The 56743-nt window shown below is 68.6% G+C and carries 51 protein-coding genes, 3 tRNA genes, 1 other RNA gene and 1 pseudogene; 31 read left to right on the top strand and 25 right to left on the bottom strand.

Annotated elements, in window-relative coordinates; genetic code table 11:
- Positions 1–80 precede the first annotated feature (80 nt).
- Both SPF06_RS17310 and mptB (SPF06_RS17315) read right to left on the bottom strand, forming a co-directional pair.
- A tRNA-Arg gene (locus SPF06_RS17310) sits at positions 81–153 on the bottom strand.
- Between the two features lie 29 nt (positions 154–182).
- Positions 183–1715 (bottom strand): polyprenol phosphomannose-dependent alpha 1,6 mannosyltransferase MptB, encoded by a 1533-nt coding sequence (gene mptB / locus SPF06_RS17315; protein ID WP_323280384.1) that lies wholly within the window; start codon positions 1713–1715, stop codon positions 183–185.
- Positions 1716–2058: 343 nt separating this feature from the next.
- Between mptB (SPF06_RS17315) and SPF06_RS17320 the strand changes: the two genes are divergently transcribed.
- Entirely contained in the window at positions 2059–3255 is a 1197-nt protein-coding gene (locus SPF06_RS17320) for a glycosyltransferase 87 family protein (RefSeq protein ID WP_428985789.1), read from the top strand.
- Here the strand turns inward: SPF06_RS17320 and mptB (SPF06_RS17325) are convergent.
- Positions 3228–4787, bottom strand: a complete 1560-nt coding sequence (gene mptB / locus SPF06_RS17325; RefSeq protein ID WP_323280385.1) for a polyprenol phosphomannose-dependent alpha 1,6 mannosyltransferase MptB — start codon at positions 4785–4787, stop codon at positions 3228–3230. The two genes, SPF06_RS17320 and mptB (SPF06_RS17325), sit on opposite strands and share 28 nt — an antisense overlap.
- A 92-nt stretch (positions 4788–4879) precedes the next feature.
- On the opposite strand from mptB (SPF06_RS17325), the gene orn reads away from it, so the two are divergent.
- The 3 genes from orn to def all read left to right on the top strand — a co-directional run bounded on the left by orn (position 4880) and on the right by def (position 6420).
- On the top strand, positions 4880–5518 hold the full coding sequence (gene orn, locus SPF06_RS17330; RefSeq protein ID WP_323280386.1) for an oligoribonuclease: 639 nt from the start codon (positions 4880–4882) through the stop codon (positions 5516–5518).
- Between the two features lie 135 nt (positions 5519–5653).
- A tRNA-His gene (locus tag SPF06_RS17335) sits at positions 5654–5726 on the top strand.
- Between the two features lie 121 nt (positions 5727–5847).
- Complete coding sequence (gene def, locus SPF06_RS17340) at positions 5848–6420, top strand: peptide deformylase (protein WP_323280387.1); 573 nt, start codon at positions 5848–5850, stop codon at positions 6418–6420.
- A 102-nt stretch (positions 6421–6522) separates the two neighbouring features.
- Here the strand turns inward: def and SPF06_RS17345 are convergent, their stop codons facing one another.
- Together SPF06_RS17345 and SPF06_RS17350 are read right to left on the bottom strand one after the other, a co-directional pair.
- Positions 6523–6723 carry a hypothetical protein gene (locus tag SPF06_RS17345; protein WP_323280388.1) on the bottom strand — a complete coding sequence of 67 codons (201 nt, stop codon included), beginning with the start codon at positions 6721–6723 and terminating at the stop codon, positions 6523–6525.
- A gap of 41 nt (positions 6724–6764) precedes the next feature.
- The gene (locus SPF06_RS17350; protein ID WP_323280507.1) at positions 6765–8240 is read right to left on the bottom strand and encodes a glyceraldehyde-3-phosphate dehydrogenase; all 1476 of its coding nucleotides are present in this window, start codon (positions 8238–8240) and stop codon (positions 6765–6767) included.
- A 318-nt stretch (positions 8241–8558) separates the two neighbouring features.
- On the opposite strand from SPF06_RS17350, the gene SPF06_RS17355 reads away from it, so the two are divergent.
- Together SPF06_RS17355 and SPF06_RS17360 are read left to right on the top strand one after the other, a co-directional pair.
- On the top strand, positions 8559–9425 hold the full coding sequence (locus SPF06_RS17355) for a DUF4231 domain-containing protein (RefSeq protein ID WP_323280389.1): 867 nt from the start codon (positions 8559–8561) through the stop codon (positions 9423–9425).
- A 166-nt stretch (positions 9426–9591) separates the two neighbouring features.
- Positions 9592–10716 (top strand): TIR domain-containing protein, encoded by a 1125-nt coding sequence (locus SPF06_RS17360; RefSeq protein WP_323280390.1) that lies wholly within the window; start codon positions 9592–9594, stop codon positions 10714–10716.
- Between the two features lie 28 nt (positions 10717–10744).
- Here the strand turns inward: SPF06_RS17360 and rnpB are convergent.
- Positions 10745–11129: RNase P RNA component class A (gene rnpB, locus SPF06_RS17365), an RNA gene on the bottom strand.
- Between the two features lie 60 nt (positions 11130–11189).
- Here rnpB and SPF06_RS17370 point away from each other — a divergent pair.
- Positions 11190–11954, top strand: coding sequence for a YaaA family protein (locus tag SPF06_RS17370; protein ID WP_323280391.1), 765 nt, complete (start codon positions 11190–11192; stop codon positions 11952–11954).
- A 59-nt stretch (positions 11955–12013) separates the two neighbouring features.
- Here SPF06_RS17370 and SPF06_RS17375 read toward each other — a convergent pair whose 3' ends face one another.
- Positions 12014–13210 carry an MFS transporter gene (locus tag SPF06_RS17375; protein ID WP_323280393.1) on the bottom strand — a complete coding sequence of 399 codons (1197 nt, stop codon included), beginning with the start codon at positions 13208–13210 and terminating at the stop codon, positions 12014–12016.
- 148 nt (positions 13211–13358) lie between these two features.
- Between SPF06_RS17375 and SPF06_RS17380 the strand changes: the two genes are divergently transcribed.
- Positions 13359–13799: a MarR family winged helix-turn-helix transcriptional regulator gene (locus SPF06_RS17380; RefSeq protein ID WP_323280394.1), complete on the top strand. Its 441-nt coding sequence runs from the start codon at positions 13359–13361 to the stop codon at positions 13797–13799.
- 40 nt (positions 13800–13839) lie between these two features.
- On the opposite strand, the gene SPF06_RS17385 is transcribed toward SPF06_RS17380, so the two are convergent.
- Together SPF06_RS17385 and SPF06_RS17390 are read right to left on the bottom strand one after the other, a co-directional pair.
- Complete coding sequence (locus SPF06_RS17385) at positions 13840–14574, bottom strand: zinc ribbon domain-containing protein (protein WP_323280395.1); 735 nt, start codon at positions 14572–14574, stop codon at positions 13840–13842.
- Positions 14575–14612: 38 nt separating this feature from the next.
- On the bottom strand, positions 14613–15602 hold the full coding sequence (locus SPF06_RS17390; RefSeq protein ID WP_323280396.1) for a Nif3-like dinuclear metal center hexameric protein: 990 nt from the start codon (positions 15600–15602) through the stop codon (positions 14613–14615).
- A 53-nt stretch (positions 15603–15655) separates the two neighbouring features.
- Between SPF06_RS17390 and msrA the strand changes: the two genes are divergently transcribed.
- The 4 genes from msrA (at position 15656) to SPF06_RS17410 (ending at position 19556) form a co-directional block, all read left to right on the top strand.
- Positions 15656–16180, top strand: coding sequence for a peptide-methionine (S)-S-oxide reductase MsrA (msrA, locus tag SPF06_RS17395; protein WP_323280397.1), 525 nt, complete (start codon positions 15656–15658; stop codon positions 16178–16180).
- A gap of 84 nt (positions 16181–16264) precedes the next feature.
- Positions 16265–17197: a cysteine synthase A gene (gene cysK / locus SPF06_RS17400; protein WP_323280398.1), complete on the top strand. Its 933-nt coding sequence runs from the start codon at positions 16265–16267 to the stop codon at positions 17195–17197.
- Between the two features lie 48 nt (positions 17198–17245).
- Positions 17246–17824, top strand: coding sequence for a serine O-acetyltransferase EpsC (epsC, locus tag SPF06_RS17405; protein ID WP_323280508.1), 579 nt, complete (start codon positions 17246–17248; stop codon positions 17822–17824).
- Between the two features lie 124 nt (positions 17825–17948).
- Positions 17949–19556 carry a purple acid phosphatase family protein gene (locus SPF06_RS17410; protein WP_323280399.1) on the top strand — a complete coding sequence of 536 codons (1608 nt, stop codon included), beginning with the start codon at positions 17949–17951 and terminating at the stop codon, positions 19554–19556.
- A 90-nt stretch (positions 19557–19646) separates the two neighbouring features.
- On the opposite strand, the gene gndA is transcribed toward SPF06_RS17410, so the two are convergent.
- From gndA to SPF06_RS17425, 3 genes are all read right to left on the bottom strand, one after another.
- A complete protein-coding gene (gndA, locus tag SPF06_RS17415; RefSeq protein WP_323280401.1) occupies positions 19647–21083 on the bottom strand; it encodes an NADP-dependent phosphogluconate dehydrogenase in 1437 nt (478 codons plus the stop codon).
- A gap of 215 nt (positions 21084–21298) precedes the next feature.
- Positions 21299–22069 carry a glucose 1-dehydrogenase gene (locus SPF06_RS17420; RefSeq protein ID WP_323280402.1) on the bottom strand — a complete coding sequence of 257 codons (771 nt, stop codon included), beginning with the start codon at positions 22067–22069 and terminating at the stop codon, positions 21299–21301.
- Complete coding sequence (locus SPF06_RS17425) at positions 22066–23007, bottom strand: NAD(P)-dependent oxidoreductase (protein ID WP_323280403.1); 942 nt, start codon at positions 23005–23007, stop codon at positions 22066–22068. Before SPF06_RS17425 ends, SPF06_RS17420 begins: the two co-directional genes overlap by 4 nt.
- 59 nt (positions 23008–23066) lie before the next feature.
- Between SPF06_RS17425 and SPF06_RS17430 the strand changes: the two genes are divergently transcribed.
- Positions 23067–24158, top strand: coding sequence for a D-2-hydroxyacid dehydrogenase (locus SPF06_RS17430; protein WP_323280404.1), 1092 nt, complete (start codon positions 23067–23069; stop codon positions 24156–24158).
- A 164-nt stretch (positions 24159–24322) separates the two neighbouring features.
- Here SPF06_RS17430 and SPF06_RS17435 read toward each other — a convergent pair whose 3' ends face one another.
- Together SPF06_RS17435 and SPF06_RS17440 are read right to left on the bottom strand one after the other, a co-directional pair.
- Positions 24323–25675 (bottom strand): MFS transporter, encoded by a 1353-nt coding sequence (locus SPF06_RS17435; protein ID WP_323280405.1) that lies wholly within the window; start codon positions 25673–25675, stop codon positions 24323–24325.
- A 134-nt stretch (positions 25676–25809) separates the two neighbouring features.
- A complete protein-coding gene (locus SPF06_RS17440; protein WP_323280406.1) occupies positions 25810–26625 on the bottom strand; it encodes an IclR family transcriptional regulator in 816 nt (271 codons plus the stop codon).
- A 343-nt stretch (positions 26626–26968) separates the two neighbouring features.
- Here SPF06_RS17440 and SPF06_RS17445 point away from each other — a divergent pair, with 343 nt between their 5' ends.
- Complete coding sequence (locus tag SPF06_RS17445) at positions 26969–27721, top strand: sigma-70 family RNA polymerase sigma factor (RefSeq protein ID WP_323280407.1); 753 nt, start codon at positions 26969–26971, stop codon at positions 27719–27721.
- 85 nt (positions 27722–27806) lie between these two features.
- Here SPF06_RS17445 and SPF06_RS17450 read toward each other — a convergent pair.
- The 3 genes from SPF06_RS17450 to SPF06_RS17460 all read right to left on the bottom strand — a co-directional run bounded on the left by SPF06_RS17450 (position 27807) and on the right by SPF06_RS17460 (position 28871).
- Positions 27807–27879, bottom strand: a tRNA-Val gene (locus SPF06_RS17450).
- A gap of 84 nt (positions 27880–27963) precedes the next feature.
- Positions 27964–28449, bottom strand: a complete 486-nt coding sequence (locus SPF06_RS17455) for a peroxiredoxin (RefSeq protein WP_428985790.1) — start codon at positions 28447–28449, stop codon at positions 27964–27966.
- A gap of 8 nt (positions 28450–28457) precedes the next feature.
- Positions 28458–28871 carry a DUF3052 domain-containing protein gene (locus SPF06_RS17460; protein WP_323280409.1) on the bottom strand — a complete coding sequence of 138 codons (414 nt, stop codon included), beginning with the start codon at positions 28869–28871 and terminating at the stop codon, positions 28458–28460.
- A 313-nt stretch (positions 28872–29184) separates the two neighbouring features.
- Here SPF06_RS17460 and aceE point away from each other — a divergent pair, with 313 nt between their 5' ends.
- The 6 genes from aceE to fabF all read left to right on the top strand — a co-directional run bounded on the left by aceE (position 29185) and on the right by fabF (position 37192).
- Positions 29185–31926 carry a pyruvate dehydrogenase (acetyl-transferring), homodimeric type gene (aceE, locus tag SPF06_RS17465; protein WP_323280410.1) on the top strand — a complete coding sequence of 914 codons (2742 nt, stop codon included), beginning with the start codon at positions 29185–29187 and terminating at the stop codon, positions 31924–31926.
- A 158-nt stretch (positions 31927–32084) separates the two neighbouring features.
- Complete coding sequence (locus tag SPF06_RS17470) at positions 32085–33323, top strand: PucR family transcriptional regulator (protein ID WP_323280411.1); 1239 nt, start codon at positions 32085–32087, stop codon at positions 33321–33323.
- Positions 33324–33499: 176 nt separating this feature from the next.
- A complete protein-coding gene (locus SPF06_RS17475; RefSeq protein ID WP_323280412.1) occupies positions 33500–34453 on the top strand; it encodes an ACP S-malonyltransferase in 954 nt (317 codons plus the stop codon).
- Positions 34450–35511 (top strand): beta-ketoacyl-ACP synthase III, encoded by a 1062-nt coding sequence (locus tag SPF06_RS17480; RefSeq protein WP_323280413.1) that lies wholly within the window; start codon positions 34450–34452, stop codon positions 35509–35511. The genes SPF06_RS17475 and SPF06_RS17480 overlap by 4 nt, the downstream gene beginning before the upstream one ends.
- A 107-nt stretch (positions 35512–35618) precedes the next feature.
- Positions 35619–35864, top strand: a complete 246-nt coding sequence (locus SPF06_RS17485; protein ID WP_323280414.1) for an acyl carrier protein — start codon at positions 35619–35621, stop codon at positions 35862–35864.
- 92 nt (positions 35865–35956) lie between these two features.
- Positions 35957–37192 (top strand): beta-ketoacyl-ACP synthase II, encoded by a 1236-nt coding sequence (fabF, locus tag SPF06_RS17490; protein WP_323280415.1) that lies wholly within the window; start codon positions 35957–35959, stop codon positions 37190–37192.
- Positions 37193–37302: 110 nt separating this feature from the next.
- On the opposite strand, the gene SPF06_RS17495 is transcribed toward fabF, so the two are convergent.
- The 3 genes from SPF06_RS17495 to SPF06_RS17505 form a co-directional block, all read right to left on the bottom strand.
- Positions 37303–37806 carry a DUF3145 domain-containing protein gene (locus SPF06_RS17495; RefSeq protein WP_323280416.1) on the bottom strand — a complete coding sequence of 168 codons (504 nt, stop codon included), beginning with the start codon at positions 37804–37806 and terminating at the stop codon, positions 37303–37305.
- A 314-nt stretch (positions 37807–38120) separates the two neighbouring features.
- On the bottom strand, positions 38121–39047 hold the full coding sequence (locus tag SPF06_RS17500) for a tyrosine recombinase XerC (protein ID WP_428985791.1): 927 nt from the start codon (positions 39045–39047) through the stop codon (positions 38121–38123).
- A 97-nt stretch (positions 39048–39144) separates the two neighbouring features.
- Positions 39145–39807 (bottom strand): DNA-processing protein DprA, encoded by a 663-nt coding sequence (locus SPF06_RS17505; protein WP_428985795.1) that lies wholly within the window; start codon positions 39805–39807, stop codon positions 39145–39147.
- A gap of 71 nt (positions 39808–39878) precedes the next feature.
- Here SPF06_RS17505 and SPF06_RS17510 point away from each other — a divergent pair, with 71 nt between their 5' ends.
- The 4 genes from SPF06_RS17510 (at position 39879) to SPF06_RS17525 (ending at position 45707) form a co-directional block, all read left to right on the top strand.
- Positions 39879–41405: a site-specific integrase gene (locus SPF06_RS17510; protein WP_323280417.1), complete on the top strand. Its 1527-nt coding sequence runs from the start codon at positions 39879–39881 to the stop codon at positions 41403–41405.
- A gap of 2 nt (positions 41406–41407) precedes the next feature.
- Positions 41408–43198, top strand: coding sequence for a hypothetical protein (locus SPF06_RS17515; protein WP_323280418.1), 1791 nt, complete (start codon positions 41408–41410; stop codon positions 43196–43198).
- A 113-nt stretch (positions 43199–43311) separates the two neighbouring features.
- Positions 43312–45300, top strand: coding sequence for a site-specific integrase (locus SPF06_RS17520; protein WP_323280419.1), 1989 nt, complete (start codon positions 43312–43314; stop codon positions 45298–45300).
- On the top strand, positions 45297–45707 hold the full coding sequence (locus SPF06_RS17525) for a hypothetical protein (protein ID WP_323280420.1): 411 nt from the start codon (positions 45297–45299) through the stop codon (positions 45705–45707). The genes SPF06_RS17520 and SPF06_RS17525 overlap by 4 nt, the downstream gene beginning before the upstream one ends.
- 552 nt (positions 45708–46259) lie before the next feature.
- Here the strand turns inward: SPF06_RS17525 and SPF06_RS17530 are convergent.
- Positions 46260–46712, bottom strand: coding sequence for an Lrp/AsnC family transcriptional regulator (locus tag SPF06_RS17530; RefSeq protein ID WP_323280421.1), 453 nt, complete (start codon positions 46710–46712; stop codon positions 46260–46262).
- 110 nt (positions 46713–46822) lie between these two features.
- Here SPF06_RS17530 and SPF06_RS17535 point away from each other — a divergent pair, with 110 nt between their 5' ends.
- Positions 46823–47443: a LysE family translocator gene (locus SPF06_RS17535; protein ID WP_323280422.1), complete on the top strand. Its 621-nt coding sequence runs from the start codon at positions 46823–46825 to the stop codon at positions 47441–47443.
- 263 nt (positions 47444–47706) lie between these two features.
- On the opposite strand, the gene SPF06_RS17540 is transcribed toward SPF06_RS17535, so the two are convergent.
- Positions 47707–48207: a winged helix-turn-helix transcriptional regulator gene (locus tag SPF06_RS17540; RefSeq protein ID WP_323280424.1), complete on the bottom strand. Its 501-nt coding sequence runs from the start codon at positions 48205–48207 to the stop codon at positions 47707–47709.
- 72 nt (positions 48208–48279) lie between these two features.
- On the opposite strand from SPF06_RS17540, the gene SPF06_RS17545 reads away from it, so the two are divergent.
- The 4 genes and pseudogenes from SPF06_RS17545 (at position 48280) to SPF06_RS17555 (ending at position 52256) form a co-directional block, all read left to right on the top strand.
- Positions 48280–49599 carry an MFS transporter gene (locus SPF06_RS17545; protein WP_323280425.1) on the top strand — a complete coding sequence of 440 codons (1320 nt, stop codon included), beginning with the start codon at positions 48280–48282 and terminating at the stop codon, positions 49597–49599.
- A gap of 258 nt (positions 49600–49857) precedes the next feature.
- Positions 49858–50697 (top strand): PhzF family phenazine biosynthesis protein, encoded by an 840-nt coding sequence (locus tag SPF06_RS17550; RefSeq protein WP_323280426.1) that lies wholly within the window; start codon positions 49858–49860, stop codon positions 50695–50697.
- 536 nt (positions 50698–51233) lie between these two features.
- Positions 51234–51398, top strand: a pseudogene (locus tag SPF06_RS22160) (LacI family DNA-binding transcriptional regulator); the annotation flags it as partial.
- 57 nt (positions 51399–51455) lie between these two features.
- The gene (locus SPF06_RS17555) at positions 51456–52256 is read left to right on the top strand and encodes a LacI family DNA-binding transcriptional regulator (protein ID WP_323280510.1); all 801 of its coding nucleotides are present in this window, start codon (positions 51456–51458) and stop codon (positions 52254–52256) included.
- Positions 52257–52333: 77 nt separating this feature from the next.
- On the opposite strand, the gene SPF06_RS17560 is transcribed toward SPF06_RS17555, so the two are convergent.
- The gene (locus tag SPF06_RS17560; RefSeq protein ID WP_323280427.1) at positions 52334–53110 is read right to left on the bottom strand and encodes a helix-turn-helix transcriptional regulator; all 777 of its coding nucleotides are present in this window, start codon (positions 53108–53110) and stop codon (positions 52334–52336) included.
- A gap of 49 nt (positions 53111–53159) precedes the next feature.
- Here SPF06_RS17560 and SPF06_RS17565 point away from each other — a divergent pair, with 49 nt between their 5' ends.
- On the top strand, positions 53160–53618 hold the full coding sequence (locus SPF06_RS17565) for a DUF2000 domain-containing protein (RefSeq protein WP_323280428.1): 459 nt from the start codon (positions 53160–53162) through the stop codon (positions 53616–53618).
- Positions 53619–53665: 47 nt separating this feature from the next.
- A complete protein-coding gene (locus tag SPF06_RS17570) occupies positions 53666–54346 on the top strand; it encodes an organomercurial lyase (protein ID WP_323280429.1) in 681 nt (226 codons plus the stop codon).
- 83 nt (positions 54347–54429) lie between these two features.
- Here the strand turns inward: SPF06_RS17570 and SPF06_RS17575 are convergent, their stop codons facing one another.
- Complete coding sequence (locus tag SPF06_RS17575) at positions 54430–55443, bottom strand: sugar phosphate isomerase/epimerase family protein (RefSeq protein WP_323280430.1); 1014 nt, start codon at positions 55441–55443, stop codon at positions 54430–54432.
- Entirely contained in the window at positions 55440–56627 is a 1188-nt protein-coding gene (locus SPF06_RS17580) for a Gfo/Idh/MocA family protein (protein ID WP_323280432.1), read from the bottom strand. Before SPF06_RS17580 ends, SPF06_RS17575 begins: the two co-directional genes overlap by 4 nt.
- Between the last annotated feature and the right edge of the window lie 116 nt (positions 56628–56743).

Below are 56743 nucleotides of genomic sequence, written 5' to 3' on the forward strand. Positions count from 1 at the left end.
AGAACACCCCCGGTCCGAAGACCGGGGGTGTCGTCGATGTCCCGAGACATCTGTAGCCGATGTCCCGAGACACCACAGAGCGCCCCAGGAGGGAGTCGAACCCCCGACCAGAGGATTAGAAGGCCCCTGCTCTATCCGCTGAGCTACTGGGGCGGGCGCAGCGTGCCGCGTGCCTGTTCAGTCTAGCGCGAGGCGGTGACCCGGCCCATCGCAGCGCCGGGCCCGAACAGGACGCGTGTCTTCCAATCCCACAGCATGATGTACGCCGCGAAGGCCACGCTCAACGCGATCGCCACGGCCCGCACAATCACTATGGGGATCCACTCGAACACATCGAGCTGGTCGGTGAGTGCAATGACCGTGAAGAACACCGTCACGAGGTAGTACGCGCGCAGCCGCCACCCGTCGGTCACGCCGACGAGCGCGAAGAAGGCCATGAGCCACGTGACGTACCACGGCTGGATCATGGCCGCCGTTACCACGATCGCGGTAAACGCAAGGGCCATCCGGAGCATGATCTTGTCGCTGCTCCCCCTCAGGACGAACCACGCGGCGGCGACGATCCCCACGACGCGTCCGACCGTCTTGACGGCCTCCGACACGACGTCGGCCGGCCCGCTGAAGATCTGGACGACGGCGCCGGCGGTTGCGGCAAGCAGGCCGAACGGCGCGTACCAGATCCAGACCGTGCCCGATGTCGTCATGGCCGGCAGCCACCCGAACCAGAAGCCGGTCGCCGCGCCGACAGCGGCAAGGAGCCCGCCCGAGATCCCCGCGGTCGCCGCCCAACACGCGATCTTGCGGCCCCATCCGGCATTCCGGCCCGCCCAGATGAGCCCGATGAACGGTAGCGCGATGAGCGTAATGGGCTTGATCCCGATCGAGAGCGTGACGAGGACGACTGCGACGACGTGGCGGCCGCGCACGGCAGCGAGGAGGCCCACGAGCAGCAGGCCGAGCATGAGCCCGTCATTGTGGATGCTCGCGATGAAATTGATGACGAAAAGCGGGTTCACGACCGTGAGCCACAGGGTGCGCGACGGGTCGAGGCCGTAGTGCCGCCCAAGGCCCACGACGGCGACCGCGCACAGCGCAATCCCCACGGCAGCGACGACGCGGAACAGCACGATGGCAATCTCGAGGTTTCCCCCGCTGAGCCACACGACGCCCTGCTCGATCCACAGGAAGAGCGGCCCGTAGGGCGTGGGCGCCTCGGTCCAGAGCGAGTCGGGACCGAGGTTGTGGTAGTTGTTGAGCGCCGAGATGCCGTTCACGTAGGGGTCGAGCCCAGCCATCATGAGGCGGCCCTGGCCGATGTAGGCGTAGACGTCGCGGCTGAAGAGCGGAAAGGTCACCATGAGCGGCGCACACCACAGGGCCGCGATGCGGAAGAGGACCGCGGGACGGACGGCGCTCCAGTCCCCCACGCGCTGCTCGAGCCGCAGCCACGCGCGCACGAGCAGCAGCCCGCCGAAGGCGACGAGGACCGTGCACACTACGACGAGCACGGGATTGTCCCGCAGCGCGATGAAGAAGGGGACGCGGATGAGCGATGAGCCACTGGCCATCCACCCGACCCCGAGCCCGCCGAGCATCATGCTCAGCGAGGCGGCCGTGCCTTGCCAGACAGCAACAGCCCCGCCCCGGGGCAGGGCGGCAATGGTCCCGACGCCGGGCACGGCGCTCAGGCTGCCGCCAGCCGAAGGCTCAGGCATCGGAGTCCCTACTGTCGAGGAAGGCACCAAACGGTCTCCCGCCCGGCATGCTCGCTCGGCGCCTTGCGCTCGCCGCACGGTGCTGCCCACACGGCTGACCGCTCGGCGTGACATCGATTCGATGCTATCAGCAGCCGCCGGGAGAGGCCGCCGAGGCCCCAGAACGGCCCGCTGATAAACTGGCAGGCGGCCGCGCTGCCGTCAGCGGCCCTCGCAAGACTCTGAGGAGACCGCCATTTCGATCGAGACCCCCCGCCCCGCAGACCACAGCAATCATGCCGCCGGGCCGCGTGAGTCGAGTCGGTGGCTCCTGACGCCCCGGGGCCTGCTCGCCGGATACCTCGTGGTGCACCTCGGGTACCTCGCCTTCATGTCGATCTTCGTGCTGCAGGGGCAGGCCTTCAGCGACACGAACATCTACCGCGACTGGGCCGTGGGGGGATTCCCGCAGAACGTCCAGCCATCGCCGTGGGTGTACCCGATCGCGGGCCTTCTGCCGATCTGGATTTCCGGTCTGCTCGGCGGCGGCCCCTTCCTCATCCTGTGGGTCGTCCTGACCTCCGCGCTCAACGGGGTTGCCCTCGGCGTCCTGAGCGGGTGGGGAAAGAAGCCCGAGGGCATCCGCGCAGGCTGGTGGTGGCTCGTCTTCATCGCCATCATGGGCACGCTCGGCTTCGCAAGGGTCGACGGCGTGACGGCACCGATCGTGCTCCTGGGACTGAGCCTCGGGGTCGCTAGCCCGTTCGCCGCGTCGGCGATCCTCGCGTTCGCGACGTGGATGAAGGTGTGGCCCGCCGCCGCGCTCGTACCGCTCTTCGCCGTCGTCCGCGACCGCTGGAAGGTCGTGGTCGGCGGAGCTCTCGTGACCGCTGCGGTTGCCGCCGTCGCCCAGGCGCTCGGGGTATTCCCCCACCTCCTCGACTTCCTCACGACGCAGGGCTCGCGGGGCATGCAGCTTGAGGCGACCTTCACGACCCCGTGGCTCTGGATGTCGGTCCTCGGGATCGGCGGTGCCCGCATGTACATGAACACCGAGATCAACTCGATGCAGGTCGACGGGCCGGGCAGCACGATCGCCTCGGCCCTCATGCAGCCGCTCTTCGTCGTCATCGCGCTCGCCGTCGCGATCGTGATCTTCTGGGCCCTGCACGAAGGCAAGAAGCGCGGCCATGAGGACCGTGCCGAGCTCCTGCTCGCGGGCGCGCTCACGATGGTGAGCGCGTTCATCGTCTTCAACAAGGTCGGCTCGCCGCAGTTCATCGTGTGGCTCGGCCCCGTCGTCGCGCTCGGGCTCGCCCAGGACCGCGCGGCGTGGCGCGTGCCGGCCCGTCTGCTGCTCGGCATCGCAGTGGCGACGTTCGTCGTCTACCCGCTGTTCTACGACGCGCTGAGCCACAACAACCCGACCATGGCGTTCGTGCTCACGGTCCGCAATGTCCTGCTCGTCGCCCTCTTCGTGTGGGCGGCGATCCGACTCGTCCGCCTCGGGCGGAAGGGCGCCCCCGCCGTCGATCAGGAGCTGCGGGCCGCGAGGTTCTGACGGCTTGCGGGCCGTTCGAAGACGATGCGCCGCGTCTTGGGGTCGATGAGCACGAGGTAGGCAAGGAACGCAACCGCCGTGATGCCCGCGATCGCCTCGGGCGCGAGCGGCGTGTTCACGAAGCCGAACACGTAGAGCTGGTCCTGCGCCCCGAAGACCACGAAGAACACGACAGTCAGGTACCAGAGCTTGATCTCCCAGTTGTCCCGGATCCCCGTCACGGCGAGGAACGGGATGAACCAGAGCACGTACCACGGCTGGATGATCGGGCCGAGGACCACGATGAACATGAACGCGAGGCCCAGGCGCCGCACTGCCTTGTTGCCGTCGCCGCGCAGGATGAGCAGGACGGCAAGGCCGACGCCGATCCATTTGACGACGGTGCGGAACGCGTCCGCGATTGAGCCGCCGTCGAGGCCGACGGTGCTCCCGAGCCACGCGACGACGTTGCTCGCGAAGCCCGACGGCGTGTAGGCGATGAAGCCCGGGGTCGGGTCGACGATAGCGTTGACCCACCCGAAGCCGAGCCCGTACGCGAGCGAGCTCGCCGCAAAGAGGCCGAGGCTGATGAGCCCGGTCGCCGCCCAGCACAGGAATTTGCGCAGCCAGGTCGCGCGCGGCCCCGCCCACAGGAGGCCCACGAAGGGAAGGACGACGGCGGTGATCGGCTTGATCCCGATCGACGCCGTCGTGAGCACGATGCCGAGGAACCAGTTCCCGCGCGCCGCGTAGTAGACGCCTGCGACGGCAAGGCCGATCATGAGCGCCTCGTTGTGGGCGCTCGCGATGCAGCTGATGAGGAACAGCGGGTTCGCGACCGTGAGCCACACCGCCCGGGCACCGTCCACGCCGTGGAGCTGCGCGAGCTTGAAGCCGTAGTACGCACAGAGGAAGACTCCTGCGAGGGCCAGGATTCTGAAGAGCAGCACTGAGACGTCGGGCTGGCCTCCCGTGAGCTGGACAACCCACCGTTCGAGCCACAGGAAGTACGGACCATAGGGGGTCCGCGTCGACGCCCAGGACGGGTCCGTCCCGAGCTCGAGCCAGTTGTTGAGCGCCGAGATGCCTGTCGTGTACGGGTTCAGGCCGGCGGTCATGAGCCGGCCCTGGCCGACATACGCGTAGACGTCGCGCGAATAGATCGGCACCGTGAACGCGAGCGGAAGGCCCCACAGCGCCGTCGCGAGGACGACGGGCCGCACCGTTCCCGGGCCCCAGTATCGGAGGCGCTGGCCGAGTCGCAGCCACGACCGGGTCAGGAGCATGGCCCCGACGACCAAGGCGAGGATGCAGGACGTGACGCCCCAGCTCTCCGTGCGGAGCGCGATGAAGAACGGGCTGCGAGTGAGCGGTGACGCGTCCGCGAGCCGGCCCACGCCGAACGAGCCATACACCATGAGCAGCGAGCCGACGAAGCCCTGCCCGAGGGCCCAGTGCGGGGGCTGGTTGACGCCTACCGGGGGGAGCGCGGTCCAGAGCGACTTCAGCCAGTCGAAAACCCTCCCGAGCAAGCCAAAGCGCGTTGCGGACATGGGTCACCCTTCGATCAGTGGCGGGAGGGCTTCAGTCTAGCATCGGGCCCTTCCTCCCAACCCGGTGAGCGCGCCTCGGGTACATTGGCAGAGTGTCAAACCACGCTGAACGCATCGTCTGGATCGACTGCGAGATGACGGGCCTCGATATTGCCCGCGACGCCCTCATCGAGGTCGCCGTCCTCGTGACCGATGCAGAGCTCAACATCCTCGGCGACGGGGTCGACGTCGTCATCCGCCCCACGGACGAGGCGCTCGCCGGCATGAACGACTTCGTGCGCGAGATGCATACGACGTCCAAGCTGCTCGACGAGCTGCCAGCTGGCCTGACCCTCGACGCCGCGCAGGCCGAGGTCATGGCCTACATCCGGGCGTGGGTGCCGGAGCCGAAGAAGGCCCAGCTCGGCGGCAATTCGGTGGGGACCGACCGCATGTTCCTCGCGCGGGACATGCCGGAGGTGGTCGAGCACCTGCACTATCGGATCATCGACGTCTCGACGATCAAGGAGCTCGCGCGGCGGTGGTTTCCGCGCGCCTATTTCCAGGCGCCCGCGAAGACCGGCGGCCACCGGGCCCTCGGCGACATCCGCGATTCGATCGACGAGCTCCGCTACTACCGTGAGGCGATCTTCGTCCCGCACCCCGGGCCGGACTCCGCGAAGGCCCAAGAGATCTCCGCGCGCATCTCGGCGGCCGCGAGCGGTTCGGGCGCAGCGGCCGCGGGAGTGTGACGCGCGCCTCGTCGGAGAAAAAATCTCCGCGGACGCCTCAAACTGGCAAAAGCACTCGTTAACAGCAGGTAGACTGTTACTCGTTGCCGGCGCAGAGGGTGCAGGAATTCTTGCGCGCTCGTCGCGGGTTGCGTGGTGGGTATAGCTCAGTTGGCAGAGCGTCTGGTTGTGGTCCAGAAGGTCGCGGGTTCAACCCCCGTTACTCACCCCGAGAGGGTCATCCCGGCAAGAGGCCGCACGGTTCACCGTGCGGCCTCTTGCGCGTCGGCCCTGCTCGTCATCCGCCTGGGTCCGCGATCCAGCACTGTCCACGACACCGAGGGATGCCCATGACCGTCCACCCCGTGACCATCTGGGGAGAGCCCGTTCTCCACCGGCGCGCCGCCGAGGTGACCGAGTTCGACGACAATCTCCGCGAGCTCATCGAGGACATGCACGAGACGAACGACGCCGCCAACGGCGTCGGCCTCGCCGCGCCCCAGATCGGCGTGGGCCTCCGGATCTTCGTGTACAAGTACCAGAACGACGACGGCGTGCCGCCACGCGGCGCCGTCGTCAATCCGCGGCTGACCCTCTCCAAGGTCCCAGGCACGGCTCCCGACCCCGAGGAAGACGAGGAGGGCTGCCTCTCCTTCCCCGGCGAGAGCTACCCGCTCAAGCGCGCGGACTGGGCTCACGTCGAGGGCTTCGACGGCGATGGAGAGCCGGTCGACTTCGTGGCCACCGGCTGGTTCGCCCGCGTCATGCAGCACGAATACGACCACCTCGACGGCAAGCTCTATGTCGACAAGCTCCCGGACCGGTACGCCCGCAAGGCCAAGAAGGCCGCGAAGACCCACGGCTGGGGTGTGCCGGGCCTCACGTGGATGCCGGGCGTCGACCCGGATCCGTTCGGCCACTGATTTCCCGCCCGGAGTTCCCGCGGCCGCAAGGCGCGCGGCGACACGGCAAAGGGCGCCGCACCAAATGGTGCGGCGCCCTTCATCGTGAACGTGTCAGCCGGGCTACTGTTCCCTGGTCACCCGGACGAGGTCTTCCTCCGCCGTCCGCAGCAGCTCTTCGAGCTGGGCGACCCGTCCGGGAGAGACCTCACCGGCCTCGAGTTTGGCCTTCGCATGGTCCAAGAGGAGCCGTGCCTGCTTGGCGTTGGCCTTGGCCACATCGAGGGCGTGTTCGAGGGTGCTCTCGTGCTCAGTCGCTTCCATAGCTGCATCTTGCCCCCGCTTGCTGGGCGAATCCAGTGACCTTACCGAGATGTCGCGAAAAGGTCATGGGCCGGGCGGGCGGCTGCGTTCTCGGGGAACGACGGCGCGTTGACGCCCGCCATCTCCTCGAGCACGCGCACCACCTGGCAGCTGTACCCGAACTCGTTGTCGTACCACACGTAGAGCACGAGGTTCGTCCCGTTGCTGATCGTCGCAAGGCCATCCACGATGCCAGCACGGCGCGAACCGACGAAGTCCGTCGAGACGACCTCGGGCGAGGCGATGTAATCGATCTGCTTGCGCAGCTCCGAGTGCAGGGACACGTCGCGGAGGTACGTGTTGACCTCGTCCTTCGTCGTCTCGCGCTCGAGGTTGAGGTTGAGGATGGCCATCGAGACATCCGGGGTGGGAACACGGATCGCGTTGCCCGTGAGCTTCCCCGCGAGTTCGGGAAGGGCCTTCGCGACGGCCTTTGCCGCGCCGGTCTCGGCGATCACCATATTGAGCGCGGCCGAGCGGCCGCGCCGGTCGCCCTTGTGGAAGTTGTCGGTGAGGTTCTGGTCGTTCGTGAACGAGTGGACCGTCTCCACATGCCCGTGGAGCACGCCGAACTTGTCGTTGACGGCCTTGAGGACGGGGGTGATGGCGTTGGTCGTGCACGAGGCCGCCGTGACGATGCGGTCCTGCTCCGTGAGATCGCGATGGTTGATGCCGTGCACGATGTTCGGGAGCGTTCCCTTGCCGGGGGCCGTCAGGAGGACGCGCGCCACGCCCTTGCTCTCGAGGTGCTGCGAGAGGCCCGCTTCATCGCGCCACTTGCCCGTGTTGTCCACGACGATCGCGTCCTCGATCCCGTACGCGGTGTAGTCGACCGTCGCGGGGTTGTCGGAGTAGATGACCTGGATGAGGGTTCCGTTGGCGAGAATCGTGTTGTTCTCCTCGTCGACCGTGATCGTGCCTTCGAAGGGACCATGCACGGAGTCGCGGCGCAGGAGGCTCGCGCGCTTCACGAGATCCTTGTCAGAGCCCTTGCGGACCACGATCGCCCGCAGGCGCAGGCCGTGGCCGCCACCCGCGTGCTCGATGAGGATGCGGGCCACGAGGCGTCCGATGCGGCCGAAGCCGTAGAGGACGACGTCGGTGCTGCCGCGCGGATCCGCTCCGTGCTGCCCCACGATCGCGGCCAGTTCATCGCGGAGGAAGTCTTCAAGGCTCCGGGCCCCGCCGTCTTCGCGGAACTTCTCGTTGAGGCGCGCGATGTCGATCGACGCGGCGCCGAGTTCGAGCTCGTCGAGCGCCTTGAGGATCGGGAGGGTCTCCTCGAGGTCGAGCTCCTCGCTGTCGATCTGGCGAGCCCAGCGGTGCGCCTTGAGGAGGCCGACAACCGACTGGTTGATGAGGCTCCGGCCGTGGACCGATGTCACGACGTTGTTCTCGCGGTACAGGCGCCCGATCAGAGGGATCATCTCTTCTGCTGCAGCCTCTCGGCCGATCCACGCGTCAAGGGCCGTTTCCATTACACGGGCGGACTCCGTCTTGCTCACACAGGTGCCTTTCTCTGCAGTGTCGCGCACACCGTTGTGCGCTGGGCGCGCGGCACCGCGTACCGATGCCTGACGCGAAAAAGGCCGGTCCTGCGATCGCAGAGCCGGCTCCTGAACTTCTACGTTCACCATCAATTCTACCGATCAAGGCCAGCTTCAAATCCGGCATGCCATGTGAAGTCACTCACAGGCTCGAGCTCGCGGGAGCTGGCGGGCCCCCGCACGCGGTTCTACACTGCGGTCACGCGGTATGGGGCCCCGGCCCCTCGGCCGCTTTCGAGGGAGGGCCACATGGACAATGGCTTGGATCTTCCCGGATTCTTCAAGGACGCCGACGCCGCGTCCTTGGCGACCCAGCGCGCCTACCTCGCCCTGAACCGAACGCGGCTCTGGAGCGCCGTCGCCGGAGCGCTCGGCGGCGCCATCACGTGGTCCGCCTCGAGCCTCGACGCGGGTGCCCTTGTGGCCCTTGCCGGATTCCTCGTGGCCCTTGTCGCCGAACTCGTCCTGGCCTTCCTCCAGCCCGAACGGGACTGGTACTCGGGCCGGGCACTTGCCGAATCCATGAAGACTATGGCCTGGTGCTACGCCGTCGGGGGTGATCCGTTCGCGTCGAGCCTCGGCGACGCCGAGGCACGGCGGATCCTACGGGAGCGAGCCGAGCTGCTTCTCCAGAAGGGAGGGGACAAGGTCTCGATGTCCGCCGCGAGCCCCCTCGTCACGGAGTCGATGACGGCTTTGCGGCACAGCAGCTTCGAGACGCGGCGAGCCGCCTACCTGGAGCGGCGAACCCGGGACCAGCGCAACTGGTATGCGGGCAAGGCCCGGCAGAGCAAGCGGAAGGCGGACCTGTGGAGATCCGCGCTGGTCGCCGCTGAGATCGCGGCGGTGTCTGCCTCGACCCTGCGCGTTACGAAGACCCTCGATATCGACCTCGCCGGAATCCTCGGCGCGGCCATCGGTTCGGGCGCAGCGTGGCTTGCACTCAAGCAATATGCCCAGCTCGCGGCGGCCTACAGCCTCGCAAGCCGCGAGCTCACGCTGCAAGAGGACCTTCTCTCGCAGGTGGAGGAGGACGGCTGGTCCCACGCCGTGTCCGACGCCGAAGAAGCCATCAGCAGGGAGCACACGATGTGGCTCGCGTCCCACAACGAGTGACGCAGAATCCGCGCCGGAGAGATCTGGCGCGCCGTTCAACCCGGGCGTATCCTCATTACAACAGTCACTGGATTAACCAAGATCGACCCCATCCAGATTGACCCCACACGGAACCCCGGAGCTGTTGCGGGGGTGGCAGCTCCGGACCTCGCCTAGGAGATCCGCCATGGCCATCCCCGCCGACATCACCGGGCCGCGCAGCGGCCGGCTCGTCTTCATCTCCTACGCCCGGGCGGACCGGGACGCGGCCGACCGCATCCGCCAGGCCGTTGTCGCAATGCACCACGAGGCATGGATCGACAGCAATCTCGAGGGCGGCCACGAATGGTGGAACGAGATCCTGGATCAGCTCCGACGCTGCGACGCCGTGATCGTGGCGGTCTCCGCCGAACTCCTGGAGTCGGAGGCGGCGAGGGCGGAACGCGTCTATGCGCTCTCGCTCGGAAAGCCGATCATTCCGATCAAGGTGCGGGAGATCCGGGATGACCTCCTCCCGCCAGACATTGCCGCGCGCCAATACATCGACTTCACGCGGCCCACGCTCACGACCGGAATCGAACTCGCCAACGTCCTGAGCGGCCTGCCGCCCGCGGTCGCACTGCCCCCCGAGCTTCCGCCCGCGCCACCCCTTCCTGCGTCCTACTTCGGCGGGATCGCCGAGATGCTCCACCGGTCGACGCTGGCCGACGATGAGCAGCGCCTCATCGCGGGCAAGCTCGCCGACGCGCTCCAGCGGCCCCGGGAACGCGAGGCGGCGCTCGAGCTGCTCGCGATGCTCGAGAACCGGCGGGACCTCTATGCGAGCACGGCGCGCGAAATCACCCGGATCCGACGCGACCTCATTCCCGCGGGCTCGCTGCCTCCTGAGCCGGTCATGACGCCCGGCCCGACGTCGTTTCCGCCCGAGGCGCGAAGGCCGGACCCAGCAAGACCAGCTCCGCAGAGGCCCGCACCGCACACGCCCGAGCGACGACCGGCGCAGCAAGGACCGCAGCGGCCCCGCCCAGAAGTCGGGGCCACCACCACGGGCGGCTTTCCCTCGCAGCATTGGGGACTCAGCATCACGGGCCTGCTCGTCTCGATCCTCTCCTTCGTTCCGCTCGGCGTCGTGGCGGTCGTCATGTCTGCTCAGGTGGCGGCGCGGTGGAACCGCGGCGACCCTGCAGGGTCCGCGAACGCCTCGCGCCTCGCCGTCGTCTGGGGATGGATCGGCATCGGATGGGGCGCGCTCGCCCTCCTCCTCTACCTCGTCGTCGGGATCTATGCCGCGCAGAACCCCTACGGCTACTGACCTGAGGCGGCCTGGAGGGCGAGGTGCGAGGCCAGGCCGGCCTATGAGCCGGGTTCTGTCTCCGTGCCCGGTTGCCCGGACGCGGGAGGCGATCATCCATCTAGGACCGCCGTTGCCGGCGGCCTCAAGCGGCCTACCCGGACGCTCGGGCGGGCAGCCCTCGAACGCGCCCTGTCTGGCCTTGCTCCGAGTGGGGTTTACCGAGCCTCCCCGGTCGCCCGAGGAGCTGGTGGTCTCTTACACCGCCGTTTCACCCTTACCCGGGCGTGCTGCCCGGGCGGTCTGTTTTCTGTGGCACTGGCCTGCGGGTTTCCCCGAGTGGGTATTGCCCACCACCCTGCCCTGCGGAGCCCGGACTTTCCTCGCGACTCCACCCCCGAGGGAAGGAGTCCCGCAATCGCCCAGCCAACCTGACCTCGCCCCAGCATTCTAGCGTCTGCGCGCATCCGCCTCAGGACGGTTAGGATTCCGTGGTGCTCATCCTCCTTCCGCCCTCCGAGGGCAAGACCCCAGCCTCGCGAGGCGCCGCCGTCGACCTCTCTGCCCTGAGCTTTCCGGGCCTCGAGGTTGCGCGGAAGGAGGTCATGGAGGCCCTTGCCGAGGTGAGCGGGCGGCACGATGCCCTCGAAGCGCTCGGCGTGGGGGCGTCGCTAGCGGACGACGTCGAACGGAACCGGCGGCTGCACGCCGAACCGGCGGCCCCCGCCCACCGGGTCTACTCGGGTGTCCTCTACGAGGCGCTCGGCTACGCGTCCCTGACCCCGGCGCAGCGCCGCAAGGCCGACGAATGGATCGTCGTCGTCTCCGCGCTCTGGGGCGCCGTCGGCTTCGCGGATGCCGTGCCGGCCTATCGGCTGTCGATGTCGGCGGCGCTGCCCGGCCTTGGGCGCCTCGCATCCTATTGGAAGCCGCGCCTCCGCGAGGCTCTCTCCGAGCGCGCTGCCGACGGCCTCGTCGTCGACTGCCGGTCAAGCACGTACGCCGCGGCCTATGCGCCGCCCGCGGATCGCACTGTGACGGTCGACGTCGTCACCGAGCGCAACGGGAAGCGCACGGTCGTGAGCCATTTCGCGAAGCACCACCGGGGCGAGTTCGTGCGCCATCTGCTCACACGCCGTGGGAAGGCGCCGACCTCGCCCGAAGCCCTCCTCGCCGTCGCCCAGGAGGGCTGGACCGCGGAGCTGGCCGAGGGGACGGCCCGCCGGCCGAGCTCGCTCGTCCTCGTGCTCGAAGGCTGAGCCCGCGCCCGAGATCACGGCGGCGTGGGCACCCGGCTCGGTCCTGACGGCCGGCTCCTCTACCGGAGTGCCCCGACCGCGCCCGGATCCCTGGAGGACTCTCGGGCGAACTCGCCGCCTCGCCCGAAGGCCGCCCCGAGGTACACGAGCAGCCCCGCGAACGTGACGGCTGCTCCCGCCCACAGCGGCGAGGTGTAGCCGAGCCCTGCCGCGAGCGCAGCGCCGCCGACCCAGGCGCCGAAGGCATTGCCCACATTGAACGCCGCGATATTGGCGCCTGAGGCGAGCGCCGGGGCGGCGGCAGCGAAATTCATAATCCGCATCTGGAGTCCCGGCACGGTCGCGAAGCCGAATCCGCCCACGAGCACGAGGGCGGCCATCGTCGCAGGCTGGGATGACGCGGTGAGCGCGAACGCGGCGAGGACGATGGCCAGCGCCGAGAACAGCACCACGAGGGTGCGGGCGAGGCTGCGGTCGGCGAATCGGCCGCCCACGAGGTTGCCGACAAAGAGGCCCGCGCCGAACAGGACGAGCAGCCAAGGCACCTGGGCCGCGTCAAACCCGCCCACGCGCGTGAGGGTAAAGGCGATGTAGGTGAAGGCACCGAACATCCCGCCATAGCCGAGCACCGTCACGAGCATCGAGAGCCACACCTGGCCGCGTGCGAAGATCCTGAATTCGGCGAGGATCCCGTGGCCGCCGTCGTGGGCGCCCCGGCTGGGCACAAGGACGACGATGCCCACGAAGGCAAAGACGCCGACGGCCGTGATCGCCCAGAAGGTCGAGCGCCAGCCGGCTGCCTGGCCGAGAAGGGTGCCGAGCGGAACACCGAGCACGTTGGCGACGGTGAGGCCCGCGAACATGATCGAGATGGCCGCGGCGCGGCGACTTTCTGCCACGAGGTCCGCCGCCACGACGGCCCCGATTCCGAAGAACGCCCCGTGACACAGGGCGGCCACGATCCGGCCCGCCATCATGAGGGAGTACGTGCCGGCGAGCGCGGACATGAGGTTGCCGGCAATGAACAGGAGAAGGAGCCCGAGGAGCGCCTTCTTGCGGTCGACCCGCCCGAGCACGGCGCTGAGGGCGATCGCGCCGACGGCAACGGACAGCGCATAGCCGGAGATGAGGTAGCCGGCCACGGTTTCGGTGACGCGGAAGTCAGCCGCCACCTCAGGCAGCAGTCCCATGATGACGAACTCGGTGAGACCGATCCCGAATCCGCCGATGGCGAGTGCGTAGAGGGCAACAGGCATGCTGAATCCTTCAGTGAGACGTGGAGTTTCCTACGAGCAAAAGCAGCGCATGCATTAATTGTGCGTGCAACTAAAATCCTTGCACACGCCGACTATGTGCGCAAGCTGGTATACTGAGGAAGTCAGGTTCGTCTGCAAGGGAGCTGAAATGGGCGTCGCCGACGACGCAGTCGAGATTCGCGCGGGAGGCTGGCGCACGCTCGCCGCACTGCACGGGCTCATCGAGGCCAGCCTCGAGCGCGCGCTGCAGAAAGAGCACGGGCTCTCGGTCGTCGAGTTCACCGTGCTCGATGCGCTGAGCCGTCAGGCCGGATGGCACATGCGGATGCAGCAGCTCGCACGCGCCGCTGCCCTCTCGAGCAGCGCAACGACCCGGCTCGTCACGCGGCTCGAAGATCGCGGACTCCTGACTCGCGTCCTCTGCGTGGACGACCGCCGCGGCATCTACACCGAGCTCACGCCAACCGGCCGCGCGCTCCTCGGGGAAGCACGGCCGACACACGACGCAGTGCTCGAAGAAGCGCTCGCAGAGGCAGCCGCGATCCCCGAACTCGAGGCGCTCGTGCGCGTCCTCGTGCCGCCGCGCTAGGCCGCGAAGCCCCGCTGTCTGCCCTCAGGCCCTGCGGCCATCAGACCCATTCGGGCGAGCGGACGAGGATACAGCCTGAGTCGGGGCAGAACACGATGTCGTCCTCGGCCGCGCCCCTGATCGCCGCAAGGTCGCCGGGGCTCAGCGCCATGCCCGAGCCCTCGGACGTCCCGTGGAAAAGCCTCGCGGCCCCGACGCCTCGCTTCGCGAGGGTCTTCTCGTAGACCTCGACGAGCGCGCCGTCGATCCGGGCCGCGAAGGCCTCCCTGTCCTGCGCCACGTGCACCCGCTCCTCGGCGATCTCGGCGATCTGGGCGTCGAGCTCCGCGCGCAGCGCCGACGAGGCCGCCCGGGCGGCGTCGAGGGCCGCGGCGGCCGCGGTCTGCTCGGCCCGGAGGCCGTCGAGCCGCTCGAGGATTTCGAGCTCGGCGTCCTCGAGGTCGGAGCGGCGCGACGAAAGGGCCGCAATGTCCTGCTGCAGGGCCTGGAGATCCTTCGAGAGCCCGCCGGCATAGAGCCGCGCCTCGTCCCTCTCGATGCGTGCCGCGACTTGGGCGACGCTGTCCTCCGCCTTGACGAGTTCTGCCTGGCCGTCCCTCACGGCGCGGTCGGCCTCTCCCGCCGCTCTGGTGGCAGAGGCGAGCGAGTCGTTCACGCGGCCGAGCCGCGGATCGGCCTCAAGCGCCCTGCGGCGCACGTCGAGAGAGCGCAGCTTCGCATCGAGGGCCTGGAGGTCCAAGAGCTTGAGCTGTTCGGCGGCGGGCGCCTTCGGCATGATGCCTCCTCGCGGATCGTCGGCTCGTGGCTGCGACTCTATCCCTCGCTCGGCGTCAGGATGAAGTCCCACGGGTCGGTGTTGACCGTCGAGACCCTGATGTCGATTGTGTGGCCCTGATCTCGCAGCACGTTGTCGAGGGCCTGGGCGGCCGCCGGAAGCCACAGCCACTCGCTCGCGAAATGGCTTACGTCGACGAGATAAGGGCGCCCATCCGGGCTCGCCTCGCGAGCCTCGGAAGCGGGATGGTGCCGGAGATCCGCCGTCACGAAGACGTCGGCATTCGCAGCGCGCACGTTCTCGAAGAGGCTGTCTCCAGCCCCTCCGCAGATCGCGACACGCCGAACGAGCCCGTCGCGGTCGCCGGAGACCCGCACTCCCCCGGCGACGGCGGGGAGGAGCGCGAAGAGCTCGCCGGCGAAGTCGGCGAGGCTTGTGAGCTCCGGAAGGCTTCCGACGCGCCCGATTCCCTCCTCCGGCAGGCCGTTGGCCGACTTCGCGAGCGGCTCGACGTCCTCAAGCCCGAGTGCGTCCGCGAGGACGTCGGAGACGCCCCCGACGGCGCTGTCCCCGTTCGTGTGCACGGTCAGGAGTGCCGTGCCCGATTCGATGAGGCGGTGCACTGCCCGGCCCTTCGGGGTGTTCGCGGCCACCGAGTGGACGCCCCGCAGGAGGAGCGGGTGGTGCGTGATGAGCAGGTCGGCTCCCCAGCCCACGGCTTCCTCGATGACTTCGAGCACGGGATCGACGGCGAAGAGGATCTTCGAGACCTCGTGCGAGGGGCGCCCCGTGACGAGCCCGACGGCGTCCCAGTCCTCGGCAAGCGACTCGGGCCACAGCTCCTCGATGGCGAGGAGCACCTCGGCGAGAGTGGCAGCGGGAGCCGGCGCGGCGCCGTCGTCGTTCGTTGCCTCGAAGCCTTCGCCCGCCGTCGCCTCGGCTCCTTCGGCGAAAAGTTCGGCCGGCTGCTGGGCGGGGATCCCGGCTGCGCGAATGGGCTCTTCGGGCGCGGAGCTCTCGTCAGACAAAGGCTCAGTCCTCTCTCGGGAATCTTCCGCTTGTCCCGGACATTGTAGGCAGCATGAAGACCTTCATCCTGGGCGGCGGATGCTTCTGGTGCCTCGACGCCGTGTACCAGAAGACCAAAGGCGTGAGCTCCGTCGTCTCGGGCTACATCGGCGGCCATTTCCCGAATCCCGACTACTACAGCGTGTGCAGCGGCATGACGGGCCACGCCGAAGTCGTCGCGGTCACCTTCGACGAGGAGGTCATTCCGCCGAAGACAGTGCTCGACCTCTTCTTCGCGATCCATGATCCGACGACGCCGAATCGCCAGGGCTACGACGTCGGGACCCAGTACCGCTCGTCGATGTTCTACGTCGACGACGAGGAGAAGTTCCTCTTCGAGGAGGCGATCGAGAGGAATCAGCACCTCTGGGACCGGCAGATCGTGACCGAGGTGACCCGGGCAAGCACGTTCTATCCCGCCGAGGAATTCCACCAGGATTATTACGCGAAGAATCCGGACGCCGGCTATTGCCACGTGATCATCAATCCCAAGCTGGCGAAGGCGAGGAAATATTACTCGGCGTGGCTTGACGTGTAGCCGTCATTTCGGCGCATCGCTAGGCTGAGCGCGGCCCGCCCATGCTGCCGCGGAAGCGGCACGTCTCGACAACAAAGGAAGCCCATGCGCATCTACGACGATGTCACCCAGCTGGTCGGCAACACGCCGCTCGTCCGGCTCAACCGCCTCACGGAAGGCCTCGGCGCCGACGTCGCCGTCAAGCTCGAGTTCTACAACCCGGCCAATAGTGTCAAGGACCGCATCGGCGTCGCGATCATCGACGCAGCGGAGAAGTCCGGCGCGCTCAAGCCGGGCGGCACGATCGTCGAGGGCACCTCGGGCAACACGGGCATCGCGCTCGCGCTCGTGGGCGCCGCGCGCGGCTACAAGGTCATCCTCACGATGCCCGAGACGATGTCGACCGAGCGTCGCGTGCTGCTTCGCGCCTACGGTGCCGAGATCGTCCTGACCCCGGGTTCCGAGGGCATGCGCGGCGCGGTCGAGAAGGCCCAGGAGATTGTCGCGAACACCGAGAACTCGATCTGGGCCCAGCAGTTCGCGAACCCGGCCAACCCTGCGATCCACCGCGCCACGACCGGCGAGGAGATCTGGAACGACACCGACGGCAAGGTCGACATCTTCGTGGGCGGCATCGGCACGGGCGGCACGATCACCGGGGCTGGCCAGCTCCTCAAGGAGCGCAAGCCGGGCGTCAAGGTCGTCGCGGTCGAGCCGAAGGACTCCCCCATCCTCAACGGCGGCGCCCCGGGCCCGCACAAGATCCAGGGAATCGGCGCCAACTTCGTCCCCGAGGTGCTCGACACCAACGTGTACGACGAGGTGCTCGACGCGACGCTCGAGGACTCCGTCGCGACGGCGCGCGCGCTCGCGACCCAGGAAGGCATCCTCGGCGGCATCTCCGCGGGGGCCGCGGTGTGGGGAGCGCTCGAGCTCGCGAAGCGCCCGGAGAACGCGGGCAAGCTCATCGTCGCCATTGTTCCCGACTTCGGCGAACGGTACATCTCCACTGTCCTCTTCGACGACATCCGCAGCTAGGAATCGCCTCGGCGCCCGGGCTGCGGTAGAAAGATCTCTGTGTCATTGATCAAGCGCACCTTCGCGCGGCTCCTCGAGGACCTCGAGTCCGCGAGGGCCCACGACCCCGCAGCCCGGGGCAACGTCGAGAACTTCTTCGCCTACTCCGGACTTCACGCGATCTGGATCCACCGCCTCACGCACCGGATGTGGCAGAATCCGGAGCTCCGCTTCCCCGCGCGGCTTATCTCACAGGCGGGCCGATTCCTCACGGGGATCGAGATTCACCCGGGTGCCACGATCGGCCGCCGGTTCTTCATCGACCACGGCATGGGCGTGGTCATCGGCGAGACCGCGGAGATCGGCGAAGACGTCATGATCTACCACGGCGTGACGCTCGGCGGGCGGTCCCTCGCCAAGGTCAAGCGCCACCCGACAATCGGGGACGGCGTGACGATCGGCGCGGGCGCCAAGGTCCTCGGGCCGATCACGATCGGGGCGGGCAGCGCCGTGGGCGCCAACGCCGTCGTCGTGAAGGACGCGCCGCCGAACTCGATCGTGACAGGCATCCCGGCCACGTGGCGCCACCGCGACGCGGAGAAGGAGACGAAGCCCGCGGTCGACCCGGCGGAATATTACTACATCTGAGCCTGGCCGCCGTCGGCGAGGGGACACTTGACGCTCCCAACGTGACGCGTTTGTTCCCCGCCGCGGCACAAGCCGTTCACGTGGCGTTCGCCCGCCGTCGTCGCCGCCTTGGCATGCTCGGCGCATGACAACGACCCCTCCCGAGAATTCCCCCGTCACCCGGCGTCGTCTGCTCATCGGCGCTGGCCTCGTCGCCGCGGCCGGCACCGCAGCCCTCGCCTCCCCCGCCCAGGCCGCGCCGGGCTCCCCCGCCTCGTCCAGCAAGGACCTCCCGGGCTCGCTGTCCGCGACCGATCCCGCGGCCGTCCCGACCGTCGACGGCCTCCACCTGCAGTTCGGCACCGACGCGTCGAGCGCCATGGTCATCTCGTGGCACACGCTCCAGCCGGTCGCGGACGCTCGGGCCCTCCTCGGGGACGGTCACGGCAACTTCGCGGCCTCCGTCGCCGCCACGACCAAGAGCTACGTCGACGGCAAGTCGGGCCGGACTGTCTACGCCCACCACGCGGCGTTCACGGGGCTCAAGCCGGAGACCGGCTACCTGTACGCGGCCGTCCACGAGGGCGCCACGCCCGAGTTCGGCACGTTCACGACGGGGCCGCGCGGGCGCGCCCGCGTGACGTTCACGAGCTTCGGCGACCAGGGCACGCCCACGCTCGGCAGGAAGCAGGCGGGGACCACGACGTGGGTCAACGACAACCTCGGCTCCCCCGCGGCAGGCGACACGACGGGCGGCGTCGAGCGCGTCCAGCCGATGTTCCACCTTTTCAACGGCGACCTCTGCTACGCCAACATCGCCACGGACCGCATCCGCACGTGGTGGGACTTCTGGGCAAACAACTCACGCAGCGCGCGGAACCGGCCATGGATGCCTGCGGCGGGGAACCACGAGAACGAGCGGGGCAACGGCCCCATCGGCTACGAGGCGTACCAGACGTACTTCAAGGTTCCCGAGGCCTCCGGCCAGACGGACGTGACGCGCGGCCTCTGGTACAGCTTCACCGTGGGCGCGGTACGAGTCATCTCGCTCGCGAATGACGACGTGTGCTACCAGGACGGCGGCAACACGTACGTGCGCGGCTACTCGGACAGTGCCCAGAAGACGTGGCTCGAACGCGAGCTCGCTGAGGCGCGGTCGAGCCAGGACATCGACTGGATCGTCGTGTGCATGCACCAGGTGGCCATCAGCACGGCGAACAACTTCAACGGCGCCGATCTCGGGATTCGGCAGGAGTGGGTGCCGCTCTTCGACAAGTACGGCGTGGACCTCGTCGTGTGCGGGCACGAGCACCACTACGAGCGCTCCCACCCGATCCGCGGGCAGCAGCAGAACCAGACGCTCACCCCGGTGCCGACTGCGACCGACACCCAGACCGTGGACACGACGCAGGGCACCGTGCACATGATCCTGGGAGGCGGCGGGACGTCAGCGCCGTCGAACCAGCTCCTGTTCACGCCGCCCGAATGCCGCGTCATCGTCTCCGTGTCGGCGCAGCCGGACCCGTCCTCGGGGCACCGGACTCCGGTCTACGTGCACGAGCAGGCGCCCTGGTCCGCCGTGCGCGACGCGGCGAACTCCTATGGGTTCGGCGCGTTCGAGGTCGATCCTGGCGCCGCGGGCGGAGAGACGACCATGAAGGTCACGTACTACAACGTGACGGGCGTGGGCGGCGGCCTTGAGACGTTCGAGACGTTCACCCTGCGCCGCCCTCGATCGGACGTGCACCGCTGACCCGCGCGTCGCCGCGGTCAGACGGACGACGGCGCCGCTCACCTCGCGCGAGGTGGGCGGCGCCGTCGTTCGTGCGCCCCGCGGGACGGGTCAGTGGGTGTCGACCGCCGAGATCTCCGAGCGATCCTCGCCCCACAGCGTGTGGAACGTGCCCTCGCCGTCGACGCGCTGGTACGTGTGGGCCCCGAAGAGGTCACGCTGGCCCTGGATGACGGCGGCCGGGAGGCGCTTGCGGCGCAGGCCGTCGTAGTACGCGAGCGACGACGAGAAGACCGGGACCGGGATACCGAGCTGGACGGCGGTCGCGACGACGCGGCGCCACGCCGGGACGGCGTCCCCGACCGACTTGACGAACGCCGGGGCGAACAGGAGGTTCGCGGGCTTCTCCTCGCCCTTGTAGGCCTCCATGATGTCCTTGAGCAGCTCGGCGCGGATGATGCAGCCCGCGCGCCACAGCGACGCGATCTCGTCGAGCTTGAGGTCCCAGCCGTATTCCTTCGCCGCGCTCGAGAGCATGTCGAGCCCCTGCGCGTAGCTCACGAGCTTCGACGCGTAGAGGGCCTGGCGCACGTCCTCGACGAAGTTCTCGGGGAGGCTCACCTCGGCCTCGTGGCCGGCGAGGGTCTCCTGTGCGATCTCGCGCTGGGCGCGCTGCGACGAAATGCCGCGGGCGAAGACGGACTCGGCGATGCCGGAGACCGGCGAACCGAGGTCGAGGGCGGACTGGACCGTCCAGCGGCCGGTGCCCTTCTGGCCTGCGGCGTCCACGACGACGTCGACGAACGGCTTGCCGGTCTTCGCGTCGACGTGCTTGAGCACCTCGGCGGTGATCTCGATGAGGAACGAGGACAGCTCGCCCTTGTTCCACTCCTCGAAGATCGCGGCCTGCTCGGCCGGCTCGATCCCGGCGCTGCGGAGCAGGTCGTAGGCCTCGCCGATCACCTGCATGTCGGCGTATTCGATCCCGTTGTGGACCATCTTGACGAAGTGGCCCGCGCCGTCCGTCCCGATCCACGCGCAGCAGGGCGTGCCATCGGCGGCCTTGGCGGCGATCTTCTCGAGCAGCGGCCCGAGAGCGTCGTAGGACTCCTTCGAACCGCCGGGCATGATCGACGGTCCGTTGAGCGCGCCCTCCTCGCCTCCCGAGACGCCGACGCCCACGAAGTGCAGGCCCTTCTCGGCGAGTGCTGCCTCGCGGCGGCGCGTGTCCTCGTAGTGCGAGTTGCCAGCGTCGATCACGATGTCCCCCTCTTCGAGGAGCGGGACGAGCTGGTCCACGACGGCGTCGACGGGTGCGCCGGCCTTGACCATGATGAGCACGCGGCGCGGCTTCTCGAGCGAGTCGACGAGCTCCTGGAGGGTCTCCGTGCGGACGAAGTCGCCCTCGTCGCCGTGCTTCGCAAGCAGGGTGTCGGTCTTCTCGACGGAGCGGTTGTGCAGCGCCACGGTGTAGCCGTTGCGAGCAAGGTTTCGCGCGAGGTTCGCGCCCATCACCGCGAGGCCGGTGACGCCGATCTGTGCAGACATGTACTCTCCGTTTCTCGGGGCCCCGCCCGCGTGGGTTCGCGGGCCCGGGGCCACAGCCAGTGCCTGAGGACAACGCTAGTCGACAGCGGTCGGGCGCGCCTTTTCTTGACAGCCTATTTCGGTCTACCTAACTTTCCCGCTGCCACACGGCCCGTCACGCGTGAGGCGCGCGAAACGCGCCCGACACACGGCGGCGCGGACGCGGCGTCGGCGGATCACACGACGACGGTCATCCCGCCGTCGACGAAGATCGTCTGACCGTTGACGAAGTCGGACGCATCCGAGGAAAGCCACACCACGGGCCCTGCTATGTCCTCGACCGTTCCCCATCGGCGAGCGGGCGTGCGGCCGAGGATCCAGGAGTTGAACTCGGGATCGTCGACGAGGTTCTGCGTCATCTCGGTGTGGATGTAGCCCGGGGCGATGCCGTTGATCTGGAGGCCCGAGGCCGCCCACTCGGCCGCCATCGCGCGGGTGAGGTTGCGGAGGCCGCCCTTCGCGGACGTGTAGGCCCCGATCGAGGGCCGCGCGAGGTCGGTCTGCACCGAGCAGATGTTGATGATCTTCCCGGCGCCTCGCTCGGCCATGCCCCGCGCAGCCTCGCGGCCCACGAGGAAGGCGCTCGTCAGGTCGGTGCGGATGACCCGATCCCAATCCGCCGGATCGAGGTCGAAGAGGGGGACTCGGTGCTGAATGCCGGCGTTGTTGACGAGGATCCGCAGAGTCCCGGCCTTGGCCTCGGCCTCGGCGACGCCGGCCGCGGCGCCTTCGGGATCGGTGACGTCGAAGGCCACCGCGTGGATGCGGTCCTCGCCGTGCTCGGACGCCAGCTCGCGGCGAGCCGCCTCTGCCCGCTCCGGATCCCGCCCATGCAGCACGATCGTGGCGCCCGCGGCCGCGAGGCCTCGAGCGAGGGCGTTGCCGATCCCGCGGCTCGAGCCCGTGACGAGGGCCGTCCGGCCGGTGAGGTCAAAAAGCGCGCTCATGAAACGATTTCCTCCTGGGGTGGCGTGGACGCGAGGCCCGAGCGGCGGCGCGCGAGCTCGTGGACGACGGCGAGGTCGAGATCTCCGAGACCCTCGTCGACGAGGTCCCCGTACACGGCCAGGGCGGCGCGAGCGAGAGGCAGGGCGGCGCCGGCCTCCGACGCGGCGGCCTCGACGAAGCGAAGATCCTTGAGCATGAACTTGCTCGGCCCGGTGGGCGTGTAGTCGCGTGCCGTCATGCGCGGCGCGAGCTGGTCCATGACGCGGCTGGCCGCTAGGCCTCCCGAGAGGACGCCGAAGAGCTCGGCGACGTCGAGGCCCCCGGCCTCGGCGAGCACCGCCGCCTCGGCGAGCGCCGCCGCGGTCGCCCCGACGATGAGCTGATTGCAGGCCTTCGCGAGGGAGCCGGCGCCGAGCGGGCCAAGGTGGACCACGTTCGTGCCCATAGCGCCGAACAGCGACGCGAGCGCGGCGAAATCGCCGGCTTCGGCGCCGACCATGATCGCGAGCGTGCCTTCGACGGCACCGGCCCGACCGCCGCTCACGGGGGCGTCCACGACGACGGCGCGCCCCCCGCTTGCGTCGGCGACGGCGGCGCCGAACTGCTTGACGCCCACGGGAGAGACGCTGCTCATGACGACGACGCGGGTTCTCCTCGCAGGAGGCTCGGCAGCCCACGCCGTGAGGAGGGACGCGGCAGCATCCTCGATCAGGGGAAGGTCCGGAAGCATGAAGACGATGGAATCCGCGCCTGCGAGGTCGGCCACCGACTCGACAGGCTCGCCGCCCGCCTCGACGAAGGGCGCGTACGCGCCGGCCGAGCGGTTCCAGCCCCTCACTCGCCACCCGGCTGCCAAGAGGTTGGCGGCCATGGGGCCTCCCATGAGGCCGAGTCCGACGAACCCGACCGTGGCGCGCACCTCATTGTCCAGTGCCACGTGGTCTCCTCTCACGATGTCTGTTCAGTATATTAGCCGTCATTCAGTAGAATGGACACATGACTCCAGAATCGTCCTTCCCCGCACCCGCGTCCCCCCCGGACGGGCAGCTCAAGGTGGCCATCGCCGTCCCCCTCGAGGCCGAGCACGTCGACGCGATCCGCGCCGTCGACCCTGGCATCACGGTGCTCTATGAGCCGGACCTCCTCCCGCCCGAGCGCTTTCCGGCGGACCACTCCGGTGACCCGGACTTCACGCGTTCCCCAGCTGCCGAAGCCCGGTACTGGGAACTCGTCAACTCGGCCGACATCCTGTACGGCTTTCCGAACGAGTCCCCCGCCGGGTTCGCTCGCGTCGTCGCCGAGAACCCCCGCCTCTGCTGGGTCCACGCGATGGCGGCCGGCGCGGGCGGCGCCGTCAAGGCAAGCGGCGTCTCGACGTCCGAGCTCGAGCGCGTCGCCGTGACGACGTCGGCCGGCGTCCATGCGCTCCCGCTCGCCGAGTTTGCGGTCATGGGCATTCTCAACGGGCTCAAGCGCACCGCCGAGCTCGCCGTCGACCAGCGCGCGAAGCACTGGCCGGATCTGCGGATTCCCACGCGCCTTGCTTCGGGCTCGCACATCGTCATCGCGGGCCTCGGCGAAATCGGGCTCGAGACGGCGCGCCTCGCCCGCGCCCTCGGCATGCGCGTGAGCGGGACGAAACGCCACGCCGATCCCATCCCCGGCATCGACGAGGTGGCCACGGCGGACCGACTCCCGGAGCTCGTCCGCACCGCGGACGCCGTCGTCAACACGCTGCCCGGCACGCCTTTCACAGAGCGCCTCATCGGCCGCGACGTCTTCGCCGCCATGCGCCCGGGCACGATCCTCGTCAACGTCGGCCGCGGCACCGTGGTCGACGAGACTGCCCTGCTCGAGGCCCTCGACAGCGGAACGGTCGGGTACGCGTGCCTGGACGTGTTCGCGGTCGAACCGCTTCCGGCAGATTCCCCGCTATGGCACCACCCGCGCGTCGTCGTCTCGCCGCACACGTCGGCACTCAGCTCGGCGGAGAACCGGCTCATCGCCGAGCGCTTCGCGGGCAATCTGCGCAAGTTCCTCGACGGCGAGCAGCTCCCGCACCGCGTGGACCCGGTTCACTTCTACTGAGCAGCCCGCTTGTCCTGAGCAGGCCCGGCCGCCGGGCCGGGCCGGACACGGGAACGGGGCTTCCGCTGCGGCGGAGGCCCCTTCATGCTGTCTGGATGCGACACCCCAGCCGCGAGCGCGGCCCGGCACATGCCGGGCCGCGCTCGTCGCTCAGGCCGCACGGCTCAGGCGCCGTCCTCGAGAGCCGTCAGGTCCCGGCCCTTCGTCTCGCGGATCGTGAACGTCGTGCCGAACGTGATGAGCGCGAGCACAAGAGAGAAGCCGGCGAGGACGACCCACGAGTTATGGGTCGACGCGAGGAGGATCGCGATGACGAACGGCACGAGGCCCGAGGCGACCATGGCGGACACCTCGCGGCTGAGCGCGACGCCCGTGAAGCGGCGGGTCGCGCCGAACATCTCCGGCAGGAGCGAGCACTGCGGGCCCAGGGTCGACTGGACGCCGATTCCCGTGCCGATGGCCACGACCACGAACACGAGCCATGGCTGGCCGAGCGTGAGCAGATAGAACGCGGGGATCGCGATGGTCGCCTGGAAGAGTGCCCCGTAGCGGTACACCTTGACTCGGCCGACGCGGTCCGAGAGAGCCCCGAAGAAGACGACGGCGAGGGCGGCGACGCCGGCGGCGATGAGCAGCGCGACGGGCCCGATGGCCTTGTCCCCCTTGAAGGCAGCGACAGTGCCGAGGAAGGACACCGTGACGGCCGAATAGATCGACGAATTGCCGTTCTCCGCCATGCGGATGCCGATGCCCTTGAGGACCGTGCGCCACGACGACTTGACGACGGCGCCGATCGGGTTCTTGACGACCTCCTGGTGCTTCTCGAGCTCCTGGAAGACAGGCGTCTCCTTGAGCCGGAGACGGATGACGACCGCCGTGGCGATCAGGATGAACGAGCAGAGGAACGGCACGCGCCACAGCCAGTCCTGGACAACCTTCTGGTTGACGAGGCCGAGGAGGGCGAATGTCCCAGCCCCCAGGAGAGTGCCAAGCTGGATGCCGACGAAGGGCAGGGCGGCAAAGAATCCGCGGCGCCGGGCCGGAGCCACCTCGGAGATGAGCGTCGTGGCACCTGCCTGCTCGGCGCCCGCGCCGAGGCCCTGGAGGATGCGCAGCGAAACCAGGAGGATCGGCGCGGCCGCGCCGATCTGGCTGTAGGTGGGCAGCACGCCGATGAGGAAACTCGCCGAGCCCATGAGCAGGATCGTGCTGAGGAGGACGACCTTGCGGCCCCAGCGGTCGCCGATGAATCCGAAGATGAAGCCGCCTAGCGGGCGCGCAACGTACGCGATGCCGAAGGCAGCGAAGCTCGCGATGATGTTGGCATCGCCGAACGGGGCGAAGAAGAGGGGCCCGAAGACGAGGGCCGTCGCAAGGCCGAAGATGTAGAAGTCGTAGTACTCGAGGGCGGATCCGATCGAGCTCGCGAGCGTCGCGCTGCGAAGCTGGACCGGATCGACAACCTCGTCGCGCCGCGGACCCGCCGGGACGGCGCGGTCGAGGGGGCTGGTGTGCATGTGTACTCCTTTGGACTCGCCGAAGCGTGACGCGGGTGAGGCATCAGCTCGGCGTGACACCGATCACTGTACTGAATAGCGTACAGAATCCTGAACGGATGTCCAGTGGAGTGAACTCAGTTCACGTCAGTGCCTCAGCCCATCGGATTGCCGAGGGCGCGCGCGAGCTCCTTGAGCTCGGCAACCATCGACGCCTTCTGCGCTTCTGTGAACGTCGCCTTGAGCGCTGTGACGCTGACGCCAAGATTGGGGCCATGGGCGCCACGCGTCGGCACGGGAACGGCGAGGCAGACCACGCCGAGCGTCGACTCCTCGTCTTCGAAGGCATATCCCTGCTCGCGCGTGCGGCGAAGCTCCTCCTTGAAGGCCTTGCCCGTGCGGATCGAGCGCGGCGTGAGCACGGGAAGCTCGGCATCGTCCGGATACATCGACTCCCAATCGCGCTCATGGAGGCGCGCGACGAGCGCCTTGCCCACCCCACACAGGGACGCCGCCATCTTGTCCCCGATCGTCGAGGTGAGGCGCACCGCAGGATGGCCCTCGTAGCGCGCGAGGTAGATCACATGGTCGCCGTCGAGGAGCGCGATGCGGACGGTCTCATGTGCGAGCGTCGGGGCCTGGGCGCAGAACTGGTAGAACTCGCGGATCTCGTCGCGGCGGTTGAGATATGACGCCCCGAGCTCCACCAGCTTCCGGCCGAGCGAGAAATCGCTCCCCTCGCGGGAGACGAGGCCCGCGTCCTCGAGCGCCTGGAGGATGTTCGACGTCGATGACTTGGGGATGCCCAGCTCCCGTGCGAGATCGCTGAGAGTCGCCCGTCCGCTCGGCGACGACGCGAGGACGTCGAGGACCGCGGCGGCTCGCGTGACGGCGGGGGCGGGAGACGACGACGGCGATTCGTCGCGCGGCCGCTCGATCTCGGACGTGACTGCTGACTTGCTCGGTGCCACTGCACTCCTTAAATCCGCGGGATGCCCGCCCGTGTTAGATCCGCGGGATGCCCGCCGTTCTGTCCAAAATACTGGACATGGAACATGATACTGTGCACAGCCGCGCCCGGCCTGTGAAGCGCACGACGACGTTAGGTCCGTCGGACTTGATCCTTCACCCAATGTTCACCTAGGATCCTCTCTCAGAGCCTCCCACCGCGGCATCCCCCCAATGGCTGCGGCGGGAGGCTCTTTCCATGCCAAAAACCCGGCCCGATCGACGCAGGGCAGGCGCCGGCCTCGCGCGCATCGATAGACAGAACTTGATAGACAGAACGGTCTGTCTACTCCTATCGTCGCAGGTATGGCCCCACATCCCGTTTCGGTTGGCCCGTTCCTCTTCGAGGACGCCATCGGCGACACCGGGACCGCGCCGCGCGCGGCCGCACGCCTCGCCGTCGAATATCTCGGCGTCGCGGACGCGCTCGCAAGCCGGTTTCACTGCCCCAATCACGATCCGGACGATCTCCGCCAAGTCGCCCGCCTCGGCCTCCTCAAGGCCGCACACCGCTATCGCACCGGCCATGGGCACGGGTTCGTGCCTTATGCCGTCCCCACCATCACGGGCGAGCTCAAGCGGTATGTACGAGACCAAGCCTGGATCGTCCGCCCGCCGCGGCGCGTCCAGGAGCTGAGGCTCCGGATCAATTCGGTCAGGCCAGGCCTGGCCCAGCGGCTCGGCCACGACCCGACCGCCCGCGAGCTCAGCGACGAGATCGGCCTGCCCATCCAGCAGGTCTCCGAGGCCCTCATCGCCGACGCGACGATGGCACCGGATCCCATCGAGTCCTCAGACGCGCCCGCTGAACCGGAAGGACGCCGCACCGCCGTCGTGCCCTCGTGGGACGAACCGGGCTTCATGCGCTTCGAGGCCCGACACGATCTCGCTGAGGCGCTCGGAGATGCCTCCGAACGGGATCGGGAACTGCTTCGGCTGCGATTCGTCGAAGAGCTGACCCAGCAGGAGATCGCGGACTCGCTGGGCGTGAGCCAAATGCAGGTCTCCCGCCTCCTCCGGCGGCTCCTCGGCCGGCTCCGCCGCCGCATGGCGGCATAGCTGGCCGCATTGACGATTCATCGAAGAGCCGTGGCAGCAGAACGCCCGCCGCTCAGAATTGGACCGAGCGGCGGGCGAATAAAGGTGGGTCCTACCGGGATCGAACCGATGACATCCACGGTGTAAGCGTGGCGCTCTACCAGCTGAGCTAAAGACCCATGCCGGGCATTCCGGCGATCCCCCACTCTACCCGAGCGCTCGGGGCGGGGCGAACCGCGGGCGAGCGGCGCCGTCGTCGTCCGTCAGCTCCGCACCCCAGCCGAGACGGCGGCGAGTGCCTCCCGGTACTCGGCCAGGCTCCGGGCCTGCCCGCGGGGATTGACGATGCTGTAGCGCACGATCCCTTCGGCGTCGAGGATGAACGTGCCGCGGAGGGCCATGCCGCTGCCCTCGTCGAAGACGCCGAACCGGCGCGCCACCTCGCCGTGCGGCCAGAAATCGGCGAGGAGGTCGAAGTCGTAGCCTTCGGCCTCGGCAAACGCCCGGAGCGCGAACTTGCTGTCTACGGACACGGCGAGGACGTGGGCATCCACGTCGGCGAACGGAGCCCAGTTGTCGCGGATCTCGCACAGCTCGGACGTGCAGATGCCCGAGAACGCGAACGGGAAGAACAGGACGACGACGGGCTTGCCCCGCAGGGACGAAAGGCGCACGGGCTCGCCGAATTGATTGGGAAGTTCGAAATCAGGGGCTTCCTGGCCCTCGGCGGGCGCTGCGTCTCCCAGCATGCTGTCACTCATTTCTTGCGCGCGAGGCGGGTCGCGTGCCAGTCCTTCGAGACGCCGGCGGTCGACGTCGAATGGAGGCCGGCGGTGGGCGCCGCCTCCTGCACCTCGACGGGCGGAACGTAGCCGTCGCGCCCCTGCTTGGGCGTGAGGAGCCACACGACGCCGTGCTCGTCGAGCGTCGTCTGGGCGTCTACCAGCATGTCGACGAGGTCGCCGTCGCCATCGCGCCACCACACCACGACGGCATCGACGACATCATGGTCATCCTCGTCGAGAAGCTCGGAGCCGACGAAGTCCTCGATCGCATCCCGGAGGTCCAAATCGACATCCTCGTCGTAACCGTACTCCTGGATCAGGTCTCCATCCTTGAAACCCAATCGCCCCGCCACATTGCTTCCCGCGGCGGTGTCGGTCTCGCCCACGTTCTTCCTCCTCGCCCAGAGCGCATGTATCCCTTGTATTTCAGCATCGTGGACCCTGTTTTGCCCCATGCTGCAGGGAATGTACCTATAAGCCAACACCGTTTGGCGCGTAGCATCAAGCGCACGCGCTGCAAGGGCGGGCGGTCGCCGCTAGAGTGACAGGGAGCGCGCCGCTGCTCCGGCCGGGGAACCCTGCCGTCGGTGAGGGCGCTTACACGAAAACGGGGCCTGAACGTTGAGCCCCAGCGACGATATTGCCCGGCGTCCGGCTGCCACCCGCTCCGGTCCAACGGGCTCGAAGAGAGGTTTGGACGTGTCTGCAGGAGAAGAGACCTCGCACATCCTGAGCGGTCTGACGAATCAGCTGCCCGACCGCGACCCCGAAGAGACCGCCGAATGGATCGAGTCTCTCGACGCCCTGATCGAACAGCATGGCACCGAGCGCGCGCAGTACATCATGCGCAGCCTGCTCCAGCGCGCCGGCTCGCGCAGCGTTGGCGTCCCCATGGTCACGACGACGGACTTCGTCAACACGATCCCTGCGGACCAGGAGCCCGAGTACCCGGGCAATGAAGAATTCGAGCGCCGTTACCGCGCGTACATGCGGTGGAACGCGGCGATCATGGTGCACCGCGCACAGCGCCCCGGCATCGGGGTCGGCGGGCACATTTCCACCTACGCAGGCGCGGCCACGCTCTACGAGGTCGGCTTCAACCACTTCTTCCGCGGCAAGGACCACCCCGGCGGCGGCGACCAGGTCTTCTTCCAGGGGCACGCCTCCCCGGGCATGTACGCGCGCGCGTACATGGAGGGCCGCCTCTCCGAGGAAGACCTCGACGGCTTCCGCCAGGAGAAGTCCCACAAGGGCCACGCGCTCTCCTCGTACCCGCACCCGCGCATGATGCCCGAGTTCTGGGAGTTCCCGACCGTCTCGATGGGCATCGGGCCCATGAACGCGATCTACCAGGCACAGGCCAACCGCTACCTGCACAACCGCGGCATCAAGGACACGTCAGACCAGCACGTGTGGGCGTTCCTCGGCGACGGCGAGATGGACGAGCCCGAAAGCCGCGGCCTGCTCCAGCTCGCCGCCAACGACAACCTGGACAACCTGACCTTCGTGGTCAACTGCAACCTCCAGCGCCTCGACGGCCCGGTGCGCGGCAACGGCAAGATCATCCAGGAGCTCGAGGCCTTCTTCCGCGGCGCGGGCTGGAACGTCATCAAGGTCATCTGGGGCCGCGAGTGGGACGCGCTCCTGAAGAAGGACGACAACGGCCAGCTCGTCAAGGTCATGAACGAGACGCTCGACGGCGACTACCAGACGTACAAGGCTGAATCCGGCGGCTTTGTCCGCGAGCACTTCTTCGGCAAGACGCCGGAGACGAAGGAGCTCGTCGCGGACTACTCGGACGAGCAGATCTGGAACCTCAAGCGCGGCGGCCACGACTATTGGAAGGTCTACGCCGCCTACAAGGCCGCGACTGAGTTCGAGGGCAAGCCGACCGTCATCCTCGCGATGACCGTCAAGGGCTACGGCCTCGGGCCGCACTTCGAGGGCCGCAACGCGACCCACCAGATGAAGAAGATGACGCTCCAGGACCTCAAGGACTTCCGCGACCATCTCCGCATCCCGATCACGGACGAGCAGCTCGAGGCCGATCCATACCAGCCGCCGTACTACCACCCGGGCGTGGACGCCCCCGAAATCCAGTACCTCATGGAACGCCGCAAGGCGCTCGGCGGCTTCCTCCCCGAGCGTCGCGACGAGAAGAAGGCCGTCGCGCTCCCGGACGAGAAGTCGTACGACGTCGCTCGGCGCGGCTCGGGCAAGCAGCAGGCCGCGACCACGATGGCCTTCGTTCGCCTGCTCAAGGACCTCATGCGGGACAAGGAGTTCGGCAAGCGCATCGTGCCCATCGTCCCCGACGAGGCGCGCACGTTCGGCATGGACGCGTTCTTCCCGACGGCGAAGATCTACAACCCCAAGGGCCAGAACTACCTCTCGGTGGACCGCGACCTCGTGCTCGCCTACAAGGAAGCACCCGAGGGCCAGATTCTGCACGCGGGCATCAACGAGGCCGGGTCGACGGCGGCGTTCACCGCCACCGGCACGTCCTACGCGACGCACGGCGAGGCGCTTGTGCCCGTCTACGTCTTCTACTCGATGTTCGGCTTCCAGCGGACCGGCGATTCGTTCTGGGCCGCGGCCGACCAGCTCACGCGCGGCTTCATCATCGGCGCCACGGCGGGCCGCACGACCCTCACGGGCGAGGGCACGCAGCACGCGGACGGCCACTCCCCCATCCTCGCCTCGACCAACCCGGCCGTGGTCTCCTACGACCCGGCGTACGGCTACGAGATTGGGCACATCGTGCGCGCGGGGCTCGAGCGCATGTATGGCGGGAACCACCCGGACCCGAACGTCATGTACTACCTCACGGTCTACAACGAGCCGATCGTCCAGCCGGCAGAGCCCGAGGAGCTCGACGTCGAGGGCCTGCTCAAGGGCATCTACCTGCTCGCCCCGGCGAAGATCGACGGGCCGCGCACACAGCTCCTCGCCTCGGGCGTCTCGGTGCCGTGGGCGCTCGAAGCCCAGCAGATCCTCGCCGAGGAATGGGGCGTCTCGGCCGACGTGTGGAGCGTCACCTCGTGGACCGAGCTCCGCCGCGACGGCCTCGCCGCCGAGCAGGAGGCGTTCCTCAACCCGGGCCAGGAACCGCGTGTCCCGTTTGTGACGCAGCAGCTCGCGGGCGCGACGGGCCCGATCGTCGCCGTCACGGACTACATGAAGGCCGTGCCGGACCAGATCCGCCAGTTCCTGCCGAACGAATTCGCGACGCTCGGCGCCGACGAGTTCGGCTTCGCCGACACGCGCGCTGCCGCCCGCCGGTACTTCCACATCGACAGCCACTCGGTCGTGGTCCGCGCGCTCCAGATGCTCGCGCGCCGCGGAGAGGTCGACGCCGATGCGCCGCGCCAGGCATTCGAGCGGTACCGGCTGCTCGACGTCAACGCCGGGACGACGGGCAACGCAGGCGGCGAGAGCTGACCTCACGTCGCCCAGGCGATCATCACGACGGCGGCGCTCCCTCCCACGCGGGGGCGCCGCCGTCGTCGTTCTCTCGGCCAGCCGATCCGGCACGTGAGGCCCGCTTGTAGCCTTCGCACAAATTCCGATCCCGGGGACGCGCATCCTATGCTCTTCACATGCAGCCCTCGCCGCCCGCCCCCGGAGGTGCCCGCAAAGGCCGCTTGAGCGTCTCCCCCGCCAAGGCCGAGACCCTCAAGAAGCTGCGCAGCAGCGTCGGCCAGCTCTCGACGACCACGACGCGGGAGCTCGAGCGTTCCCTCCCCTGGTACAGCCGCCTGAGCGCCGACGAACGCTCGGCGCTCGGCCTCGTCGCGCAGAACGGCATCGCTGCGTTCGTGACGTGGTACGAACGGCCGAGCCAGCCCTCATGGGTCCTTTCCGACGTCTTCGGCAACGCGCCGACCGAGCTCACGCGCTCGATCAGCCTCCAGAAGGCGCTCCAGCTCATCCGCATCGTGGTCGAAGTCGTCGAGGACCAGGTGCCGAACCTCGCGCTCGAGGAGGACCAGCCGGCGCTCCGCGAGGCCGTGCTCCGATACTCGCGCGAGGTCGCGTTCGCAGCCGCCGATGTCTACGCGCGCGCCGCCGAGACCCGGGGCTCGTGGGACACGCGGCTCGAGGCGCTCATCGTCGATGCGATCCTGCGCGGCGAGAACACGGACGCCCTCCGCTCGCGCATCGCCGCCCTCGGCTGGAAGGCGCAGGAGCGGTTCACGGTCATGGTCGGCAGCTCGCCGCTCGAGCCGAGTCCGAGCTACGTCGGCGAGGTGCGCCGCATCGCTGGCCGCTACGCACAGGATGCGCTCGTCGGCATCCAGGGCGACCGCCTCATCCTGATCCTCGGGGGGATCGACGAGGACGAGGCCGCCTATGCCAAGCTCAGCGAGCTCTTCGCCCCCGGCCCTGTGGTCTTCGGGCCCCAGGCCGAGAGCCTCCCGGAGATCAGCGCTTCGGCGCAGGCGGCCTTCGCGGGCCTCTCGGCGGCGCGGGCGTGGCCCAATGCGCCCCGCCCTGTCGCGGCCGACGACCTCCTGCCCGAGCGCGTGGTGGCGGGCGACGACGCCGCGCGTCGCGCGCTCGTGCAGAAGATCTACCGTCCGCTCCTCGCGGCGTCCAACGGGCTCATCGAGACGCTCGGCGCGTATCTCGAGCTTGGCCATTCGCTCGAGGCGACGGCCCGCGAGCTCTTCGTCCATGCGAACACCGTGCGGTATCGCTTGAGAAGAGTGTGCGACGTGACGGGGTGGGATCCGCTCCTTCCGCGCGAGGCCTTCGTGCTCCAGACGGCCCTCGTCGTGGGACGGCTGGCCGCGACTCCGAACGGGCGCGAACGCGCGGGCCGGCAGGGTGGATAGGGCCCGACGACGGCCGGTCGCCAAGCGGGCAAACCGCGGCGAAAGGACATTTGACACAACCGTGAAACACCGCTCGTCGCCGAGTCCACCGTTGTAGACTTCCTACAATCCGGGTTCTGGAGCTTGGTGCGCGCAGGCACCGCTGGAACCGCCTACCCTTTGGAAAGCTGGATAACGTGCTAGCAATTGTCTGCCCTGGACAGGGCTCCCAGACGCCGGGCTTCCTCGCCCCGTGGCTTGAGCTGCCATCTGCCGCAGAGCATCTCGGCGAGCTCGGCGAGGTCGTCGGCCTCGATCTCGTGGCCCACGGAACCACGTCGGACGAAGAGACGATCAAGGACACGGCTGTCGCCCAGCCCCTCATCGTTGCCGCGGGCCTCGTCGCCGCCCGCTCGCTGTTCGACGTCGAACTCTCGACGCTTCCCGTCGTCCTCGCCGGGCACTCTGTCGGCGAGATCACGGCATCGGCCCTGGCCGGCGTCCTGAGCGAATCCGACGCCATGACGTTCGTCGGCCTGCGCGCGCGGGAGATGGCCAAGGCGGCCGCCGCGACCCCGACCGGCATGAGCGCCGTCGTCGGCGGCGACCCAGACGAGGTCCTCGCGGCGATCAAGGCCAGCGGCGCCACCCCGGCCAATGTCAATGGCGGAGGGCAGATCGTGGCCGCGGGCACCCTCGAGCAGCTGGCCGTCCTCGCCGAGAACCCGCCGGCGAAGGCTCGCGTGATCCCGCTCAAGGTCGCGGGCGCGTTCCACACCCAGCACATGGCCCCCGCGGTCTCGGCGCTCGAGGAGCTCCGGCCCAAGCTCACGGTCGCAGACCCCGAGGTTCCGCTCCTCTCCAACTACGATGGCCAGAGGGTCACCCAGGGGCCCGCCGCCGTCGAGAGCCTCGTCGCCCAGGTCTCGCGGCCGGTCCGCTGGGACCTCTGCATGGAGACCATGCAGTCCCTCGGCGTCACGGGCCTCATCGAGCTCGCCCCCGCGGGCGCCCTCACGGGCCTCGCCAAGCGCGGGCTCACCGGCGTCAAGACCGTCGCCGTCAAGACCCCGGCCGACCTCACGGCCGCCCTCGAGCTGTTCGCTGCGGACGCCGAGCAGAACCCGTCGACGGAAGAGGAACCCGTATGACCACGACCGAGCTGCGGCAGGCTCCCACCCGCGCCTATTCGCGGATTCTGGGCATCGGCGCGTACCGGCCCTCCGTCGTCGTCACGAACGACGACGTGTGCCAGTGGATCGACTCGTCCGACGAGTGGATCCGCCAGCGTACGGGCATCGTGACGCGCCACCGCGCCCCGGCCGAGGTCGAGCTCATCGACATGGCCGAAGGAGCTGCGCGCGAGGCCCTCGAGAAGGCCGGCATCGAGGGCTCCCAGCTCGGCGCCGTCATCGTCTCGACCGTCACCCACCCGTACGCGACGCCGTCCGCCGCCGCCCTGTTGTGCGACCGGCTCGGCGCGACGCCCGCCCCGGCCTATGACATCTCGGCGGCGTGCGCCGGCTACTGCTACGGCGTCGCGCAGGCCGATGCCCTCGTCCGCTCGGGTGCCGCCGAGTACGTGCTCGTGGTCGGTGCGGAGAAACTCAGCGACTTCATCGACAACAGCGAGCGGAGCATCTCGTTCCTGCTCGGCGACGGCGCGGGTGCCGTCGTCGTCGGCCCGTCGGAGACTCCCGGCATCGGCCCCTCGGTGTGGGGCTCCGACGGCAGCAAGTGGAACACGATCGGCATGACCCACTCGCTCCTCGACGTGCGCGACCTCTCAGAAGAGGCCGAGCGCGACGGCGCGGGCAACGCGGCCGCCGTCCTCGGCACCGAGGCGAAGATCTGGCCCACACTGCGCCAGGACGGACAGTCCGTGTTCCGCTGGGCGGTCTGGGAGATGGCCAAGGTCGCCAAGCAGGCCCTCGACGCCGCGGGAATCCAGGCCTCGGACCTCGGAGCGTTCGTGCCGCATCAGGCCAACATGCGTATCATCGACGAGATGGTCAAGCAGCTCAAGCTGCCTGAGAGCGTCGTCGTCGCCCGCGACATCGCGGATGCCGGCAACACCTCGGCGGCGTCGATCCCGCTTGCCGCCCACCGGCTCCTCGCGGAGAACCCCGATCTGAGCGGCAAGCTCGCGCTCCAGATCGGTTTCGGGGCCGGGCTCGTGTTCGGCGCCCAGGTCATCGCCCTCCCCTAATCCCCCCAGCGGACCGGGCAAACCGCCCGTTGCGCTTGAGCCAAGCCGCACAAGCGGCTTGCACAGCGAGCCCGGCGCAAGCCGGCCAACCGAGAAAAGGAGCCGACATGGCTAGCAACGAAGAGATCCTCGCCGGTCTGGCCGAGATCATCAACGAGGAGACCGGCCTGGCCCCCGAGGCCGTGCAGCTCGAGAAGTCCTTCACCGACGACCTCGACATCGACTCGATCTCCATGATGACCATCGTGGTCAACGCCGAGGAGAAGTTCGGCGTGCGCATCCCCGACGAGGAGGTCAAGAACCTCTCGACCGTGGGCGACGCCGTGGACTTCATCGCCAAGGCCCAGGCCTGACCCACCTCCTGCGACGGCCGGTACCGAACGGTGCCGGCCGTCTGCTCCATCCAGACAGCCGTCACCGGCTCCTACTCGCGAAAGAGTGAAGCATGGCCCGCAAAGTTGTCATCACCGGACTGGGCGCCACCACCCCCATCGGCGGCGACGTTCCCACCCTGTGGCAGAACGCGCTCAAGGGCGTCTCCGGCGTCCGTCGGCTCACTGACGACTGGGTCGAGGAGTTCGATCTGCCGGTCAAGATCGCGGCGAAGCTCTCCGTGCCCGCGGAGGAAGTCCTCGGTCGCGTCGAGATGAAGCGCATGGATCCCTCGACGCAGTACGGCGTCATCGCGGCACGCGAGGCGTGGAAGGACTCGGGCATCGAGGAGATCGACCACGATCGCCTCGCCGTCGCCTTCGCGACCGGCATCGGCGGCGTCTGGACCCTCCTCAACGGATGGGACACCCTCAAGGAGAAGGGGCCGCGCCGCGTCCTGCCGATGACGGTCCCCATGCTCATGCCCAACGGCGTGGCCGCGGCCGTGAGCCTCGACTTGGGCGCCCGGGCCGGGGCGCACACCCCAGTGTCGGCGTGCGCCTCGGGCACCGAGGCGATGGCTGTGGGACAGGAACTCATCCGCGCGGGCAAGGCCGATGTCGTCATGGTCGGCGGCGCCGAGGCGGCGATCCATCCGATGCCGATCGCTGCCTTCGCGTCGATGCAGGCCCTGTCCAAGCGCAACGATGACCCCGAGCGCGCGTCGCGGCCCTACGACCTCGACCGAGACGGCTTCGTCATGGGCGAAGGCGCCGGCGCGCTTGTGCTCGAGGCCGAAGAGCACGCGCTTGCTCGTGGGGCCCGCATCTACGCCGAGCTCGCGGGCACGTCCGTCACGGCGGACGCGTACCACATCACGGCACCCGATCCCGAGGGCCTGGGCGCCACGCGTGCGCTCAAGGCCGCGATGTTCGACGCGCGGATCCAGGCCGAGGACATCGTGCACGTCAACGCACATGCCACGTCGACGCCCGTGGGCGACAAGCCGGAGTACACGGCGCTCAAGGCGGCGCTCGGCTCTCACGTCGACAGCGTGGCCGTCTCGGCCACGAAGTCGCAGATGGGCCACCTGCTTGGGGCCTCCGGCGCCGTCGAGGCCGTGCTCACCGTTCTCGCGGTGCGCGACCGCAAGGCCCCGGCCACGATCAATCTCGATCACCAGGACCCCGAGATCCCGCTCGACGTCGTCACGACCGCGCGTGATCTCCCCCAAGGCGACATCGTGGCACTGAGCAACTCGTTCGGCTTCGGCGGCCACAACGCGGTCATCGTCGTGCGCAATCACTGACGCGACGTTCTGACGAGACACGTGTGGGGCCCGCCGTTGGCGGGCCCCACACGTGTCTGCGACGGAGTCCTCTGGGTCGGCTGCGGTCGCCTGCCCGACCACGGGCCTGCTCAGCCGACCTGATGGAGCCAGCGGACCGGAGCGCCCTCGGCCGCGTGGCGGAAGGGCTCGAGTTCCTCGTCCCATGCCTCGCCGAGGGCGAGGGACAGCTCGTGGAAGACCACCGCGGGGTCGCCGGCACCGGATTCGTACGCGTACCGGATGCGATCCTCCGAGACCATGATGTTGCCGTGGACATCTGTGGTCGCATGGAAGATTCCAAGCTCGGGCGTATGGGACCAGCGGGCCCCGTCGACGCCCGGGCTGGGCTCCTCGGTGATCTCGTAGCGCAGATGCGCCCATCCCCTCAGGGACGACGCGAGCTGCGCGCCGGTTCCAGGAGAACCGACCCACGAGAGCTCAGCGCGGAACATTCCGGGCGCGGCAGGCTGAGCCGTCCACTCAAGATCCGTCCGCTTCTCCACGACGGATCCGATGGCCCACTCGACGTGCGGGCATAGCGCACTCGGTGACGAGTGCACGAACAGCAGACCACGAGTCATCACTGCAGACATTCGATCCTCCATCGCTGTCGGTACGTCTTCCCCTACGACCGTCAGCGCACGGAGTGCGTGACCAATGGTTGTTTCAGTTATCGGCAGCCGCTCGACGCAAGGCACCGGGCGAGGCCGCCATCGGCACCCATTCTGCCGGACCATCGCACATTCCGCCAGCAGCGCGCCGCGACGCGCCGAGAGGATGGCCAAACGTTGCCTTCTCGTCATGCAGCGGAGGCGCGGGGATGCCGTGGCCCAGACCGCCAGGGCTAGGAAAGCCGGGTCGGAAGGTCAGGGCCCGGAAAAGTCAGGGCTCGGGCGCGCGACGCGGGCTAGGCACGCGGATGCGCTTGGACGTAGCTCGAGCGGAGTCGCTCGACGGAGACGTGTGTATAGAGCTGGGTTGTCGCGAGGCTCGAGTGGCCCAGCAATTCCTGAACCGAGCGGAGGTCCGCCCCGCCGTCGAGAAGGTGCGTCGCGGCGGTGTGACGGAGGGCGTGCGGCCCGCTCGCGGCAGTGTCCCCGAGACCATGAAGCGCCGAGTCGACGGTCTCCCTCGCTTGCCGCTGGCCCAGCCGACCGCCGCGCCGCCCGAGGAACAGGGCAGAGCCACTGTTCGCGATCACAAGCGCACGGCGAGCGCCGAGCCATCGGACCAGGGCATTCGCCGCGGGGAGGCCGAAGGGCACGGTGCGCTCCTTGTTGCCCTTTCCGAGGACGCGGATCGTCAGGGCTCCAAGATCGACGTCGTCGATGTCGAGGCCCACGAGTTCGGAGACCCGGATCCCTGTCGCGTAGAGCAACTCGACGAGCGCCACGTCGCGGACGGCCACGGGGTCTCCGCCGTCCGCCGCCTCGGCGAGCCCCGAGAGCATGCGGCGCGTCTGCTCCGCGTGCAGAACCTCGGGAAGATGCTGATGGCGTTTCGGAGATCCAAGCCGAAGCGCCGGATCCGTTTCGAGGAGCCCTTCGCGGACGGCCCACGCGGTGAAGGACCGCACCGCCGCAGTGCGGCGAGCAAGCGTCGACCGCGACAGGCCGGACTCGCTTTGGCGCCCTAGCCAGCGTCGGAGCTTCGCGAGATCGATGTCCTTCAATGCGCCGGCCCCGTCCTGTTCGGCGGCTCCGAGCATCGAAACCAGGTCGCCCTCATAGGCCCGAACCGTGTGCGGAGAACGTCCTCGCCCCAATTCGAGATGACGGAGGAAGCCCTCAAGAGGTTCTCTCAGTCCCGGAGCGAGGGGCGATTCTTCGTGCACAACCCCACTTTCGTGGCCCGGCCCGCCGAGTACAAGGCGACACTCCCGTTGCCTGCCGAACCGACGTGACTCCGCTCCACGACGGATCTGGCCCGGGTCATTCGTCCTCCTTCGCACGCCTCCAGCCATCCCCTGACCTTGCACACAGGCCCTCAAGCTGAAGCCTGCCCAGACCGGCCCTCACCTGCCCCGGACTCAGCCCCGCAACAGTGGCGATGCTGTCCACGGACGCCCCGCTGCGCAATGGGAGTGAATCGAGCACGAGGACATCTTCGATGGACAGCCCATCGTGGACAGCCTTCCTGCCTCGATCGTCGTCGGGAAGCCCCTCGCCCATGGGCGCAACGAGTTCCCACACCTCCTTCGCGTCTGTCACGCAGACCGCCGCGCCGTTGCGCAGGAGACGGTGGCAGCCCACCGAGTTCACGCTGTATACCGGACCGGGCACGGCCCCGATGAGGCGACCGATTTCCGCGGCGTGATTCACCGTGCTGAGCGCTCCGGATCGGGCCTGTGCCTCGACCACAATGGTGACGCCGCCGAGCGCCGCGATGAGCCGATTCCTGCGCAGGAACCGGTGCCTGGTCGGGGCGCCGCCCGGCGGCACTTCAGACACCATGAGCCCGCGGCGGGCCACGGCCCGCAGGAGCTCCTCGTTCCCCGACGGGTAGTAGCGATCGGCACCTCCGGCCATGACCGCGATCGTCGGGAGAGCCGAACCCGTCGAGGCCAGCGCCGCCCGATGGGCTTGCGCGTCGATGCCGTACGTTCACCGCCCCTCTCAGGCGTGTTGCGTCTCCTTGGCAGAGTCCGCCGGACATCATTGGGCCCATGACGGATGGCCGGACGACCTGGCAGGTCTTCTTTGCACCAGATCGCATCGATTGGGCTGGTGATGAGCTTCTAAGCCGGGCGCTGTTGTCGTTAGCCGATGATGAGGACTCGTCGAGTGCGTGGCTGCCGTGGGCCGGGCGTCCTTTCTTCTTGAACGATGCTGGCGGTCCTCACGTTGCCTTGAACGGCTTCTTCGGTGGCGCGAAGATGCGCAACCGCGCCGCGTCGACGAACCGCCGATATGCGTACACGCTGTCCGTGTGGGTGAACTTCCTCGCAGCGCGGGGCAAGGGCTGGGATTCGGCGATCGAGGACGATGTCATGGACTTCAAGTTCTGGCGCCGCAGCGACCCTCGCAACCCGCGCCGCGTGTCCGGGTCGGCATGGGCGAGCGATCTGGCCGCGCTGGCCATGTTCCATGACTGGGCCCGCCGGGTAGTGGATGGTCCTCCGTTGTTTGCGACTGCCGACGCAGGCGGCCGGTTCCGGATGCCGTTTGCCGGAAGCCGCGTTCGCGGAGCGGACCTGCGGCCTTCGACGATTCGCGGGGCGGACGTCAAATGGCTTTCCCCGCGGGCATATCGCCGCTGGCGGGATGTCGGCATTCACGGCTTGACCCCGTCGGGGACAGAGCGCACGAGGTGGCGTCCCCGTTCCCAGTCGCGGGACGCGGCGTTCGTCGATGGCCTGTACGGCAGCGGGCTTCGCCTTCAGGAGTGGAGCAGCGTCCTGACGCTCGAGCTGGACCGCGAGGTTTCGAGCGGTCAATACGCGTCGTTCCGGCTGGCGGATGCCTGCGCCAAGGGGCTGCACGGGCACGGCTATTGGCTGCGGGGCGATGTGCTGGAGCAGGTGGCCACCTACAAGGAGACGGAGCGTGCAGCCGCTGTGCGCTCGGCCCGCGAGAGCGGCCTGTACGAGGGGATGCGCGGGCGCATGGTCATCGAGGAGGCCCGGGGCGGGGTGCTTCGGGTGAGCACCCTGCGTGGCGGGACGTCCTTCCTGTCCACTGTCCAGGTGAACGATCTGTCCCCAGCCGAGAGGCTTCGGCTGTTGGTGCGCACTACAGACGGACTCGAACCGGCCGTGCTGTGGCTGAACGAGGACGGCAGCCCGCGGCCGAAGGACGCGTGGTACAAGGCGTTCGCTCGCGCGAACGCGCGAGTGAGGAACGCCGGCATCGACCGGCTCGAGTGCCGTCCCCACACCTTAAGGCACAGTTTCGCGCTTCGCTGGTTCGCCGTGGGCCGGCTGATCTGGTCCCGGCAGATCGAGGGCATGGACGCCGAGCACCAACGCGACTTGCGCGAGCAGTTCGGCGATACATGGTCGCTGGTGCAGACGATGCTTGGGCACTCGGACGTGAACACGACGAAGAACATCTACCTTGAGCCGTTCCGAGGGCTGGAGACCCGACTGTTGTTGGAGTACGGCAAATCGGTCCTCGACGCGGAGCCGTTGCTGGCCGTCCTCTCCGGCGACCCCAGGGTGCGGCTGCTCGATGAGACCGAAAGGGGACTCTGACGTTGCGCGCCTCGCTGCCGGAGAGACCATATGCTCGGCCCGATGCCGTCATCGACACAGGCGAACGGCTCCTTGTCCGGTTTGTGCCCGAGGCCGGCGGACCGGGGAAGGACTTCGAATTCCGCAGGCTCGGCCTCGCACCTGAGATCGAGTCGGCCATCGTGCACGGTTTTGCTCGCGCCTGCGGCCCGGCCGGCTCCCGCAGGACGCTGGAGTCGGTGAAGACCCTGTACGCCGGGGCCCGAGTCTTCGCCCGGACGCTGAACGAGCTCCCATCCCCACCAGGGTCGCTCAACGCGCTGGCCCCTTCTCACATCGCACCGTTCAGGCTCCGGCACACCCGGTACACGAACTCGCTGCTTCAGGTCTTCCGGGTACTGTTCCGCCCGGTCGAAGGCCTTCCCACGGCGTTCCGGGAGGCACTCTACGCACCCCACGGGCCGGCGGCCCAGTCCGGGACGGTGTCCGCGTACACGGATTCCGAGGTACGCCGCATCCAACGGGCCGCACGCACCGAGGTCCGAAGCGCGCTGGCCCGGATCCGCAAGGCCGAAGCCGAGCTCACGGAATGGGAGACCGCCGGTCAGGGCGCCGACCCGGAGGCTGGACGGCGCGGCGCGCTCCTCGCGCAGGTGGCGCGCACCGGGGACGTGCCCCGGTGCCGCGACGGCCGGATCAATGAATCCAAGGCCCACCGCGGGGCCCTTGATCTGCTCCGCAGCATCTTCCCGAGCTCCTCGGAGGTGACGGCACTGGCGGTACTGCTGGTCTGCGTGAGCGGGCACAACCTGAGCACGGTGTGCAATATGACCGCCTCGCACCTGCGCGTCGACGACCAGCTCGAGGAAGAGCCTCTTGTCTTGACTCGCGCGTCCAAGCCGCGCCGCGGCCGCTACGGCGCAGAGATGGACCTAGCCCTGACGCAGGATGGTTTCCCAGCTGGCGGCCCGGACGACTACGCCTCAGCCGCCGGCGTGTACCGCCTCGCGGTCGAACTGTGCGCCCGTGCCCGGGCCGTGGCCGGCACCGATGCGCTCCTAGTGTTCCACGGCACTGGCCCGGCCGACCGCACTCCAGGCGGGGCCAGGATCCGGCCGCTGCCCACCCACGCACTTGAGTGGTGGCACGGGAAGACTCCCGACGGGGGCCTCCTGCCCCGCGTGGACTCCCGCCGTCTCAGGCTGGCATTCGTCCAGCGCCACCAGCGCCCGGTCGCCCACACGGCGGCGACGCTCGCCACAGAGTACCTGGCCAAAGACGCCGCAGCACTCCCCGAATACCAGGCCATCGTCGGCAACGTGCTGGACAACGAGGTGGAGCGCATCCGCCTCGGCCACAGGATCCTCACCCTCACCGACACAGAAGTGCGGGAAGCGGCCATCGACCCCGAACCGCTTGCCCAGAGGCTTGGAACCACCGTGGAGCGGCTGAAGCTCCTGCTGGAGGGCCGGCTTGACACGGTGGCCACCGCCTGCATCGACCACACCAACAGCCCACACTCTCCAGCCGGAACCGCGTGCACCGCCTCCTTCCTGCTGTGCCTGGGCTGCCCGAACGCGCGCTCCGAACCCAGGCACATCCCCATCCAGACCGCGATGCTCGAAAGCATCACCCGTCGCCGCGCCGAGATCCCAGCCGTGGAATGGGAGGAACGCTTCTCCGTCGCACACGAGCAGCTGACCGACCTGCTCGACCGGCAGCACGCGGGCCCCAGGTCCGCAGACGAAGGGGCCAGCGACGAGGACCGGGCCCTGGTAGAGCTGGTGCTGGACCGCGGATTGGACCTGCGATGACCGCCCAACTGCCGCAGAGGACTAGCCCGTTCGACGACGACACCGTGGTGCTCGCTCATCGCCCTCTCCGCCCGGATACGCCCAGGGCAGTGCTGTCCCGCTTCGGAGATGCCGTGTGGGACCTCACCCCGGGGATCTTCGAAGACCACTCGCAGAAATACAGCATCAACTTCGGCCACTTCCCACCCGCCTGGGAGCAGTCCGTGAAGGCCTACGTCTGGATTCTCATCAACAATGAGACGCCTCGGCCAGTGCAGGGCGGGCCGAGCAGTCCCAAGCCCCTGGCCCTGTCCAGCATCGCACGGCTGCCGACCCACCTGCGCCGCCTGGTCTCCTGGTTCGACGAGCGCGGCTACGACTCCCTCCAAGGCGCCAGCCCCAGCGTGCTCGACCGGCTCCTGGCCGAAGTGGGCGAAACGGGTCTCGGGTTCACCCAGAAGAGGCAGATCATCACCGAGACCAGACGCCTGTGGGTCTACCGGGACATCGTGCCGCAGCAGCTGCGCCTGCCGGACGCTTCACCGTGGCAGGAAGAAACGGCAGGGGACCTGCTTGCCCACCGCCACAGAAGACCCGGCAACCTCACCCCGCGCATCGGCGACGAGACCCTCGTCCCGTTGCTGGCCTGGGCCTTCCGCTTCATCGAGGACTTCGCCCCCGACATCACCGCCGCCTACCGCGAGTACTGCGCACTGCTCAGTCGCGGGCACAGGCACACCCCGGCGGGAGCCCGCGAAACCCCGGCCCCGGGCTCCCGAAAACCGATCCTGCACGCCGTCCTCGAGCGACTCCGGGACCTCGGGCTGGGCCTACCGGGGCAGCCCGGACCCGACGGGGACCCGGTGATCAACTGGTGCCATCTGGCCAGGCTCACCGGATTCCTGGGCGCCACCCACGCCCTCTACGACCGGGACGTCGTCGTCGGCAGCGGCTTGGGCGTGGACACCGACAGCTACCTCACGACCAGATGCACAGCCCAGCTGGACGGACGCCTCTGGCACGGGCCCTTCATCGCCTGGGAGGAAGCCATCCCGCTGGCCGTGCACCTGCAGACCGCCTGCTTCATCGTCATCGCCTACTTGTCCGGCATGCGTCCCGGAGAGGTGCTGAACCTGCAACGAGGCTGCCACAACGAGAACCCCCGCACCGACATGCATGAGCTCCATGGCACAAGGTGGAAGAGCGCACGCAACCGTGAAGGCGCAAAGATCCCCGAGGGGCAGATCCGGCAGAACCCCTGGATCGTCCACCCCATGGCTGCCCGGGCCGTGGACGTGCTCGAAGACCTCCATTCGATGGATCTGCTCTTCCCGCGCACCCTTCGCCCCCAGGCCGTGCGGTGGTACACGCCGCGCGCCGACGGGCGTGCCGGCAACGGCCAGACCACCCCGAAGACCACCGGCGACATCGCCTCCTTCATCCGCTGGGTCAACGAGTACTGCGCGCGCCGCCAGCACAGCGACAGCATCCCCGACGACCCCGACGGCCGCATCACCCCCAGCCGCTTCCGCCGCACCCTGGCCTGGCACATCGTCCGGCGCCCCCGCGGGCTGGTGGCCGCTGCCATCCAGTACGGCCATATCGCCGACCTCGTAACCCAGGGATACTCCGGCAGCTACGACTCCGGCTTTCCGAACGAGCTGGCCATGGAAAGATGGCTCGAGCGCATCGAGCGGATCACCGACATCGACCACTACCTCGAGGCCGGCGGGCACGTCAGCGGCCCCGCGGCCGAGAAGCTGCGCGAACGCACCGGCCTAGCCACCGCCAAGTTCGCCGGCCGAACCCTGCCCACCCGACGACAGGCCGACAAGCTACTCCAGGACCCCTCGCTGCAGATCTTCAAAGGCGACGGGCTGCACTGTGTCTTCGATCAGGCAACAGCCCTCTGCGCGCGGGACACGGACCGCCCCAACCTCGGCCAGTGCCGCAGCGCCTGCTCCAACATCGCCCGCACCGACGCCGACGTCCTCGAAGTCCAAACCGCCCGAGACCGGCTCTCCCAAGACCACCTCGCGCCCCCCATCCGGCACGAGCGCACCCGCAAGGTTTCCGATCGCCTCACCGAAATCATCATCGACCACGAGCAAGGACTACCATGACGGACCCTGATCCCGAGACGATCCGCAAGGCACTCCGGAAGGCCGCGGACGACCTTTTGGAAGGCCGCGCAGCCGGGCCCCTGACCGGCGTCCGCTTGGCCGAGCTGGCAGGAGTCAAACGGCACCGCCTGACCCACGACAACCCAGACATCAACACAGCCTTCCAACAGCGTGCGCGGGAGATCAACCTCAGCAAGCCCGAAGTCGACCGCCTTCGCAGCCAGCTCGCCCATGAGCGCGAGCGCGGCGGCCGCCTCGCCCTGGAACGCGACACGCTGGCACGGCAGCTGCGCAACTACGCCGTCGCGCTCCTCGCGGTCACCGAAGAACGCGATCGGCTCCTGGATCGGCTGCGGGCCTCCAGCAAGGTCACGCCCCTTCGCCGCACGGACGAGCTGAGCGAATGAGCAACTTCCCCTGCAGCCAGCTACGAGGTCCGGGACAGGGCCTCTGCAGAGAGGCAGGCAACCCGTCTGCACTGACCGCGACAGCGTTTGTATCGCATAGCGATACAAACGCTGTGGCGGTGCTTGGCTGAGACGTTCCGAACGCCCGGCTTCGTTCTCATGGTGACGGTCGCGCCGCGCGAAGATGTTGATTGTCCAGGCAGCCGTCTAGGGCTGGGAAGCCGGCCGATCTGTTTGGCCAGGACGGAGTCTCCATTGGTTTTGACGGCTTTGGCCCCGTGCCGCGGTGAACTCGCCAAGGCCCGGGCCGTAGAGCTCCGTGCGACCGCAGCCAAGTACGGGCGATATGTGAATCCGTGAAGGGTCCGGCGCGAGACCCTGATCCACCGAACGCGAACCAGTTCGAGGCTCCTATCGGTGTTGTCGGAGTTGAGGTGCGGCTGTATAACAACGAGGGACCGGGTACGACGTCGCCAACCTGAGCGTTGCCCACAGAGCTTGACTGATTCGTACAGAGCCTGACTGATTCGTGGCCGGGTCTGCGGGGTCTGCTCAGAGCGGCAGTGGGCGGTTGTCGACGATGTTCTTCATGACGAGGGTGGAGCTGAGGCGCTGGACGCCGGGCAGGGTGGCGAGGTGGTCGTCGTAGATCTTCTGGAAGGCCGTGCGGTCGCGGGCGATGACGCGCAGGAGGTAGTCGGGGTCGCCGAAGAGCCGCTGGGCCTGGAGCACGTAGGGGATGGCGGCGACGGCGTCCTCGAAGGCGTCGAGCGTGCCCCTGACAGCCTCGCGCATGGTGACGAAGACGAGGGCTTCGAAGGTGAGGCCGAGCACGTCGGCGTCCAAGTGCGCGCGGTAGCCGCTGATGGCTCCGGACTGCTCCAGGGCCCGCAGGCGGCGGTGGCAGGGGGAGACGCTGAGGCGGACGCGCTCGGCGAGTTCGGTGAGGGTCAGGCGCCCGTCCTGCTGCAGCTCCGCGAGGATTTTCCGGTCTATCGCGTCCATGGCAAGAATCTTTCCACGCTTCGAGGCTCCAGCGGAAAAAGTTGGAAGCACTTCCCGGCCGTTCCACCCTAACCTTCCTAAAGGGGCTTCTGGGGAAGGGAAGTGAGGCCATGGCAATAGCGAGCATCGCGGCGTTCTGGGCGGTGTCGTTCCTGTTCGTGGTGACGCCGGGGGCGGACTGGGCGTACGCGATCGCGGCAGGACTCCGGCACCGGTCGGTCCTTCCCTCGGTGGGTGGTCTCCTCGCCGGGCATCTCGCGGCCACCGCGGTCGTCGCCGCAGGGCTGGGTGCTGTCGTGGGCGGCACCCCGTGGCTGCTGACCGCCCTGACCATCGCGGGCTCAGCCTATCTGGTATGGCTGGGGATCCAGACGCTGGCCCGCCCCTCGGCCCCGCACGCGGCAACCGAGCAGGAAGCTGCTGGCTCGTGGGTGCGGCAGGCGGTCAAGGGTGCAGGGATCAGCGGGCTCAATCCGAAGATGTTCCTGCTGTTCCTCGCGCTGTTGCCGCAGTTCGTCGACCGCGGGGCCGTGTGGGCGCCTGCGGCGCAGATCGCGATGCTCGGGCTGGTGCACGTGGCCAGCTGCGCGGTCGTCTACACCGGGGTGGGCACGGGAGCCAGGGTGGTGCTGCGGGTACGTCCGACGGCGGCGCGCACCGTGGCACGCTTCTCCGGCGTCGCCATGGTCGGCATCGGAGCGCTGCTGCTGGTCGAACGGCTCATGCAGTGAGTTGGCACCCCTTGAGGGCACTGGGAACCGCGGCCCTTCCCGGACGCCAACCTGCTCCTGCTCCACGGCACCAGGCCCGTCGTCGTGGACAGCGGCTTCGTCGGCCACGCACGCGAAACCGCGGACTCGGTCCACGCCCACAGGCCCGCGGCCTCGAGCTGGTCGTGAACACCCGCTGGCATTCCGACCATGTCGGCAGGAACGCGCTCCTGCAGGCCGCGGGTGCCGGGATCGCCGCCAGCACCCCGGACGCCTGTGCGTGGTCAGCGGCTGCCGAGGACTCCGGCGGCGACGAGGTCGTCGCGGGCGTTCCGCCATGGCTTGATCCAAGTCATCTGCTCGGGCACGAGAGGCTCCCCGCACACGCTGCACACCTCGCCCCGGGTGGTCTCGTTCCCGCAGGCCCGGTGCACCATCGGCATGTGCCCGCCGTTCGCGGGCATGGCGGTGTGCCTCTCTCCCCAGAGGGCGAGCTGCTGGAGCACGGGCAGGAGCTCGGCGGCGGCCTCGGTCGCCGCGTACCCCTGCCGGGTACGGCCGCTGTCCTGGTAGTCGACGCGCTCCAGGAGCCCGGCATCGACCATTCCCCGCAGGCGCCGGCTGAGCACCGCTTCCGAGATGCCGAGGTTGGCGTGCAGCGAGTCGAATTTCCCGCGGCCGTGGAGCACGTCCCGGATTATCACAAGCACCCATGGGTCCCCGAGCACGTCCAACGCGCGGCGGATCGGACACAGGTCCTCGGACCAATCGGATCGCAGCGGCATCGCTTTACCATCCCCTCCCGCCTCGGGTAGAGTCCCCCTGGACCCATGACTTCGTTCAAGAAAGTTTACTCCATGCCATCGTCTCCGCCCACTGCCACCCGCCGCCGCCGTGTCCACCCGGCATGGTGGGTTGCCGGCGTCGCGTTCCTCGCGCTGTTCGGGGCGGCCGGGTTCCGCGGCGCCCCGGGTGCGCTGATGATGCCGCTGCAGATGGAGTTCGGCTGGTCGATGAGCGTGATGTCGCTGGCGGTCAGCGTGAACCTGGTCCTGTACGGCCTCGCCGCCCCGTTCGCGGCCGCGCTGATGGACCGCTTCGGGATCCGCCGCGTCGTCTCGATCGCCCTGCTCCTGGTCGCCTGGGGGGCCGCAGGCAGCGTCTTCATGACGGCATCGTGGCAGCTGCTGGTGTTCTGGGGCGTGCTCATCGGCGCAGGCACCGGATCGATGGCGCTGGTCCTGGCGGCCACCGTCGCCGAACGGTGGTTCACAGCCCGCCGCGGCCTGGTCATGGGTGCGCTCACCGCCGGGCAGGCGACCGGGCAGCTGCTGATCCTGCCCCCGGTGGCGAGCATCGCCGAGGGCGTGGGCTGGCGCCCCGCATCGCTCCTGATCGGGGGTGTGGCGCTGGCCGTGGTCCCTCTGGCGCTGTGGATCCTGCGCGACTACCCGGAAGACCGCGGCGTCCAGCCCTATGGGGCGGACCCGAAGTCCTATGAGGCGCCGGAACGGGCCGCGGGCGGGGCATTGAAGCGCGCGATCGACGGGCTGGCGTTCGCGGCAAGACGCAAGGCGTTCTGGGCGCTGGCGATCGCCTTCGCCGTGTGCGGCGCCACCACGAACGGGCTCGTGGGGATCGATTTCATCCCCTCCGCTCACGACCACGGAATGCCCGAAGTGACCGCCGCCGGCCTCCTCGCAGCCGTCGGGGTGTTCGACATCTTCGGCACGATCGCCTCGGGCTGGCTGACCGACCGCTTCGACCCGCGCAAGCTCCTGGCCGTCTACTACACCTTCCGCGGGATCAGCCTGCTCGTGCTGCCGTGGCTGCTCTCCGACCGGGTGCATGTGAACATGATCGTCTTCATCGTCGTCTACGGCCTCGACTGGGTCGCCACCGTCCCGCCGACCGAGACCCTGTGCCAGTCGATCTTCGGCGACCGCGGCACGATCGTGTTCGGCTGGGTGTTCGCGGCCCACCAGGTCGGGGCCGCCCTCGCCGCGCTCGGCGGCGGCATCGTCCGCGACGTCTTCGGCGAGTACACCTACGCCTGGTGGGCAGGAGCCATCATCTGCGTTCTCGCCGCCGTCCTGTCGATGCTCGCCAAGAAGTCGTCCGGCGCCCAACGCGAGCCCCAGCCCGTCCCGGCCTCGGCGACGGGAACCCTCGACTGATTCAAAGCCCACGCGGGCGCGTCCTTCGCCCTGAAGCCACCGCGGGCTCGCGAGACTCCCCTTACGTGCGCACCGGTCCTGGCTCGCCGACGCCACGCCGCTCCTGAGCCGGTCACCCGAGGTGCTCCCGGCCGACCTGCTCGAGACTGTGGTGCTGGCGGCGGCGCCATAGAAGACGCGACCGGCCACGCGGACCGGCACGCCCCAGGGCTCCCGCCCGACCCCCGACCACGACCACCAACCGTTCAAGGAACCCTCATGATTGATTTAGCGTTCGCCCAGGTCGACGTATTCTCCGCCACTCCCTATCTCGGCAACCCTGTGGCAGTCGTGCTGGACGCCGACGGGGTGAACGACGAGGCGATGCAGCGTCTGGCGCGGTGGACGAACCTGTCCGAGACGACCTTCGTCCTGCAGCCCACGACCCCCGCGGCTGACTATCGGCTGCGCATCTTCACCCCGGGCGGCGAGCTGCCCTTCGCCGGGCACCCGACCCTCGGCTCCGCGCACGCCTGGCTGGAGCAGGGCGGCCGCCCGCAGTCAGAGCAGCGGATCGTCCAGGAATGCGGTGCGGGCCTGGTCGAGGTGCGCCGGAACGACGGCGCCCTGTCCTTCGCGGCCCCGCCGACCATCCGCTCCGGGCCGCTCGAGGAGGCCTACCTCACGGACATCGCCTCCGCCTTCGGCATCGGCCGTAACCGAGTCCTGGCCCACCAGTGGGTCGACAACGGCCCCGGCTGGGCCGTCGTGCAGCTCGCCACCGCGGAGGAAGTCCTCGCGCTGGAGCCCGAGCTGTCCGCGATCCCCAATGCTATGGTCGGTGCGATCGGCGCCTACCCTGAGGGCTCCGAGCACGCGTTCGAGATGCGCACCTTCGCGCCCGGAGTCGGCGTCGCGGAGGACCCCGTGTGCGGCAGCATGAACGCCAGCGTCGCCCAATGGCTCGCCAGCCGGGCGAACAGCCCCGCCGCCTACCGCGTCTCCCAGGGCGCGCGCGTCGGACGGGCCGGGACCATCGAGGTCAGCAGTGACGCCGCAGGCAACGTCTGGATCGGCGGGAAGACCACCACCTGCATCCATGGAACCATCACGCTCTAGAAGCAGCGCGATCTCCTGAACGTTCAACCCAAGGTCGGCGCCTCGAATCCGTTCGTTCGCGCGACCCCCGGAACCTAGTCAGCTTCTTTGGATCCGCCGAGGACATTGTGTAACGAGACCGGGCCCGACGGGGAAGCGGGCGTACACGGTGGCGCAGATCGCCGCCGGGTTCGGTGTCAGCCGGCCCACCATCCACTGGTACCTCAGTCAGGTCCTGAACTGACCCGTGGCTGCGCGGAAGCCACCCCGCTGGCCTGGCTCAGGACGCGAGGAAGCCTGTCTTCACGCCGGATGACGTTGTGATTCACACAGGCGGCTACCCCATTTGCACATGCGTTCGAAACCCAAGGGCCGTCTAACGCCGCTCACCATTGCCGAAGAGTCAGGCCCAGTCCCTCGTGTGGGAATGCGCCCTCAGGATCGCGGCGAAACGCCAACGGGATGGGGGTCGGATCGGGCGTCTAGTATGTCAAGTGGATTCAGAAAGGCCTCCGGTGGCAGCCGGTGATGGGAAACGCATTCGAGATGACGCGCTGATGCTCCAGGATCGGGATCGGGCCCCTACCCGTCGCGTGACCTTGGAGGATGTTGCCAAGCGGGCCGGTGTGTCGCGTGCGATGGCCTCCTTGGTGATCAGGGAAGAGCCGGGTCCCACATCCATGACGCGCTCGAGGGTCTTGGCCGCGGCGCGTGCGCTCGGCTATCGGCCGGACCGTCGGGCAAGGTCCTTGGCCAGTCCGACATCTCGTTTGATCGGTGTGACGTTCGGTGGAGGCGGTCGCTTCCATTTCGACCTGCTCGAGGGTCTCTATGCCGCCGCGGCCGACCACGGGTACGACCTGATTCTCAGTGCTGTGACCCCTGACAGGGGTGAACAGCAGGCGCTGGAGTCCCTTGCCGACTTCAGATTCGATGGACTCGTGATGCTCGGTCCGCCCGTGGCGGAGCCGGGGATGGCGGGGAGCCTTCCCGTGGCCGTGATGGGGTGGAGCGTCGAGGACGATTCCGTCGATGTCGTCCGGACCTCTGACGTGCACGGCATGTCCTTGGCCGTAGACCATCTGGTTCAGCTTGGCCACCGGCGGATCGCCCATCTGGACGGTGGCAGCGGTCTGGTGGCCGTTGCGCGACGGGAGGCCTATATCAAGGCAATGGCAGAACGAGGGCTCGGAGACGATGTCCTCATCGTCTCCGGCGGCGAGGACTCCTTGGCCGGACTCCGAGCAGCGGGAAAGCTGATTGCCGCGGCCGAATTGCCCACGGCGGTGGTCGCGTTCAATGACGATACGGCCGCGGCGGCGGTGAGCCTCTTCGCTCAAGAAGGGATCGATGTTCCCGGCAGGATTTCGGTGATCGGATGGGACGACAGCCATCTCGCGCAGAATCCCGACTTCGATCTCACCAGCGTCGCCCAGCGTCCACACGAGATGGCACGGGTCGCGATCGAGCGGATCGTCGCGCGATGCGACGGGTCTGAGATCGGAGAACGTGAAGTCGTCCTTGAGCCGACGCTCGTTGTCCGATCCAGCACGGCCCCGCCGTCCGCGGACGTTCTCTAGCCCTAGCGGTAACGCTGAGTTTCGAGTGCGCCTCCGTGCTGTGGCGGGCTCAGCTCAGGCGAGACGCGACGCCCGCATCATGCCGCGAAGGTGCCGGGTGTGGTTCCCAGGACTCGTCGGAAATGCCGTGTGAGATGTGCCTGGTCGTGGAATCCCGCCTCTGCGGCTGCTTCCGCGGGCGCGCGGCCTGCGAGCAGGAGCCGTCTTGCCAGGTCCACCCGGCGTCCTATCACATAGCGGTGGGGGGCTATGCCGTAGGCCTGGGAGAACGCGCGCACCAGGTGGCTCGGATGGGTGCCCAGGATCCGCGCTGCCTCCGTGATCGTGAACGATTCGTCGAGCCTGTCGTCGAGCATCTGGCGCAGCCGTCGTGCGAGCGGCACGTCCCGCGGTGGCGACGACGCTGTGCCGAGGTGCCCTTGGACGATCTCCTGGAGAGAGAGGATGCCGTACTCGGCCGCCATCATCTCCCCCGGGGAGCGGAGCGCTGCGTGGATCCCCGCCACCGTGGCGGCCGCGGCGTTGCCTTGGAGTGTCGGCCGGGCGACGGTGGCGTCCGCGAGGCGCGCCGGCAGCCAGCCCTCGTCGAGATAGATGACGCGCTTGCGGTATGTCTCTCCGCCGACGGCGGAACGCCCGTTGTGCGGCACGTGCGGGGGAAGGAGCGTGACCGAATCCGGCACGGCAAAATGTCCGGTGCGGTCGAGATCGTAGGCGACCGCGCCGTCGTCGACCATGAGCACTGCCCACGCGTCGTGGGTGTGCGCCGGGTAGACATGGTGCTCGAAGGTCGCATGCAGCACCTCGCGCACGAACGGCACCGTAGGATGCCACACCCGCACGGAATCATCCATGCAAGAAATGTACAAGACAGGCGCAGACGGCGGCGCCGAAGCTGGAAGCATGCACGAGAAGACGATCGCCGCAAAACCCTCCCGCGACGAAGTCCCCGTACGCTTCGACACGAAGGTTGCCGTGGTGTTGAGGGACGATCTGCTGCCCTGGCAGGAGCTCAACGTCACGGCCTTCCTCATGAGCGGCATTGCGACCAGCGCGCCGGATCTCACGGGAGATCCATACCGCGACCTTGACGGCAACGCATACCTGTCGATGCTGCGCCAGCCCGTGCTGGTGCTCTGTGGCGGGGCCGAGATGCTGGCAACCGCTCGCGCGAAGGCGCTCGGCCGCGGGATCACCCCCGCCGTGTATACGAGAGAGCTCTTCGCCACCGGTCACGATGAGGCCAACCGGGCGGCAGTCGCGGAGGTTCCCGCCGGCGAACTCGACCTTGTGGGCATTGCCCTTCGCGGGCCGCGCAACGTTATCGACCGCATCATCAAGGGCGCACGAATGCATGACTGACGGCGAATTCAGCGAGACCAGAACTAGAGCAGCTGAGGAGACAATCCGTGAACACCACCCAGGCACGCCGAGTGCGCGACCTCGTCTACGAGACATTCGCGCGTGAGGGGCGGGCGCCGTCGATCGCCGAACTCGCGCGCACCACGGACAGCTCTGTCGAGGACATCCGGAGCGTCCTGCACAGTCTGGCCGACGACCACGCGCTCGTCATGAATGGCGACGGCGATGCGGTGCGCATGGCGCACCCATTCACCTCTGCGCCGATGGCATTCGTCGTCACCCCGTCGGACGGGCACGACGACCGCCGCTGGTGGGGCGGATGCGCCTGGGACTCGTTCGGCATCAGCGCGGCCCTGCATCTGGAGGTCCGCGTGGACACCGCGTGCCCGCAGTGCGGAGCCCACATCAGCTTCCGCACCGGACCAGACACGCCGCCGCCCTCGGATCTCGCGGTCCGGTTTCCCCGACCCGCGCGAGAGTGGTGGGACGATGTCGTGGCCACCTGCACGATGATCCGCATGTTCTGCGACCGCAGCCACGCCGAGCAGTGGACCGAGGCCAATGCCCCAGGCAGTGGATACATCGCCGACGCGAGATCCGTCTGGCGGCTAGCCGGCCCATGGTACGGTGACCGCCTGCACCCAGATTTCCAACCGCACAGCCGCGAGCACAACCAGGGGCTCCTCGACGACTGCGGCCTCACCGGCCCCTTCTGGCGCCTTCCCTGACCAATGCGCGACAGCGGCTCCTCGGCCGCAGTCCGACCGTCGCTCCTGCGGGCCAGGGACCCTTGCAGGAGCGACGGCTCAAGCTAGGCCTCGGCGAGGACCCCGACGGAGCGAGCCGCGTCGAGGAGGACCTTGGAGGCGACCTCGAGGCCCTCGATGCGGCCGAGGGAGGTGTCCTCGTGCTCGATGTTGACCATCATCTCCGAGTCCACCTCGTACAGCGCCTTGAGGAACTCGGCCCAGTAGGCGGTGTCGTGCCCGCGGCCCAGGGCCACGAAGTCCCACGCGGAATCCTTGGGCCACTCGTTGGCCCACTCGTCGCCGCCGAGGTTGGTGCGGTTCTCCTCCGGGCGCAGGCGGCGGAAGCGGTTGTCCAGGACGCCGTAGAGCTTGGCGTTCTCGGTGTTGATGCGGACGTCCTTCGCGGCCGCGTGGAATACGAGCGGTCCAAGTTCGCGGACGACGGCGACGGGGTCCATCTGCTGCCAGAACAGATGGGACGCGTCCAGCTCGACGCCCACGTTCGTCGCCCCGGTGAGCTCGATGAGCTTGTAGACGTCCGCGGTGTTGAACACGATGTTCTGCGGGTGCAGCTCGAGGGCGACCTTGACCCCGTGGTCGGCGGCCAGGCGGTCGGTCTCGCGCCAGAACTCCGCGGCGATGCCCCACTGGTAGTCCAGGACGTCCAGCGCCGCGGAGTTCCAGGCGTTCACGATCCAGTTCGTCACCGTCGCCCCGGGCTCGCCCCCGGGCAGCCCGGACATCGTCACGACCCGGTTCTGGCCCAGGCGCTGCGCTAGCCGGATCGAGCGGCGGACGTCCTCGGCGTGCTTCTCGCCGATCTCCGGCTTGGGGTGCAGCGGGTTGCCGTTGCAGTTCAGGCCAGCGATCGAGACACCGGTTCCCTCGAAGATGCCGAGGTAGTCATCCCGGGCCGCGTCCGAGACCAGGATCTGGTCCATGGTCGGCACGTGCACGGCCGGGAGGAACCCGCCCGTGTTGAGCTCGATCCCGCTCAGGCCGAGGCCCGCGATGACCTTGAGCGCCTCCGGAAGCGAACGGTCGTGCAGGATCGCGTTGTAGACGCCAAGCTTCACAGGGAGACTCGCTTTCCGTTGTTCTGCGCCGACGCCGCCACGGCGTCGAGGATCTCCATGTTGCGCACGCCCTCGTCGAACGTCGCGCAGCGCGGCAGGGACTCGGACTCGGGCAGGCCCGCCACCTCTTCGAGGAAGGCGCGCGCCTGGTAGCCGAAAGCATCATTCTGGCCGAAACCGACGCTGGGCGCGTCCATGGCCAGGCCGCCCGCGATGTACGGGTGGTCCGGGCCGAGGATGACCTGGCGGTAGCCGTTCTCCGAGGCCGAGCCCTCGGAGAGAAACAGACCGATCTCGGACGGGCGGCGCTGGTCGAAGAGCGCTGCGCCCTTCTCGCAGAACACCTCGAACATGAGCGAGTTGGCGTGGCCCGCAGCCACACGGGAGACGGAGAGCGAGCCGATGCACTGGGCAAACTCGGCAGAGAAGGAGGCAACGTCGTCGTTCTCGACGGGCTCGAACGTTTCGCTCACCGCCGCGTGGTCGTGGCCCATGACGGCGCCGAGCGGGAGCGGGCGCTTCGTGATCGCGGTGGAGAGCTGGCCGCCCGAAACAGCCTGGATGTCGCCGCAGAGGAACTCGCCCACATAGGCGAGGTGGCTGCCGACATCCGCCAGCGCTCCGGAGCCCGGGGCGCCCTTGTAGCGCCAGCTCATCGGGGCCTGGGGGCTGCATCCGTAGTCGGTCCAGTACCGGCCGCTGAAGTGCAGCGGGCGGCCGAGCGTGCCGTTCTGGATGAGCTCGCGGATGGCCGCGATGCCGGGCGTGCGGCGGAAGGTGAAGCCGATGCGGGCGAGGGTGCCGCGGGCCTCGGCGGAGCGCGCTGCGTCGGCCATGGCGCGGGCGTCAGCGAGCGTGTCGGAAAGCGGCTTCTCGCACAGGACGTGCTTGCCGGCCGCGAGCAGGCCCTCGACGACCTCGCGGTGCAGGGAGTTGGCGATGACGATGCTCACGACGTCGATGTCGTCCGCCTCCGCGATCGCCTGCCACGAGGCGTCGTGGCGCTCGTAGCCGAAGCGACGCGCGGCGGCCTGGCCGAACTCGGGGTTGACGTCGCCGATCGAGACGAGGCGGATCTGGGGGAGGGTGGGGCGGTAGAGGGTGCTCGCAGTGCGGTAGGCGGCGGCGTGGGCCTTGCCAGCCATGCCGGCGCCGATGACGGCGACGCCGAGGGACTCGGACATGCTCTCTCCTTTGAGGCGGGAAGGGACGGAAGTCTTGTGCGGAGGATGTCTTGGAGCGCTCCAGCAATGAGATTACGAACACAGGTTTGTCCTGTCAATATCCGAAATATGGCGGG

It is taken from the genome of Sinomonas terricola, assembly GCF_034931225.1.
Lineage (GTDB): Bacteria > Actinomycetota > Actinomycetes > Actinomycetales > Micrococcaceae > Sinomonas > Sinomonas terricola.

Bases quoted from the DNA above. Each gene is read 5' to 3' on its own strand.
- SPF06_RS17430 (WP_323280404.1), top strand. From the start codon at position 23,067: ATGACTCCAGAATCGTCCTTCCCCGCACCCGCGTCCCCCCCGGACGGG.
- SPF06_RS17345 (WP_323280388.1), bottom strand. From the start codon at position 6,723: ATGGAAGCGACTGAGCACGAGAGCACCCTCGAACACGCCCTCGATGTG.
- SPF06_RS17485 (WP_323280414.1), top strand. From the start codon at position 35,619: ATGGCTAGCAACGAAGAGATCCTCGCCGGTCTGGCCGAGATCATCAAC.
- msrA (WP_323280397.1), top strand. From the start codon at position 15,656: ATGAAGACCTTCATCCTGGGCGGCGGATGCTTCTGGTGCCTCGACGCC.
- SPF06_RS17525 (WP_323280420.1), top strand. From the start codon at position 45,297: ATGACGGACCCTGATCCCGAGACGATCCGCAAGGCACTCCGGAAGGCC.
- SPF06_RS17350 (WP_323280507.1), bottom strand. From the start codon at position 8,240: ATGGAAACGGCCCTTGACGCGTGGATCGGCCGAGAGGCTGCAGCAGAA.
- fabF (WP_323280415.1), top strand. From the start codon at position 35,957: ATGGCCCGCAAAGTTGTCATCACCGGACTGGGCGCCACCACCCCCATC.
- SPF06_RS17540 (WP_323280424.1), bottom strand. From the start codon at position 48,207: ATGCCGCTGCGATCCGATTGGTCCGAGGACCTGTGTCCGATCCGCCGC.
- mptB (WP_323280385.1), bottom strand. From the start codon at position 4,787: ATGTCCGCAACGCGCTTTGGCTTGCTCGGGAGGGTTTTCGACTGGCTG.
- SPF06_RS17420 (WP_323280402.1), bottom strand. From the start codon at position 22,069: ATGAGCGCGCTTTTTGACCTCACCGGCCGGACGGCCCTCGTCACGGGC.
- SPF06_RS17480 (WP_323280413.1), top strand. From the start codon at position 34,450: ATGACCACGACCGAGCTGCGGCAGGCTCCCACCCGCGCCTATTCGCGG.
- SPF06_RS17535 (WP_323280422.1), top strand. From the start codon at position 46,823: ATGGCAATAGCGAGCATCGCGGCGTTCTGGGCGGTGTCGTTCCTGTTC.
- SPF06_RS17375 (WP_323280393.1), bottom strand. From the start codon at position 13,210: ATGCCTGTTGCCCTCTACGCACTCGCCATCGGCGGATTCGGGATCGGT.
- SPF06_RS17360 (WP_323280390.1), top strand. From the start codon at position 9,592: ATGGCCATCCCCGCCGACATCACCGGGCCGCGCAGCGGCCGGCTCGTC.
- SPF06_RS17380 (WP_323280394.1), top strand. From the start codon at position 13,359: ATGGGCGTCGCCGACGACGCAGTCGAGATTCGCGCGGGAGGCTGGCGC.
- SPF06_RS17530 (WP_323280421.1), bottom strand. From the start codon at position 46,712: ATGGACGCGATAGACCGGAAAATCCTCGCGGAGCTGCAGCAGGACGGG.
- SPF06_RS17510 (WP_323280417.1), top strand. From the start codon at position 39,879: ATGACGGATGGCCGGACGACCTGGCAGGTCTTCTTTGCACCAGATCGC.
- SPF06_RS17495 (WP_323280416.1), bottom strand. From the start codon at position 37,806: ATGTCTGCAGTGATGACTCGTGGTCTGCTGTTCGTGCACTCGTCACCG.
- SPF06_RS17470 (WP_323280411.1), top strand. From the start codon at position 32,085: ATGCAGCCCTCGCCGCCCGCCCCCGGAGGTGCCCGCAAAGGCCGCTTG.
- def (WP_323280387.1), top strand. From the start codon at position 5,848: ATGACCGTCCACCCCGTGACCATCTGGGGAGAGCCCGTTCTCCACCGG.
- SPF06_RS17445 (WP_323280407.1), top strand. From the start codon at position 26,969: ATGGCCCCACATCCCGTTTCGGTTGGCCCGTTCCTCTTCGAGGACGCC.
- SPF06_RS17560 (WP_323280427.1), bottom strand. From the start codon at position 53,110: ATGGATGATTCCGTGCGGGTGTGGCATCCTACGGTGCCGTTCGTGCGC.
- SPF06_RS17435 (WP_323280405.1), bottom strand. From the start codon at position 25,675: ATGCACACCAGCCCCCTCGACCGCGCCGTCCCGGCGGGTCCGCGGCGC.
- SPF06_RS17355 (WP_323280389.1), top strand. From the start codon at position 8,559: ATGGACAATGGCTTGGATCTTCCCGGATTCTTCAAGGACGCCGACGCC.
- gndA (WP_323280401.1), bottom strand. From the start codon at position 21,083: ATGTCTGCACAGATCGGCGTCACCGGCCTCGCGGTGATGGGCGCGAAC.
- SPF06_RS17545 (WP_323280425.1), top strand. From the start codon at position 48,280: ATGCCATCGTCTCCGCCCACTGCCACCCGCCGCCGCCGTGTCCACCCG.
- SPF06_RS17550 (WP_323280426.1), top strand. From the start codon at position 49,858: ATGATTGATTTAGCGTTCGCCCAGGTCGACGTATTCTCCGCCACTCCC.
- SPF06_RS17580 (WP_323280432.1), bottom strand. From the start codon at position 56,627: ATGTCCGAGTCCCTCGGCGTCGCCGTCATCGGCGCCGGCATGGCTGGC.
- SPF06_RS17410 (WP_323280399.1), top strand. From the start codon at position 17,949: ATGACAACGACCCCTCCCGAGAATTCCCCCGTCACCCGGCGTCGTCTG.
- SPF06_RS17565 (WP_323280428.1), top strand. From the start codon at position 53,160: ATGCACGAGAAGACGATCGCCGCAAAACCCTCCCGCGACGAAGTCCCC.
- cysK (WP_323280398.1), top strand. From the start codon at position 16,265: ATGCGCATCTACGACGATGTCACCCAGCTGGTCGGCAACACGCCGCTC.
- SPF06_RS17455 (WP_428985790.1), bottom strand. From the start codon at position 28,449: ATGCTGGGAGACGCAGCGCCCGCCGAGGGCCAGGAAGCCCCTGATTTC.
- mptB (WP_323280384.1), bottom strand. From the start codon at position 1,715: ATGCCTGAGCCTTCGGCTGGCGGCAGCCTGAGCGCCGTGCCCGGCGTC.
- SPF06_RS17385 (WP_323280395.1), bottom strand. From the start codon at position 14,574: ATGCCGAAGGCGCCCGCCGCCGAACAGCTCAAGCTCTTGGACCTCCAG.